Below are 55,599 nucleotides of genomic sequence, written 5' to 3'. Positions count from 1 at the left end.
ATGTGTTTGAGATCGTGATCCAGGCCGGCGCCATCTTCGCCGTCTGCTGGGAATACCGTGCCCGCATCGCCAAGGTCACCACCGGGCTGACCACCGACCGCAAGCAGCAACGCTTTGCGCTGAATATCGCCATCGCCTTCCTGCCGCTGGCCCTGCTCGGTCTGGCGCTGGGCAATTTCCTCAAGGAGCACCTGTTCAAGCCGGTGCCGGTGGCCCTGGCGCTGATCGTCGGCGGCATCGTCATCCTGCTGGTCGAGCGCCACGTGGCCGCCAACCCGGTCTCCGTGCGGGTGCACTCGGTCGATGACATGACGCCGCTCGATGCCTTAAAAATGGGCATCGCCCAGGCTTTTGCGCTGATTCCCGGCACCAGCCGCTCCGGCTCCACCATCATCGGCGGCATGATGTTCGGCTTCTCGCGCCAGGCTGCGACCGAGTTTTCCTTCCTGCTCGGGATACCCACGCTGCTGATCGCCTCGGCCTACTCGCTGTTCAAGGCGCGCGACCTGCTGGCCGTGTCGGATCTGCCGATGTTTACCGTCGGCACGGTGTCCGCATTTATCTCGGCGTTCTTCTGCGTGCGCTGGCTGCTGCGCTACGTGGCGTCCCATACCTTCACGGTGTTTGCGTGGTATCGCATCGCATTTGGCCTGTTAGTGCTGGTGACCGGTTACACTGGCGTTATTATCTGGGCCGACTAACATTTTTTGAAAAGCAGTAGCAGTATCATGAATCATCAGGACAACAACGAACGCGCGCTCCACTTGCTGCAAACCGTGTTCGGCTACCCAGCCTTCCGCGGACAGCAAGGGGAGATTGTCGGCCACGTGGCGGGCGGCGGCGACGCGCTGGTTCTGATGCCAACCGGCGGTGGCAAGTCGCTGTGCTACCAGATTCCAGCCTTGCTACGCGACGGCGTTGGGGTGGTGGTGTCGCCGCTGATCGCGCTGATGCAGGATCAGGTCGACGCGCTGGAAGAGGTCGGCGTGCGCGCGGCGTTTTTGAATTCTACCCAGTCGTACGAGGAAGCCAGCCGCATCGAACGCTTGGTGCGCACCGGCGAGATTGACCTGGTCTACGTCGCGCCCGAGCGGCTGATGACGGATCGCTGCCTGAACCTGTTCCAGAATTCGAACATCTCGCTGTTTGCGATTGACGAGGCGCACTGCGTGTCGCAATGGGGGCATGACTTCCGGCCCGAGTACATCAAGCTGTCGGTGCTGCACGAGCAGTTCCCGAACGTGCCGCGCATTGCGCTGACCGCAACCGCCGATCCGCAAACGCGCGCCGAAATCGTGCACCGCTTGCAGCTGGAGGATGCGGCGCAATTCGTGTCCTCGTTCGACCGTCCCAACATCCGCTATCAAATCGTCGAGAAAGCCAACGGCCGCAAGCAGCTGCTGGACTTCATCACCACCGAGCATGGCGGCGACTGCGGCATCGTCTACTGCCTGTCGCGCAAGAAGGTGGAGGAGACGGCGGAATTCCTGAACGAGAACGGCGTACGCGCGCTGGCCTATCACGCCGGCATGGATCACGCGGTGCGGGCGGCGAACCAGGCCAAGTTCCTGCGCGAAGAGAACATCGTCATGTGCGCCACCATCGCGTTTGGCATGGGCATCGACAAGCCGAACGTGCGCTTCGTCTGCCACCTGGATCTGCCGAAAAGTATCGAAGGCTACTACCAGGAGACCGGCCGCGCGGGCCGCGACGGCGAGCCGTCCAGCGCATGGATGGCCTACGGCCTGCAGGACGTGGTGCTGCAACGGCGGATGATCGACGAATCCGAAGCCGACGAAACCTTCAAGCGCGTGCTGGGCAACAAGCTCGATGCGATGCTTGGTCTGTGCGAGACCCTGAGCTGCCGGCGCGTGCGCCTGCTCGACTACTTCGGCGAGAAGGCCGGGCCTTGCGGCAATTGCGATACCTGCTTGATTCCACCAGTGTCCTTCGACGGCACGGTGCCGGTGCAGAAGCTGTTGTCGACCGTGTACCGCGTCGACCAGCGCTTCGCGGCCGGCCACGTGATCGACGTGCTGCGCGGGCAGGAGACGGAGCGGATTAAGACGTGGCATCACGATTCGCTGTCGGTGTTTGGCATTGGCGCGGATCGCAGCGAGCAGGAATGGCGCGCGATTTTGCGCCAGGTGATTGCGCTGGGCCTGCTGACCGTCGATCACGAACAATTCAGTTCATTGAAGCTGACCGACGCTGCGCGCCCGGTGCTGAAAGGCGGACAGAAAGTCCAGCTGCGCCAGTACCAGAAACCGGTCAAGCAGAAGCCGAGCCGCGCAGCCAAGGGCTACGTCGAGAGCGACCTGTCGGCGCACGAGCAGAAAATCTTCGACCGCCTGCGCTCGTGGCGCATGGGCACGGCGCGCGAGCACAACGTCGCCGCCTACATCATCTTCAACGACGCCACCCTGCGCGAAATCGCCAAGGCCCGCCCGATGGCCCTGGACGACCTGCGCGGCATCTCCGGCGTCGGCGAGAAAAAACTCGCCTCCTACGGCGACGAAATCGTCACCCTGATCAGCGAGATGAACGACTAGGTGCCGTCACCGACAAGCGATTTCGATCGTTCGCGACCCCGCCTTGGGACTGGGGCCATAGCTCACGGAACACGATGAGTACCCAGCTTGCATTCTCTTTGCCAGCGTGATCTCCCCTGCAGCGCCGCCGTAGCCGCACACCAGCCAAAGACCGTCGGCAAACTCGTCTTTATCGAATTGCCATGTCTCGACTGATCGTTTGCCTTTATCGACAACGGTATCGGGCTTAAGGTCGGCAAGCTTCTCTGGCGGGCCATTGTTAAAGCCCGCTGAACTCAATCTAAAGTCCCAAGAAGGGCGGGCCACCCAACCAGCCGGGGACTGAGTGACCTGTATCGCGGCCGCCGGGACGACTGTCGGACAGGCGATACGTGTAGGCTCGACCGGAAATCCATAGGCAGGCGCGGTTGCGAGCAAAGCTTGTAGGAGATAGCGCAGACTTTTCATAATCAGTGCTCAATCACGAAGAACGCATCGGCATTGTTGCTCGGTTTTTTGAAACTGCCATCTTTGTTCTTGCCCAGCGACTCAAGGAAGCGCTCCGAGACGTGCGGCTTTCTTTCGCTGTTCCATTGATCCATCACATAGATCCCATTGATCCCTTGGCGCAGGAAGAATGCTGCGTGATTTCCGTGCTTCGCATTCGGATAGCGACCATCTTTGAAGGTCGCTATCGCCGTACCTTTTCGAATCATTGGATTGCCGAACGCCGCTTCGCCTTGGCGCCAACCACTAGCTGGACCAGCATCGGTGTAATGCTGAATAAGAACGACACATTGATGCGTTCCCACTTTAGCGCTGCCTTCAAGAGCATCGACTTTGGAATACACGTATGGCATGAGAATCTCCTTTTGATAAGCCGAACGCTTACTATCGCCCATTGAGCGCTAGGAGAATTTGATTAGCCTCAGACGCAGAGGAATTAGGCCAGCACGATGCTGCGGTAGCGGCTTGGTGGGGCGCCTAGGGCGGTGCGGAAGCGGTGGCTGAAGTGGCTTAGGTCGGCGTAGCCGCAGGCGTCGGCGATTTGCTGCAGCGAGTGGTCGGTGGTTTTCAGCAGCATGCGCGCGTGGTCGATGCGGCGCGCGGCGATCCACGCGGAGGGCGGCATGCCGAACGAGACTTTGAACATGCGCAGCAGGTGGTACTCGGACAGGCAGGCCAATTGCGCCAGCATACCCAGCGTGATGTTTTGCGCGAGGTTCGCTTCGATGTAGTCGGCCAAGCGCCGACGCACTGCCGGCGATAAGCCTCCTCGCACGCGCGCTTGGTGCTGCGGCACCGATTGCGCCAGCAGCAGGTGGCTCAGGGTTTCGTGCGTGACTTCGTTGGCGCGCAGCTGGGCGTCGGCGCCGTCCCACGGCATCTCGGCCAGCGCCGCGCACAGGTGGCCGATGCGCTCGTGCTCGAAGTAGGTGCGGTCGGCCAAGGTCAGCTCGCGCGGCTCGCGATCCAGCTCCACCACCGCGCGGCGCGTGAAATGCTCGGGCAGGAAGTAGATGTGCATGAAGTGCATTTGCCCGCGCACTGTCCACGACGATTCGTGCCAATCGGGCAGCGTGCACAATCGCTTCGGTGCGCCGTACAAGCCCGGTAACTCGGTGCGCTCGGTGCGGTGGCCACCATCGAGGTAGTAGGACAGCGTGTGGTGGCCCGGATGGTCGTAGCTGGTCTCCGCGCACGGCGTGTCGCGCCGCCAGATCGCCAGCGCCAGTTCATCGCCCAGCCACGCAAAGCGCTCCAGCTGCGCATCGGTTTCCGACATGGTCTTGAAGACGGAATGCGACAGCCGCCCGTCCGGCAAGGCAGACAGCAAGGTAGCAGGCAGGTTGTGGGCGCGCGAGGTCATGAATAAAGTCTAGCACGGTGCGCCAGCCCGCGCAGGCCGCAGCCTCGGCCCCCAGCCGATATGCGCAATTTCAGACAAGTCGCCACGCCGCGCGGACGGCATGCTGGCGCCATGAATACTTTCCTCTACCTTCTCACGGTGCTCATCTGGGGCACCACCTGGATCGCCATCACTTTCCAGCTGGGCGTCGTCCCGGCCCCGGTGTCGATCGCCTACCGCTTCTGGATCGCCGCCGCCGTGCTGCTGGCCGGACTGCTGATCATGCGCCGCCAGTGGTGGCCGCCGCGGCAAGCGTGGCCTTACCTGTTCGCGCAAGGGATTGCGCTGTTTTGCGTGAACTTCCTGTGCTTCTACTACGCCAGCCAATGGGTCACCAGCGGCCTCGAAGCAGTGGTGTTCTCCACAGCGCCGCTGTGGAACGCGATCAATGGCCGCATCTTCCTCGGCCGTCCGATCAAGCCGCAGGTGATGGTCGGCGCCCTGCTCGGCCTTGGTGGCATCGTGCTGCTGTTCGCGCCGCAGATGGCCGGCCACTGGCACGACAGCCACACGCTGTTCGGCCTCGCGCTGACGCTGGGCGGCACGCTGTGCTTCTCTTGCGGGAACCTGCTCTCCAGCCGCATGCAATCGCTGGGCCTCGGCCTGACGCCGTGGCTGACCAACACCTGGGCGATGCTGATCGGCTCCACCACGCTGGGCGTGGCGGCGCTGGCGATGGGCATGCCGTTCACGCTGGACGAGTCGCCGCGCTACCTCGGCGCGCTGCTGTATCTCGCCATTCCCGGCTCGGTGATCGGCTTTACCGCCTACCTGATGCTGGTTGGCCGCATCGGCCCTGACCGCGCGGCCTATTCCACGGTATTATTCCCCATCGTAGCGCTGACTATTTCGACTTTTTACGAAGGCTACCATTGGACGCCGCTGGCCCTGTGCGGGCTGGCGCTGGTACTGGCGGGGAATCTGCTGGCGTTTCTGCCGCCGTCCCTGCGCGCCAAGCTGATGGGAGCCGCATAGAACTGGAGATTGCATGATCCGCACCGGCCTTCTTGCCGCACTGGCCCTGAGCCTGACCGTCACCGCGCACGCCGCCACCAAGCCGGCCGACACGGTCTACCGCAACGGCTACATCTACACCGTAGATGCCAAGGACAGCGTGCAGCAAGCGCTGGCCGTGCGCGGCGGCCGCATTGTCTACGTCGGCGATAACGACGGCGTGCAAGCGCTGACCGGCAAGAAGACCGAAGTCATTGATCTGCAAGGCCGCATGCTGATGCCCGGTTTGATCGACGCCCACATGCACCCGCAATCGGGCGGCAGCCGCCTGCTCAATTGCAGCCTCAATTACGAGCCGCTGACGGTGCAGCAGTTCCAGTCGCGCATTCAAGCCTGCCTGGATAACGATAAGAAGTCCGGGCCTGAGCGCTGGCTCATCGTGGTCAACTGGTTCCAGCAAGGGATGCTGCCGGATGGCGTGGAAACCACCGCCGCCATGCTCGATACGCTGAAGACCGAGCGGCCGATCATCGTGCGCTCGTCGTTCGGCCACTCGGCGCTGCTCAATTCCAAGGGCATCAAGCTGGCGAAGATAGCGCGCGATACGCAAGACCCGGCCGGCGGCAAGATCACCCGCGACGATAAAGGCAACGCCACCGGCCTGCTGGAAGACGCGGCGCAGGACTTGGCCATGAATCTACTGCCGCCGTTGACGGTGGCCGAGAATCTGGCCGCGTCCAAGGCAGCGCTGGCGGCGATGCGCCAGCAAGGCATCACCACCTTCCTCGACGCTTACACCGATCCCGAAACCATGACGGCCTTCGCCGATCTGCAGAAGCAAGGCAAGCTGACGGCGCGCGCGCACTTCGCGGTGCTGATCGATCTCGATAAGGGCGCGACGCCGCAAAGCGCGGTGGCGGAGCTGGTCAAGCAGCAGAAACAGTTCGACCAAGGCCCGACCAAGGTTGCGCCGTCGATGCAAGTGCGGCACGCCAAGCTGTTCATGGACGGTGTGATTTCCGCGCCGGCCTTCACCGGCGCCATGATCGATCCTTACCTCGTCAACAAGGGCACGCCGGAGAAGCCGGATTGGCAGCCCGGCCCGCATAATGGGCCGGCCAGCTATTTCTCGCCGGAGTCGCTGCGCGCTACGTTGAAGGAACTGGCGCGTGCGCATATCGATCCGCACATACACGTTGATGGCGACCGCGCGGTGCGCGAATCACTGGACGCGATCGCCGACCTGCGCAACACGCCAGAGGGTAAGCGCGTGCGGCCGGCGTTGGCGCATGATGAAATCGTCGCGCCGGAAGACTATCCGCGCTTTGCGCAATTGGACGTCACGCCGGTTCTGTCCTTCCAGTGGGCCAAGCCTGCGCCGGACACGGTGGGTGCGCTGAAGGACTTCATGGGGCCGCAGCGTTATGCGCTGGTGGAGCCGCAAGCGCTGCTGCTCAATGCCGGTGCGCGCATTGCGTATGGCAGCGATTGGCCGGTCGATCCGCTTGATGAATGGTTCGCGCTGAAGGTCGGCGTGACCCGCACTGCTGCGCCGGATGCCGGCAAGGAGTACGCAGGCACGCTGACCGCGCAACCGGGTTTGCCACGCGCCGCTGCGCTGCGGGCGATCACGCTCAATGCGGCCTACACTTTGCGGCAGGAGACGCAAACCGGTTCGCTGGAAGTGGGCAAGCTGGCGGACTTGATTGTCCTCGATCGTAACTTCTTCACGATACCGGCGGAGGACATCGCCAACATCAAGGTGCTGCAAACGGTGGTAGGCGGGAAAATCGTCTATCAGTCCAAGGGCATGCGGTAAGTAAGTTAAGATAGCGGCCTTTGCATAAACTGACGCGCCATGACTTTCGCCATTTCCCTGTTGATCATTTTTGCCACTGCGGCGGTGGTCTACGCGATTATCAAGACTAATCCGAACAAGCCGCAGCCATTGCCGCTGCCGACCGGCGTGCCGTATGAGCCTACGCTGCCGGATGGCGCGCCGGCGCTGCATTGGTCGGATGGCGGGCGGTTCATGGTGGAGGTGATGACGGAGTCGCGTTATCAGCCTGCTCTCAAAGCGCTTGCAGGAGAACATGGCGAGCGTGCGGCCGCTGCGCAGTTCGTGGCGACGCTGATGCCGGATGATCGTAACGCTTACGAGAATTTAGCCGTGGCGGTGTTTATCGAGGGCCGCATGGTGGGCTATCTGTCGCAGAAGGCGGCGGTCAAGTTCCGTGAGCTGCTGCGCAAGAAGGAAGCCACCGGCCAGCTAAGCACCTGCGATGCGCAAGTACGCGGCGGCGCGCTGTGGGAGGGCAAGCGCCTGCAATACGTGGTGGTGCTGGACGTGGAGCCGCTGGAAAAATGAAGACGCTGATCGCCGCGATGCTCGTCAGCGGTGCAGCAGTCGCCGAGCCGCTGGTGGTGCACTACAACGAGCGCCCGCCGCATCACTATACCGAGCGTGGCAGGCCGACCGGCGACGCTATCGCCACGGTGAAGCGCGCGCTTGATGCGGCGCGCCTTCCGTACCAGTTGCGCAGCACACCGGCCAAGCAGCAGCTGATTATCCTGCAAAAGAACGAGGCGCCGGCCTGCATGCTGGCGTGGGTCGATCTGCCGGGCCGCGACGACAAGGGCAAGCTGTCGGAGAAAATCTACGATGAGCGCCGCCTGTGGTGCACCAGGGCGACGCCGGATGAGACGATCCAGCGCATCGATGCAGCACTGCGCAACGCAGCGCTGCCGAAGTGATTACTTCTTGGTGAAGACCAAATCCCACACGCCGTGGCCCAGCTTGAGGCCGCGGTTTTCAAACTTGGTCAGCGGGCGATAAGCCGGCTGCGGCGCGTAGCCGTCCGCAGTGTTCTGCAAGCCTTCTTCGGCGCTCATCACTTCCAGCATCTGCACCGCGTAATCTTCCCAGTCGGTGGCGAGGTGGATGTAGCCGCCCACTTCCAGCTTCTGCACCAGATGCTTCACGAACGGCGACTGAATCAGGCGGCGCTTGTTGTGGCGCGCCTTGTGCCATGGATCCGGGAAGTAGATATGCACGCCGTGCAGCGAACCATCCGGGATCATGAAGTTCAACACTTCCACCGCATCGTGCTGGATCGCCTTCAGGTTGGTCAGGCCCTGTTCGTTAATCAGCTTGAGCAGGCTGCCCACGCCCGGGGTGTGCACTTCCACGCCGATGAAGTCCTTCTCCGGCATCACGCCGGCGATGTGCGCGGTGGTGCCGCCCATGCCGAAGCCGATTTCCAGCACCACCGGCGCCTTGCGGCCAAACGCCTGCTCGTAGTCGAGCGGCGCCTTGGTGTACTCGATCAGGAACTTCGGGCCCAGCTCCTCCAGCGAACGCGCCTGCGCGGTCGACAGGCGGCCGGCGCGGGTCACGAAGCTGCGGATGCGGTGTTCGGTCGGGTCGTACAGCATCGGCCGCGCTGGGCCGTCTTTAGGCGTATCGGAAGACATGGTGGAAATCGGCGTTATTTATTTGAGGCGGCATTATATCAGGCTTGGCCCCCGGTTTTTTCAAATCGATTGACACCCGGATTGACTTCGGGTCTAATCGAGACTGAGGCGTGAAATCGTTTTCAAACGTAGCTATGCCCTCCATTTCGATCCTGACAAACTTATTCAAAAATGACCGATTTCACGCAATTCCCACCCTCGTTTACCTGGGGCGTCGCCACCAGCGCCTTCCAGATTGAAGGCGGCGCGACCGCCGACGGCAAAGGCCCATCGATCTGGGACACCTTCAGCCACACGCCGGGCAAAGTCATCGACGGCACCAACGGCGACGTCGCCTGCGACCACTACAACCGCTACCCGGAAGACGTGGCCATCATGGCCGGCCTCGGCGTGGACGCCTACCGCTTCTCGATGGCGTGGGCGCGCGTGCAGCCGCAGGGCAAGGGCGCATGGAACGAAGCGGGCTGGGACTTCTACGACCGCCTGCTGAAAGAACTCGAAGGCAAGGGCATCGCCGCCCACATCACCCTGTACCACTGGGATCTGCCGCAAGGCCTGCAAGACGAAGGCGGCTGGCTCAACCGCGAAACCGCCTACCACTTCGCCGAGTACGCGGCCGAAGTCGCGCGCCGTTTCGGCAATCGCGTGAAAACGATTGCAACGCACAATGAACCGTGGTGCACGGCCAATCTCGGCTACGGCAACGCGCAATTTGCGCCGGGCGTGGCTGATCTGAAACAGTCGATCCAGGTGTCGCACCACCTGGTGCTGTCGCACGGCCTGGCGATGAGCGCGATGCGCAAAGTCGGCAGCTCGGCCCAGCTCGGCATCGTGCTGAACCAGTGGACCGCCGACCCGGCCACCGACAGCGAAGCCGACAAGGCCGCCGCCGCGTTTGAATATTCGCGCTCGGTCGAATGGTTCATGGATCCTATCTTCAAGGGCAAGTACCCGGAACTGGCGCTGAAAGTGCACGGCGACAACGCGCCGGTGGTGCAGGACGGCGACCTGGCCATCGCCCACCAGAAGATCGACTTCCTCGGCGTGAACTACTACTTCCGCGCCTTCTGCTCGACCGAAACGCCGCCGCGCCAGCCTGAGTGCAAGCTGGGCAAGACCGACATGGGCTGGGAAATCTACCCGGACGGCCTGACCGAACTGCTGCTGAAACTGCATGCCGACTACGAACTGCCGCCGATCTACATCACCGAGAACGGCATGGCCAACCCGGACAGCGTCGTCAACGGCGAGGTGCCGGACGAGGCGCGCATCGATTTCGTCAAGCGCCACCTGAAGGCCCTGAACGACGCCCGCCTGCAAGGCGTGAACATCCAGGGCTACTTCCTGTGGTCGCTGCTCGATAACTTCGAGTGGAACTCGGGCTATGCCAAGCGTTTCGGCATCGTCCACGTCGACTATGCCACCCAGAAGCGCACGCTGAAAAACAGCGCCCTGTGGTATCGCGACTATCTGGTTCAACAGCGTCCGCAAAAGACCGCACACGCTGCCTGAGCAACGCAACAGTAGTACCGCCGCCGGCCTTCGGGCCGGCGGCTTCCGTTTAAGCTGGCCGCAGAGCCGGTGCTACACTCCCCACCGAGAACAACGAGGACGACAACATGACCACCGCCCAATCCGCCGTGCCGCAAGAGCCACGCGAGCCGCAGCAGCAATCGTCGCCGGCCGCCGCGCCGCCTTCCCTGTTCCGCGCCATGTTCGCGCGCGGCACGCCGATGCTGTGGGTGCCGAGCGGCTACTTCGCCATGGCGCTGACCTACATGATGCTCACCAGCGTGACCTCCATCATGTTCAAGAACCTCGGCATGGACAACGGCCAGGCCGCGCAGTACGCAAGCTATTTGATCCTCGCTTACACCATCAAGCCGCTGTTCGCGCCCTTCGTCGAAATGTACCGCACCAAGAAATTCTTCGTGCTGGCCGCGCAGCTGATCGTCGGCCTGGGCTTTGCCGGCGTGGCGCTGGCGATGTCGCTGCCCGACTACATGGTCATCATGGTGTTCCTGTTCGGCGTGCTGTCGCTGGTCGGCGCCACGCAGGATATCGCCTCGGACGGTGTGTACGTCACCGCTTTGGACACCAAGACGCAGTCGCTGTTCTGCGGCATCCAGAGCCTGAGCTGGAACATCGGCCCGATCGTCGCCTCGGGCGGCATGGTGTACCTGAGCGGCTGGCTGCACACCCACTACTTCAAGCACCAGGCCGGCGTGTTCGGCCCCGAGTGGATCGACTCGTGGCGCATCATCTTCTTCATCGTGGCCGGCATCACCATCCTGACCGCGCTGTGGCATATGCGCGTGATGCCGGACGGCGCCAAGGCCGAAAACGCGCCGAAGTCGGTGGCCGAAGCGGCCTTCATCCTGAAAGACTCCTTCATCACCTTCTTCCAGAAGCGCGACGTCTGGCTGATGGTGGGCTTTGCCTTCGTGTTCCGCCTCAGTATCGGCCTGCTGGAAAAAATCGGCCCGTTCTTCATGGTCGACCCGGTGGCGCAAGGCGGCTTGGGCCTGTCGAACGAAATGCTGGGCCTGATCTACGGCACCTACGGCTTGATCGCCGTGCTGCTTGGCTCCCTGCTGGGCGGCATCTTCGTGGCGCGCCGCGGCTTGCAGAAAACCTTGTTCACGCTGTGCTGCGCGGTCAACATCCCGAACGTGACCTTCCTGCTGATGTCGATCTACCAGCCGGACAACCTGATCATGATCTGCGCCGGCGTGGCGGTGGAGAAGTTCTTCTTCGGCTTCGGCTCGGTGGGTTTCATGATCTACCTGATGCAGCAACTGGCGCCGGGCAAATACACCACCACCCACTACGCTTTCGGCACCGGCCTGATGGGCCTGTGCATGATGGTGACCGGTGTGGTCAGCGGCCACCTGCAGCAGATGCTCGGCTATGTGCACTACTTCTGGCTGGTGATGGCGGCAACCATCCCATCTTTCCTCGTTACGTGGTTCGCACCGTTCCACCATCAAGACTAAGCGGGAACCACGCCGCCCGCCGGCGCATGAAGGGCTGCTCGACCACCTGATAGAGCAGCCAGCCTCCCGCCACTCCGGCAAGCATGACCAGCGCGATTCCCGGCGCGCCGTGCTTGTCGATTCCCATCCCTTCCGACACCACCTTGTATAGCGGCTTGTGCGCGAGATAAATCGCGTAAGACCACAGCGCCAAACTCTCCGCACCGGGCACGCGCACGCGCGCCAGCACCGATCCCGCGCTCAACGCCGCCAGCAGCAATAAGCTGAACGCCACCGCCAGCAGCGTGAAGCCGAAGGCGCTGATGAAGAACGATTCATCCTCAAAGCGCATCAGCAACGCGATGGCCAGCGCCAATCCCGCCACCAGCAGCAGGTTGCCGTGCCGCAGAATGCGTTGGTACAGCGGGCGATGAAAATTCTTCAGCATGGCGATGGCCACGCCAGGCAGCAGTTCGTCGAAGCGCGCAAAGCTGGAGTAGTAGACCTCTTGCGAAAACGGCTGGAGGCCATCGCTCCACGCCAGCGCGCGGAACGTGACCGCACCGGCCACCGCCAAAGCGATTGCCGACCACCGCGCACGCGGGCCGCGCAGCAGTAGAAGCGCCAGCGGCAGAATCAAGTAAAACTGCTCCTCGATGCACAGTGACCATGAATGCGTAAAGGTCTGCCCATATTCCAGGCCAAAGTTCTGCGTGAAGGTGAGGAAGCGCCACAGCGGCGCAGTCGCGCTGCCGCCCAGCGCCACCGGAAACAGGAAGTACGCCGCCAGCACCACGAAATAGTTGGGCAGCGTGCGCAGCAAGCGGCGGCCGAAGAAGGCAGTCAATGGCATCTGCTGCGACAGCAGCTGATTGCCGATCAAGTAGCCGCTCAGCACGAAGAACAAATCAACGCCGGCCCAGCCGATGCGGCCCAGCGCGCCGAAGTCGCTGCCGCCGGCCACCACGCCGTAGTGATACATCAGCACCAGCAGAATCGCCGTGGCGCGCAAGGTGTCCAAGCCGTGAATCCGGGCAGTCATCGTTTTCCTTTCCGTGTGCGTGGGAACCGCGATTCTGCCGCTGCCGCGCGGCGCCCGCATCCGCTCTGGGACGAAGCCCGGATTCCGCGTGACGGAGCGCCGCAGCGGCCCGGTTAGCCCCGGCATGCCCCTGCTATACTCGCTGCCGATGAATACTTCCCCTGCCCTCGCCGCGATCAAAATGCTGGTGCTAAACGTGCTGGCGTGGATTGTGATCAGCGCCGTCGGCGCATACGGCGCGGCCACTGCCAACGGCTTTCTGCGCCTGTGGCAGCAGTGGTGCATCGACTACGTGCCGATGATGATGCTCAGTTCCGTCCTGTGCCTCGCGCTGCTGCGCTGGCCCACGCTGTTCGCGTCGCGCCGCAACGTGATCGGCTTGTTCATCGTGGTGATCGTGCTGTTCCCGCCTTTGCAATGGCTGTATCTGGACTGGGTGCGCAACAGCGACGCCATCAGCCTGCAAAGCGTCTACCAGGCGCGCCTGCGCATGCGGCGCTTCAGCTGGTTCGTGACCGGGGCCACCTTCGCCATCATCGTCGCCATCGGCAATTGGCGGCTGGCGCGGGCACGCGAGCTGGCGCTCGAACAGCAACGCATGCTGGCCTTGCGCGCGCAGCTGGAACCGCACTTTATCTTCAACGCGCTCAATGCCATCAGCGCCTTGGTGCGCGAGGGCGACAAGGCGGTTTCGCTGCAGGGCATCAGCCGCTTGAGCGACTTGCTGCGCTACGCGCTGTCGGCCAGCCTGCGCGACGCCGTGCGCCTCGGCGAGGAACTGCAATTCGTCCACGACTACACCGGCCTGCAACGCCTGCGCTACGGCGAGCGCCTACACATCGCCATCGATTGCGGCGATCCGCAACTGCACGACGTTTTGTGCCCGCCGCTGTTGCTGCAACCGCTGATCGAAAACGCGCTGCGCCACGATCTCGATTGCCATCAGGGCCGCAGCGATATCCGCGTGCAGATTGCGCGGCAGGCCGAGGTGCTGCTGCTCACGGTCTCCAATCCCGTCAACTCGCAGGCGCCGGCCAATCCCGGCACCGGGCTGGGATTGAAGAACACGCGCGAGCGGCTGGCGCTATTCAATCCGGCCGCCACGCTGCTCGCCGAGCGGCGCGGCGATCGTTTCTACGCCGAGGTGCAGCTGCCATGCGATTGATCGATTACATCATCATCGACGACGAGGCGCCGGGCCGCACCAACCTGCGCCTGGCGCTGGCGGCGCATCCGGGCTGGCGGATGCTGGCCGAATGCGACAGCGCAGCGGCAGCCCGCAACGCGTTGGCGCATGCGCCAGCCGATGTGATCTTCCTCGATATCCAGATGCCGCACGAAAGCGGTCTCGCGCTAGCGCGAGAGTTAAGCCGGCTGCCGGCGCCGCCGCTGATCATCTTCGTCACCGCCTACAACACGCACGCGCTGGATGCGTTTGAAGTTCACGCGCTCGACTACCTGCTCAAGCCCATCGACGACCAGCGCTTGGCGCAAGCGCTGGAACGCGCCGCCGCAATGCTCGGCTACCGCCAGCAGGACGGCTACCGCAACGCCCTGCGCAACTACACCGACGGTGCGCAAGCACGCTACGCCGAGGCGCTCAGCGTGCGCTCGGTCGGGCATATCGAACAAATCAAGGTGGAAGAGATTTTGTGGCTGCAATCGGCCGGCAACTACGTCGAGCTGCACCTGGCCGCGCGCACGGTGCTGCACCGCGTGCCCTTAAGCCGATTGGAACAATTGCTGCGGCCCGATGATTTCCTGCGCGTGCACCGCACCGCCATCGTGCGGCGCAGCCAAATCAAGCGCTTGTCGGTGATCGGCGACGGCCGCTACGAACTGGCGCTGGCCTGCGGCGCGCAGCTGGCCGTCAGCGAGCGCCATGTAAATGAACTCAAAGCCTGCCTGTAGCCGCGTCAAGCGCCACCGGCCAGCGAACGCAAATCTTCCTCGCGCACGCGGCGCTCCGGCCCCAGCACGCGGGCGATGACTTGCGGGTTCAAGCCCATATTCTGCAGCAGCTCCACCGCGCCGGGGGTGCCGACTTCTTGCTGCACTTGCAGCGCCTGACGCACGATGAAATCGTACGAGTGCCAGCCGGCGGTGTCCGATGTTTGCGGCGCGCGCTGGCGCCGGTCGTGGTCTGGGATCATGACGACCTCCTCATCTTTGCATTGCAGGCGCTAGGGTAACGCAAGATGGCGCCGGAGCGGCGTACAGTACGCCTACTCCTTGGCCGGGTCGTAGGACAGCACCACTTTATGGCCGTCCGGCGCGATGGAGGTATCAAACGGATAGCTGCCGAGGTTCTGCTGATCGAGCATGCCAAGCTTGATCAGTATCGTGTGCGGCAGCTCCTTGCTGCGCCCTTCCAGCAGGTTGACGGCGGCGTTGATCGCCACGCGCGCCTGGCTCACGCCCTTGGTGTCGGCGGCGGCGTAGATTGCCTTGGTGCGGATCAGGTGCGCGATTTCGCCGGTTAAATCGTAGGCCACCACGCGGATCTTGTCACTGAGCCCCGCCGTCTTCAACGGCGCCAATGCCGCCGGTGCGCAGCCGGTGCAGCCGAGCAGATAATCGAGACGGCGGCCATGCTTGGACAAAATGCGTCCGGTCAGCTGCGATTGCAGCCCGCGCTCACTGTCGCCATAGCGGATGTCGAGAATATTCACCTCGATCGGCGCTTCCTGCGCGGCGATGCGGGTGCCGTCGACCTCCCCTTTCACCCAGCCGGCGCCCATCGGCCCTGGCAGCAGGGCGATGTTGATCGACTTCAGGCCGCGCTGCTGCGCGTCGCGGATCACCCAGCGCGTCGCTTCCATGCCCATTGCCCGCAGCGAGGTGGTGACCTTCAGGTTGAGATCATCGCTGCGGCTATCGTTGGCCAGCTCCAGCACCGGGATGCCGGCCGCGCGCGCGCGCGCGATCGAGGGATTATTGGCCGTCATGCTGATCGGCGAGATCACGATGGCGTCGTATCCGGCAGCGATCGCCTCGTCCATCTTTTGCACCTGCCCTTGCAGGTCGTCGTAGCCGGTAGCCGGCAAAATGTCAGCCACGACGCCGAGCCGCTTCGCCTCGCTGATGACGCCATACGCGCAGCCGCTCCAGTAAGGGTCTTTCATGTGCGGGAACAGGAAGGCGATGCGCCAGCGCTTGCCCGCATGGGCCGCCGGCGCATAGCTTCCCTGCACCACGCGGCCGCTGGCCAGCGCATCATCGGCGGTGCCGTTGAGCTGCACCGGGCGGTAGATCGACATCACCGGGATCGGCGCGAATTTGGTGGTCTGCGCCAGCGCCGGACTGAAGCCGGCGGCCAGCAAGGATAAGCTGAAATAGAGCGTCTTCATCATGGTCATGGCCTGTGTGGGTCGGAACACGTCGAGGACTGCCGGGGCGCGCCGTCGCCCGAGGGCACCAGCACGCCGTTGCGCGCACCGAGACGCGCCAATTCCCCCGAGCGTACCATCTCCGTGAACAAAGCGCTGTAACGATCGCGTACCGCGCTGAATTGAGGATCGCGCGGGAAGGCCAGATAGCCATCCAGCTGCGTAATGTCGGGACACAGCACGATCAGCGATTGGCCCAGGTGCAGGGCGTCGATCAAGCCGGTGCTGTTGCGTTCATTGGATGCCATCAGCTCAACGCGGCCCAGGGCCAGCATCTGCAAGCCGTTTTCCAGCTGCGGCACCTCGCTGATGTCGAGCTGCGGGCGCGCGAGGTCGAACTGCGCGCCGTAATGCCAGCCGCGCACGGCGGCGATTTTGCTGCGCCTGAGCGTGGACAGGTCGCCGCGCCACGCCGGTGCGGTATCGCGGCGCGCATAGAACACCATGCGGTCGCGGTAAAACGGGTGATCGATGAAAGCAAAGCGCTTGAGGCGATCCGGCGATTTGTAAGGGCCGATCAGGATGTCGGCCTGCGCCCGCTCCACCATCGCTTGCGCGCGCGGCCACGGGTACAGCCGGAACACCACGGTGTCGCCGGCGCGCGCCGCCAGCACGCGCAGCACGTCCACGCCCAGTCCTTGCCACTGCCCGTTGGCGTCCTGCTCGAAGATGCGGCTAAAAGTCGCGCCCACCGCCACCCGCTGCGCTGCGTGACAGGCCACCGGCGCGCTTGCGCCTAAAACCAGTGCCAGCAGAAGAGAGATGGTCGTTCGCATATTGCTGAGATACTAGCATGAGCTAGGGCATGTGCCGCTTCAGGAAGTTGAGGCTGGCCGCCACCGTCGGCTCCAGCCATGGATCGAATAGCCAGAATGAGTGCGGCGTATCGGGCAGTAGCAGCTGGTCGCTGGCGACGCCCGCTTGCGCCATCCTGGCCATCATCTCATCGCGGCCGGCCGAGAAGCGCGGCTGCGCGCTGCTGATGAACAGCATCGGCGGCATGCCGGGACGGACGTACTGGATCGGCGAGGCTTCGCGCCACAAGGCCTCGCGCTCGGCATAGCGGCCGCCAAACCACGCGCCGGCCGATGACGGATTTTTCTTGGGATCGTCCTCGTAGCGCAGCGCCAGCGGATGAGTGAAGTCGGACAGGCCGTCGATGTTGATGATGGCTTTGACCTCGCCGCCGCTGCCTGGCCCCAGGCCGGCAAGACTGGCGATCTGCCCACCGGCCGAGCCGCCGGCCAAGGCAATCCGCTGCGGATCGATGCGCAGTTCACCGGCATGCGCGCGCACCCAGCGCACCGCCGCCTGCACGTCCTGCACCGCCGCCGGGTAGCGCGCTTCGCCGGACAAGCGATAGCTGACCGTCACCGCCGCGTAGCCATGCTGCGCCAGCCGCAGCGCCATCGGCACGAACTCCGAGCGGTAGCCGGACTTCCAGCCGCCGCCATGGACGAACACCACCGCCGGCAAGCGCTGGCCGGCCGGCAGATAGGCGTCGAGCTGCAGGCAGCGCGCACCGTACTGCGCGTAAGTTAGCTCGGCCAGTTTGGTGACGCCGGCCGGCAGCGCGTCGGAGGCGATCTGAATTTGCGGATACCCGGCCGCCAGCTTGGCGTAGGTATGCGGCGCATCGTAGGTATTGGAAGGATCGGGCGGCGGCGCCACGCAGGTTAGCGCGGCGGCGGCAAGAACGGCACTCAAAGCGGGCATGCAGGCCTCTGCAAAATACACACGCTGCGAGTATGGCATAAAAAAAAGCCCCTCGGCCGGGGGACGGCGCGAGGGGCACTAAGACCACAGACAACACTGGACTACATGAAAAACTCTTAGAAGCTGCGACCCACGTTGATGCCGAAGGTGCGCGGTGGCAGATACTGCGCTTGCCATGGGCCGTTGGCGTTCATGGCGCTGGTCTTGATCTTGCCGTCTTCAACGTTGCGGACGAAGGCGTCGAAGTACCATTTCGAGTTGGCGTCGTAACGCAGACCGAGGTCGGTACGGTTGTACGCTTTCTGGCGATCCGGGTCACCCAGGTTGAACACGCTCAGCCAGCTGGCGGTTTCGTAGTGGGTGCTGATGCGCGGGATCAGCGTGCCGTTCTCCAGCGCGAAGCTGTGCTGGTACTGCAGCTGGGCGCTGAACTTCGGCGCGTGCGGCATGGTGTTGCCGGTCACGTCGAGGCAGGTAGCGATTTCCTTGATCGGGCAGGCTGGCAGCGCGTAGTCGTTGGAGCCGCCGATCAGGTGCTTCAGCGTGGCGTGGGTGTAGGCGGCGGTGAACTGCACGCGGTCTTCCGGCGTGATCTTGGCGGCGATCTCGGTTTCTATGCCCCACACGTTCGCGCCTTCGGCGTTGTTGGTGGCCAGGCCGCGGGTGCCGTCAGGATTGGTGACCGGCGCGCTGAACTGGAAGTCCTTGAACTTCGAGTAGTAAGCCGAATTGTTCATGCGGACTTTGCCGCCCAGGAAGGTCGACTTCGAGCCGATCTCGTAGTTGGTCAGCGTCTCGGCGCCGTACGGACGGCCACCGTCTTGCAGACCGCCCGACTTGTAGCCGGTCGATACCGACGCGAACACCATATTGTTCTTGTCGATGTCGTAGGTCACACGGGCCAGGCCGGTCAGCTTGTTGTCGCTGTAGCTGCCGCTGTTGAACGAGTACGGGGTGAAGCCGTTGTTGCCGCCAGGGACCAGCGGATTCATCGACGGGCTCACCGGCACTTGCGGCACGGTGTCGTAGTTGCTCCAGCCGTTGCCGAGGCCACCGATATTCTCGCGCTTGTCCGAGGTGTAGCGGAAGCCGCCGGTCAGGTGCCACTGGTCGCTGACGTTCCAGGTAGCCTGGCCGAAGGCCGCTTTCGAATCCACGGTTTCTTTCGGCTGGATGAAGGAACCTTGCCAGCTCACGGTGCCGTTCTCGGTGCCGTTCATGATCGGGATGTCGAAGCGGATGCCGTTGTCTTCGTTGGCGTAGTACAGGCCCAGCAGCCAATCAACGTCGCGCTTGCCGGTCGACATGATCTCCAGCTCATGGCTGTAGTTCTTGTACTTGGACCAGACGGTGTTGTTGGCCTGATAGCCCGCGCTGCCGCCGCTGTTGGCGGCCGTGGTGAAGCTGGTGGCCGGATTGGCGCCGCCGTCCTGGTCGAAGGTCGAGGAACCGTTGAAGCGCGCGTAGCCGGCGATGTAGGCCAGGGCCACATCCGGGTTGATCTGGTAGTCGACGCGGCTGCGCACCGAGTTCGAGTCGCGGTTGACGTTAGGCGCGGTGTCGATCAGGGCCGACCAGAATTCCTGGCCTGGGCGCTGCTGCTGCAGCAGGTTCATGTTCGGCGTGCCGCGGTCGACGTAGTGCTCGTAGGCGATATTCCACTTCAGGTCGGCCGATGGCTGCCACAGGAAGCTCAGGCGCACCGCGCTCTGGTCCTGGGCGTTGTACTTCTGGCCGTTGCGGATGTAGTTGTTCTCGTTGATCGGCTTGAAGGCGAGCGGGTACTGCGGGTGTGCAGCGTTCCACGCAGCGATGGCCGGTGCAGCCGCAGCTTGCTGGGCGGCCAGCGAAGGAATCACCGGCGCCTGGTAGTCGACGTAACCGTCGTGCTGCTCGTGCACCGCCGAAATGCGCATCGCCATGGTGTTGCTCAGCGGGATGTTGAACGCGCCGCGTGCGCCGAGGCGCGAGTAGTTGCCGTAGCCGATTTCGAAGTTGCCGGCGTTGCTGCCGATTTCAGGCTTGACGGTCTGCATGTTGACGGCGCCGACGGTCGAGTTACGGCCCCACAGCGTGCCTTGCGGGCCGCGCAGGACTTCAATCGCGTCGAGGTCGAACAGCAGCGCGGTGGCGCCTTCAGGACGCGGCGAGTAGACGCCGTCCACGAACGACGCCACTTCCGGGTCGGCGTACTCGGTCTTGGCCGAGTCGTTGCCGATGCCGCGCAGGGTCATGGTGATGACGCCGTGGTCGCCCTGGCCGGTGGCCGAGAAGCCCGGCACCAGGTTAACCACGTCCTGGATGGTTTGCACGTGGTTGTCGTCAAGCGCGGCCGCGTTCAGCGCGGTCACGGCCACCGGGGTTTTTTGCAGCGAGGTGGAGCGTTTGGTAGCGGTAACGTAAACTTCCGTAATTTTGCCGGTATCGGCTGGTGCAGCTTGTTCCGCTGCGGGTGCGGCTTGCTGCTCTGCGGCGGCGTCAGCTGCATAGGCTACATTGGTGCCGGCCATCAGGGCAAAGATGGCCATCGAGATTGGGGACAGCAGCAAGCGCTTCCCGGAGTGCGGTACGTGGACGTTCATAAGTCTCCTTTGCGTAGCGATCGCCGAGGGGGAGGGGCGGTGCTACCATTTATCTTAGAAAACGATTTCATCTACATTGAAAACGTTTTCAGTCGTGATGAAATCGTTTTCTGTATTTGTGAAATCGATTTCATGGTACATAATCTAGATCACCGATGTCAAATTAAAAATTGTAGCAGCGTTGTATCACCGGCCTTGCCCTTGCGCCGGACGGCTGCTTCTCATAGGAAAAACAGGAGACGGGACGCTTATGAAAACGTTACCAAAAAACGGCGTGAAGAACGTCTTGATCGTCGGCGGCGGCACCGCCGGCTGGCTCACCGCGTGCTTTTTAGCCAAGCAACTGGGCGCCGGCGCGGACGGCGCAGTGCAGATCACGCTGGTCGAATCGAAGGAAATCGGCATCATCGGCGTCGGCGAAGGCACCTTCCCGTCGATCCGCGGCACCCTGGCCACCATCGGCATCGACGAGGCGCGCTTCATCCGCGAGTGCAACGGCACCTTCAAGCAAGGCATCCGCTTCAACCACTGGGTGCGCGAACCGGGCGCGCCGGGCGCGGATCACTACTTCCATCCATTCAGCCTGCCGAGCCAGCGGCCCGGCGGCCCGGATCTGCTGCCCTACTGGCTGCAGGGCGTGGCCGGCAAGGACGTAGCGTTTGCCGCCGCCACCACCATGCAAAAACGCGTGGCCGACGCCGCGCACGCGCCGAAGCGTCCGGGCGATGCCGATTTTATGGGCCCGCTCAACTACGCCTACCACTTCGACGCCGGCAAGTTCGCCGCCCTGCTCTCCACCCACGCGCAATCGCTGGGCGTAAAGCACGTGCAGGCCACGGTGGAACGGGTGGCGCTCGATGACGACGGCGCGATCGGCGCGGTGCACACCAAGGAAGCGGGCGTGCTGACGGCCGACCTGTACATCGACTGCACCGGCTTCCGCGCGGCGCTGATCGGCGAGGCGCTCGGCACCACCTTCCGCAACATCAACGACGTGCTGTTTGTCGACCGCGCGCTGGCGATCCAGGTGCCGTACGAGCGCCCGGATGCGCCGATCGCGTCCTACACCATCGCCACCGCGCACGAAGCGGGATGGACGTGGGACATCGGCCTGCACGAGCGGCGCGGCGTCGGCTACGTGTATTCGAGCCGCTACACCGACGACACGCGCGCCGAGGAAGTGCTGCGCGGCTACATCGGCAAGGCGGCCGACGGCCTCAATCCGCGCCAGCTCAAACTGAACGTCGGCTACCGCGAGCAGCACTGGGTGAAGAACTGCGTGGCGGTCGGCTTGTCGGGCGGCTTCCTGGAGCCGCTGGAATCGTCGGGCATCGGCCTGATTGAAACGGCGGCTTACCTGGTCAGCTATCTGTTCCCGCACGACGGCGATTTCGAACCGGTGGCCAAGACCTTCAACGAAATGATGAAGGCGCGCTACGAGCGCATCGTCGATTTCGTCAAGCTGCACTACTGCCTCACGCAGCGCAACGACCACCCGTTCTGGATCGATAACGCCGACATGGCCAGCGTGCCGCCATCGCTGCAAGACAAGCTGGCGATGTGGCGCAAGCGCGCGCCGCATCGCATGGACTTCGTGGTGGATTACGAAATGTACCCGCCATCGAGCTGGCAGTACGTGTTGTACGGGATGGAGTATCCGACCGAGTTGTACGCCAACGCCAAAACGCTGCCGCGCACGGAAGAAGCGCGCCACGAGTTTGCGATGATCCAGCAAGTCTCGCAGCGCGCCTTGGCCGACCTGCCGACGCACCGCGCCATGGTAGAGCACCTGGCACGGCGCGGCGAACTCAAGATCGCCTGATCGCTTGATCGCAGCGCCCAGTTGTCATATGTGGGCGCACGAACATACCGCGCACACAACGCGGCGCATGATGGGCTACAACCAAAAAAGGAGCCATCATGCAAACACAAACTTTATCCGCAGCCGCGGTCAGCACGCCGGACGGCGACGGCCACACTTCCGGCGTCTCATGGGGCGCGATCCTGGCCGGCGCTGCTGCGGCGGCGGCACTATCGTTCATCCTTTTGATACTGGGGGCCGGCCTGGGCTTGTCCTCGGTCTCGCCCTACCAGTACAACGACAAGCCGCTGGCCGCCGCCAGCGTGGCGTGGATCGCCTTTATGCAGCTGGCCGCTTCCGGCATCGGCGGCTACATGGCCGGCCGCCTGCGCGTGAAATGGGCCGCCGTGCATGGCGATGAAGTGTATTTCCGCGACACCGCGCACGGCCTGCTGACCTGGGCTGTCGCTACATTGCTGACGGTAGCAGTGCTGGCCGGCGGCGCGCGCGCCGCGCTCAGTGGTGCAATCGATACCGGCGCCGCCGTGGCGCCAGTCGCCGCGGCCGCCGGCGTCACCGCTGCCGCCAACAGCGGCGGCCGTGGCAACACCTACTTTGCCGACATGGTCTTGCGCTCGCCGAACGGCGAAGTGGCCAGCGAATCGCAGCGCAGTGAAATCAACCGCATCCTGATGACCGACCTGGCGTCCGGCAAAATCAGCGGCGACGACCGCAACTACCTCGCACAACTGATCGCCAGGCGCACCGGCGTAACGCAAGCTGAGGCCGAACAGCGCGTCGACCTGATTTACGCCCAAGCCACGCAAGCGGCAGCCGAGGCCAAAACCAAGGCTGCCGCCGCTGCCGAACAAGCACGCCAGGCGGCGGCCCGTTCGGCGCTGTGGATGTTTGTCGCCCTGCTGCTTGGTGCTTTCGTTGCTGCGGTGAGCGCCATCATCGGTGGCCGCAATCGCGATCACGCGCGCGTGCTGGTCACGCAGCGCACCATTTAAAACAAGGAGAACAAGATGCGTTCCATACTACTCTGGATGCTAGGCGTACCGCTGCCCATCATCATCCTGATCGCCTTGATCCGTTAGAGCTTACCGACTTCGATCACCGCCTTGGCAAACGCTTCCGGCGCTTCCTGCGGCAGATTGTGGCCGATGCCGCCGGTGATCAGCTCGTGCTTGTACTTGCCGGTGAAGCGCTTGGCGTAGGCGGCTGGTTCCGGGTGCGGCGCGCCGTTGGCATCGCCTTCCATGGTGATGGTCGGCACGCTGATGCTGGGGAAGGTCGCCAGCTTGGCTTCCAGCGCTTCATATTTGGCCTCGCTCTTTTCGAGGCCGAGACGCCAGCGGTAGTTCGATACGGTGACCGCGGCGTGATCCGGGTTATCCAGTGCCACCGCGCTGCGCTCGTAGGTGGCGTCGTCAAAATTCCACTGCGGCGACGCCAGCTTCCAGATCAGCTTGGCAAAGTCGCGGTGATTCTTCTCGTAGCCGATGCGGCCACGCTCCGTGGCGAAATAGAACTGGTACCACCATTGCAGTTCTGCTGCCGGCGGCAACGGCTGCTTGCCCGCTTCCTGGCTGCCGATCAAATAGCCGCTCACCGAGACCAGCCCTTTGACGCGTTCGGGCCACAGCGCCGCCACGATGTCGGCGGTGCGCGCGCCCCAGTCGTAGCCGGCCAGCGTGGCCTTGTCGATTTTCAGCGCGTCCATCAGCGCGATCACGTCGGCCGCCAGTGCGGCCGGTTCGCCGTTGCGCGGCGCATTCGCATCGAGGAAGCGCGTGGTGCCGTAGCCGCGCAAGTGCGGAATGATCACGCGGTAGCCTTGCGCGGTCAGCTTGGGCGCCACTTCGGTAAAACTGTTTATATCGTATGGCCAGCCGTGCAGCAAAATCACCGCCGGGCCATCGGCCGGGCCTTGATCGACGTAGCCGACATCGAGGTCGCCGGCGTGAATCTGCTTGATGGCGGTGAAGGCCGCAGGTGCAACTGATGCGGCAGCTTGCGCATGACTGGCGCCGAACAAAGCGGCAACGGTGAATGCAGCGGCGGCAACTACTTGGCGATGCTTGGTGATCATTATGCGTCCTCCAGGTTGACGGTTGAAAGGCTGGCGCCATCATTGACGCCGGCAGCGAAAGAATACGGATCGACACCATCAAGGCAGCCGATATTGACGCGCCACAGCAAAGGATCTTTGCGCGTCTGGTGGAACGGATAAATCCCGCAATGCTTGCAGAAGTAATGCCGCGCCACCTTGGTGTTGAACTGGTAGAGGGTGAGCGCCTCCTCGCCCTGCACGATCTTCAACTCGGCCGCAGCAAACGGCGGCGACATCAGCGCGCCCTTGCGGCGGCACAGGCTGCAATTGCAGCGCGCGGCAGGCGACAGCGCGGTGCGCACTTCGAACTTGACGGCGCCGCAGTGGCAGGAGCCGTGGTGCAGATCGTTGGACATGGTGCGCTCTCCCCGGTTAAACCAGCTTGATCTCGACGTCGATATTGCCGCGCGAGAGTTTCGAGTACGGGCAGGTCTGGTGTGCGCCGTCGACGATGGCTTGCGCGGTTTCGCGGTCGAGACCCGGCAGGCTCACGTTCAAGCGCGCTTGCAGGAAATAGCCGCTGTCATTGTTGACGAGGTCGACTTCAGCGTCGACTGCCGTTTGGGCAGGGAGCTGCACCTTCAACTGGCCGGCCGCCAGGCCCATGGCGCCGATGAAGCAAGCCGACCAGCCGGCCGCGAACAGCTGCTCCGGGTTGGTGCCCGGCGCGCTGCTGCCCGGCGACGACAGTTGCACGTCGAGGCGGCCATCGCTGCTGCGGGCGGCGCCTTCGCGGCCGCCGGTGGTGTGGGTCTTGCCGGTGTACAGAACTTTGCTCATGGTGAACTCCTTGGGTGAGGTTGTTTTATATCGCATCCGATTGAAGCGTATGCGTTGCATATTACCAGCATTTTTTGCCGTGTCAAGCAATTCCGATTAAATCGGATACGATGTATAATAAGACCATCTAATTGGGGAGGTGCACCATGAGCAAACCGAACACGCCGCAGCTGTCGGACTTCTTGTGCTTTGCCGTCTACTCGGCCAACCTGGCCTTCGGCAAGGCGTACAAACCGATCCTTGACAAGCTGGGCCTGACATACACGCAGTACATCGCCATCATCGCGCTGTGGGAAGAAGACAAGCAGACCGTGAGCGGGCTGGGCGAGAAGCTGTTCCTGGAATCGAACACGCTGACGCCGATCCTGAAGAAACTGGAAGCGATGGGCTACGTCCACCGCGCCCGCGATGCCGCCGACGAGCGCGTGGTACGCGTGGGCCTGACGCCGGAAGGCCGCGCCCTGCGTGAAAGCGCGCTGCAAATGAACCTGCGAGGCGCCACCGGCCTGACACCGGAAGAATTCCCGGTGCTGCAAAAAGCCGTCGTCAAGCTGCGCAACAATCTCGTGAAGGCGGCGCCGGGTAAGGGTTAGAGCTTAAGCGTGCTTGCGGCGGCGCGCCGCTAAGCCCATCAGACCGAGACCGCCAAGCAGCATGGCGTGGGTGCTCGGCTCCGGCACCGCCGCCGTGACGTAGCCGTGGAATGGCTCGTAGCCGATTTCCACCGTGCCGTCCATCGACTTGGCGATGATATTGCCTTCCAGGTGGCCGGCGCCGCGCAGCTCGGCCTTGTTGGCCAGTACCGAGCCGTACACGAAGGTATTGATGTTGACCACGTCGGCATCGACCAGGTTGTAGATCACGTTGGCCCGCAGCGCCGCCAGCTGGCCATCCTGGCCGCCGCTGAAGGTGACGTCGGTGCCGATGACATTGATCACCACCGTCGAACCGGCCTTGATATCGCTCAGCACCAGATTTTTCACCTCGCCGCCGCTCAGGTTGAATACCTGCAGGTTGGAGGTGTTATCGCCCTTCAGGTAGGTGCCGCTGCCATCGATGGTCACGCTGCCGTTGCCGGCGGCGCTGCCCAGCGTGCTGGACAGGGTGGTGAAGCTGCTACGGGCAGCGTCGAAGTCCAGCACGTCGGCGATATTGCTGCTCTTGTTCAGCGTCAGATAGTCCTTCGAACTATTCGCGCCGCCATAGATACCAAAACCATTCCAATTCTTCGTATATTCGGTAATCGGGCCGATGCTGGCGTTAGTGTTGATGCCGGCGCCCGGCGACGCATAAATCGTCCCGTCGCCCAGCGCCACATTGCCACGCACCACCACCGATGGCAGGCTGGTCGACACTTGGGTGCGATAACCGATAGAGAAACCTGAACTCGCCAAGTCACCGCCCACAGCCAGCCGGCCTTCAACATCAGTCACCTTGCTCACATTGCCGTAGAAAAAGCCGCTGTAACCGGAAGCGACGCCAAAGTCGAAACTCGGCACTGCGGCTTGCACGACGCTCATGACGCCAACGCTGAGACTTGCCGCGATCAGGCAGCCGATCAAAGTAGCTTTTTTCATGGTATTAAAGTGGTATTGTTTTTGGAGTCGTGAAGTATATAACAATCGCAACAGTTATATTCATTATTGCAATTAATTTTTTGCAAAAACAAATACAAACGTTTCCAAAAGGAATGAACCAAGGAGGGGGATGGAGGGATAAGAGACTGGAGCGGGTGAAGGGAATCGAACCCTCGTATGAAGCTTGGGAAGCTGCCGTTCTACCATTGAACTACACCCGCGTGCCACGCATTCTACGGACTTCGGATGCTACTGACAACGTTGTGCGTTACTAAAGCCCATTTGCGGCGCGGACAATGAGTTCGTGGCGGCCTGAAATGTCGTCGCTATCAACTGCACACTGGGCTAATTCTGCCGCTATGTTTGGCGGCAAGGAATGAGCAACGCGGAAGGCCCCGGCCTGCCCCCGTTGCGCCAACTCGGCATCATCGAATTCGTAGTACTCGATTAAGCAAACCCATGTTGGCTTAGGAAATTGGCAGCAGTTCTGCACCAAGTGAAAACACGGATATCTGTGCCGGTTTTGGCAGCCGTACGTCAGCAGATAGCGCCATCCTTTTGATGTCGTCTTTACGAACACGGTAGTGCCAAGGGCGCGGCCTAGCGAAATGAGGTATTTATCACGAACTGAGCCGTCGTGAAAAACAAAGTTGGGGAAGTAGATAACCGTGCCCGGCGTCATATGCGAGAGAAGTTATTCTTCATCTCGGCGTGCTCGATACTCAGCGCTTCAATCTGCTCCGCCTCGGCTGCACGACTGGCCAATTCGTAAGGAATGTAGGCTTGCTTTTTACCCTGCACGTTGAAGATTTTATGCCACGGCTGGTTCTCTAGATGCGTAGCCTCAATCATCTCGTCAGCAGAAGAATCCTTGAACTCAGCCGCCAGACTTTCCAACAGCCTCAACTCGCGCTTGCTGAAAAGCCCAGCGTCGAAGTCTGCTTTAGGAGTGATGCTCAAGGCTTTGCCTTTAGCAAACTCTTGCAGCTTGAGATCCAACTTCTGTTGCATATCGGCTGCAGGCTGTTCAACTTCGTTTTGCAGTTCGACCGGAACCGGCCCTTTGGGCCAAGCAAAGTACTGCAAGCCAGTCACCGGCCGGCCAACATCTCGGTAATGTTGAAAATCCAGAAAATAGAGGAGCTTCCAAAGCTTTACTTTGCCAAGGTTGCGGGTGTTTTTTGCGAAAAAGACGATTGCGTTAAGCAATTTTTCGCGCTCATGGTTTTTCATTTTATTTGGCCGCCAAAGACGCACGTTTTCAGCTTATACCATTTTTACCCATCCTGACTGTGAGCTATATCAAGTAAGAAGCAAATCATTAGTGATCCTCTGGATCCGACCACAGCGCCATGTAGAGCTCCGAGCGGTTCAGCAGGTTTTTGTCCATCTCGGGCAGGCGGTCTTTCGGTGGTTGGACGGCATGCTGGTTGAAGCCGCTGTAGCCGAGCGCCATGCGGCCGCCGGTGACTTGGTAGCCGGTGAATTCGAGGATGGTCGGCATCAGGTCGAAGTGCAGTAACTGCTTGCGGTTGGGCGCCGGCGTGTCCTGCGAGATGAAGCTGTTGAAGATGGTGCGATCCGGCAGTTGCGACAGTTTCGGCGTAAGTGGATTTTTGCGCGACAGGTGGTCGCCCAGGATCACGATGTTGGTGTCCTCCAGGTAGCCGTTGTCGCGCGCATAGCGCACGAAGTCCGCCACCTCCGCCGCCGTGCACGACACCACGCCTTCAAAGCCGCTGTAGCCGCGCCGCGCGCAGCTTGCCGACAAGTGCCCTTCCGGTTCGTGCGTATCCACTGTCAGCAAGGTCAGATTGAATTTCTGCTTCGACGCCGACAGCTCGCGCAGCTTGCTCTTGGCGCGGCTGAACAAGTCGCCGTCGTACAAGCCCCAGCCATTCATATCGGCCGGTGCCACGCCGCTCTTCAGCCACTCCTCTTTGCCATACACCTCGTGATAGTGGTGCTGGCTGAGGAATTTATCCTTGCCCGCAAAGCTGGTCGACGCGCCGCCCATGAACACATTGCGATAGCCGCGCGCCGCCAGCAAGTCGGTCAGGCACACCGCGTTCTTGAGGAAGGAGTTCATCACCTGCCCTTGCGTGTTACCGTCGAAGATAGTCATCCGCTCCAGCGGCACGCCGCACTGGGTCGACACCATCGCCGCGATGGTCCAGCCGGTGCCCGGCACTTGCTGGTAATCGGTGAAGGTGGTCCCGTTCAACGCCGTCAGCGGCGCCAGTAGATCGCTGCCGAAAGTGGCTTTGGTGCTGTAGCCCTGCTCCAGGCTCTCGACATAAATCAGCACCAGGTTCTTCGGCTTACTCGCTACCACAGACACCTCTTCTGGTCGAACGTAGTTGGCGCCGAAATAATCGGGGCCGAAATCTGCTGTTACATACTTAAAGGCCGAGACGTCGCACATCCAGAACGTGGCCGCGCCAAACACCAGCAACTGCGGAAACCAGCGATGGATACGGTAGCACAGCACGTGGCAGCGTTGCGGCGCGCGCGCGATCACCGCGCGCAGCTTGGACTCGGCATAGAACATCAGCGCCAGCAACGCCAGCGGCGCTATCACGCACCAGCGCACGAAGCGCCATGTGACGGCAGGATCGACGGTGTCCATCAGCTCCACGCCGAAGTTCATGTGATAGGCGATCTGGTTCAAGTCTGGCTGGCCGAATGAGCGATGGATCCAGTAGCTAAAGCAAAACAGGAAGATCGCCAGGAAGTACAGGCAGCTGCGCAGCAGGCGTGAGCGGAGTGTGTTGTTCATGCCCCCATCTTCGCTATCCAACTTGTCTGCAAAGTTGCGCCGCGTGGTGGTTTTGTATCGTAGTGTTGTGCAGCGCTTACATAGATTTACTTCGCATTGCCGCTTAACTGATGCACAATGTCCGGGCCTCTTTTTGACCACAAGGACGGAACATGAAAGCAGTTTTAGGTTTGAGCATTGCGCTGGCATTCGCCGCGCCGCTGGCGTCGGCGCAAGCGCCGGCTGATCCCATCTCGGTGCTGGTGAACCAGCTGGAGCTGGAGAAGTACAAGGCCACCATCAAGAGCCTGACCAAATTCGGCGACCGCCGCCAAGGCACCGAGCGCAATCGTCAAGCGCTTGACTGGATCGAGGCGCAACTCAAATCCTATGGCTGCACCAACACCGAACGCCTGCAATATCAATTTACACAGCCGGCGCCAGGCGAACCTGCGCCGAAGCGCGCGCCCGGTATTCCGAGCGGCGGCGCCGGCGGCCCACCGGGCCAAGGCGGCAGCACCTTGTTCGGTAATCGCATCCCAACCGGCGTGAACACCGATCCAATGCGCCAGCCGGACGAACGCCTGCGCGCATTGAACGCCGAGCAAACGCCGGTCGGCACCTCGCTGCGCGAGAACGTCTATTGCACCAAGATCGGAACCACGCACCCGGAAGAGATGTACATCGTCAGCGCCCACATGGACGGCATCGGCTTTGGCGAAGCGGCCAACGACGACGGCTCCGGCACCGCGCTGGTGATGGAACTGGCGCGCATCTTCAGCATGCCGGGCGTGGAAACCGATCGCTCGATCCGCTTCATCTTGTGGAACAACGAGGAGACGGGTTTGAATGGCGCGGCCGCCTACGTCGAGCAGCGCAAGAATTTGCAGGGCATCGAATCGCCGAAAGGCTCGGGCAAGTATCCTGAACCGAAGTGGCTCGGCATGATCCAGCACGACATGATGATGTACGACCATGGCATGCCGATTCCGAAAGTGGGCGCGGACGGCAAGGTCACCTACGTGTCACCGCCGGAGCAGCGCCTGGAGGCGGACGTCAACATCGAGTATCAGTCGGTGTCGAAACAGGCCGAGGGTTCGGCCAAGCTGGCGTGGGCCTTCCGCGCAGCGAATGACAAGTACGCGACCAACTACCCGGCCGCTGTCGGCTTCCACATGACGAACACGGATTCGACGCCGTTCATGGATCTGGTGCCATCGATCTCGCTGCGCGAGAACGAGCGCGGACAGCAAATCGGCGCAGGTTGGAATCCGAACTGGCACCAGCCGACCGACAACTACGATAACTACTCCGACAAGGACTTCCTGCTTGGCCTGAACGCCGCGCAGACCACCTTGTCCGGCGTGGCGCAGCTGGCCGGTGTGCGCATCAAGAAGTAAGCGCTTGCAGCACGATGTCGTGCAGGCGCTGCGCCGGCGGGTTGAGTTCCGCTTCGGCGCGATGCAGGCGCAGGCCGACATCGGGTAGTGGCGGCAGCCATGGTGCGTCGTGCGTGTCCAGCACGCGTAGCGACGGCGGCAAGCCAAGCTCTGTACGCACCGTCACGCCCAGTCCTGCCGCCGCAGCGGCCCACACGCCGGACAAGCCGGGACTCGTGAAGGCAATCCGCCACGGGATGCCCGCTTGATCCAGCGCGCGGATGGCGGCACTGCGCATGATGCAGGGCGCGTCCATCATCACCAGCGGCAGCGGTTCATGCGCATCGCGTGCATTGCCATCCAGCGCCAGCCGAGCTTCATCCGTGGCGCCGATCCAGCGCATCGGCAGGCGGTTCACATCTACTGCGTGCGGCGCTGCGACGCCGTTATCCCACGCCAGCGCCAGATCCAGTTTTCCTCCGCCCAGTAGCTCCATCAATTCCGAATTGCGCGCCACCCGCGCCTCGATGCGCACTTGCGGATGCACGCGGGTGAAGCGGCCCAGCACCTCGGTCAACATTTGTTCGCCGAAGTCTTGCTGGATGCCGAGCCGCACGCTGCCGGCCAGTTCGGCGCCGCGCACGGCGGTTGCGGCTTCGTCGTTCAGCTCCAGCAGGCGGCGCGCGTAGCCGAGCAGCGATTCGCCCGCTGGCGTGGTGGCCATGCCTCGGCCTTCCTTGCGCAGTACCGGCATGCCTAGTTGGTCTTCCAGTTTTTTCAGCTGCGCGCTGACGGCGGAGGTGGAGCGGCCCAGCCGGTCGGCGGCCTTGGCAAAGCTGCCCATATCGACGCCGGTGACGAAGGTGCGCAGGACGTCGAGGTCAAAGGTGATGCGGCGCATAACCATCCTGATTTATCGAACTGTTGATCAAAATATTCCTGATTTTCAGGATCAAGTTAGGCGGGTATCGTGTGGATGTCAACCAAAAAAGGAGGGTCATCATGCCGATGAGCCGTATTTCGCTATTGAAGGGGAAGTCGCCTGAGTACATCCGCGCGCTGGGCGATAGTTTGCAGCGGGCGATGGAGGAGTCGTTCAATGTGCCGAAGAATGACCGCTTCCAGCTGGTGCATCAGCATGAACCTTACGAGATGATGTTTGATCGATCCTACGAGGGCGGGCCGCGTTCAGACGATTTTGTGCTGTTTGCGATCACCATCGGCAAGCCGCGCAGCACGCAGTTGAAGCAGGCGTTTTATCGGCGGCTGGTGGAGTTGCTGGCGGAGTCGCCGGGCTTGCGGCCGGAAGATGTGATGATTGTGGTGTCGTCCTCCCAAGGCGATGATTGGTCGTTTGGCGGCGGGCGTCCTGCTGCATCGTTGATGGGAGTGCGGTCATGATCGCGATGCAGTATAGCTTTGTGCTGCCAGCGGATTACGATATGGGCGTGGTGCGCGAGCGCATCGCGGTGAAGGGGCCGTTGCTCGATGATTTGCCGGGATTGGTGTTTAAGGCGTATCTGCATGCGGTGGAGCCGGAACAGACGTATGCGCCGTTTTATTTGTGGCGCGATGAGGAGGCGATGCACGGCTTTCTCAATGGGCCGGCGTTTGCTGGGGTGGCGCGGGCGTTTGGTTGGCCTTCGGTGAAGACTTGGACGCCTTGGCATGCGAGCATTGGTGCTGACGTGCGGCAGGCGCGGTTTGCGACGCGCGGGGAGGTGGTGATTGCGCCTTATAGTTCGCTGAGTGAACTGCGTCTACAGGAAGAAGCGACCGCGCAGCGGACGTTGGCGGGCGGCGCGTTGGCGGTGGTGATCGGCTTCGAGCCGGTGACTTGGACTATCACGCGGCTATGCCTGTGGCGCGACGCGCCGGCCCACGCGGCTGGCGAGCGGCGCTACGACGTCGGCCACATGTCGGCGCCGGGATTCGCGCTAGCGTAGGAGCAGCAAGGCTTGCTGGGGCATGGCGTTGGCTTGGGCGACGATGGAGGCGCCGGCTTGGCGCAGGATCTGGCTGCGCGTTAGTTGGGCGGCTTCGTCGGCGTAGTCGGCATCGAGGATGCGCGAGCGGGCGGCCGATAGATTGTCTGCGGTGTTGCCGGCGTTGCTGGCCGCTGCCGTCAGGCGATTGCTGATCGCGCCCAACTGCCCGCGTATATCGCTGACCTCATCGAGCTTGCCATCGAGGTAGTCCAAGGCATCGCTTGCGCCGCTGAAGGTCGACAAATCCATGGCCGGCTCGCCTGCCGTGTAAACCGACATCTCCTGGTAATCCGGCGGCCCGTTGCGCACCGATGCCTGCACCCCGGCACTCAATCCCGCCTGCGCCGGATTGGCGCCGCCAATGCGCATGCTGTGCGCGCCCGGACGCGGTGCTTCATTGACCGTCACTGCGCCCTTGTACGAGCCGCCATTCAGCCCCAAAGAGCCGAGCGCCCCCGCCGCCGCCTCCGACAAAATAATGTCGCGCCCATCGGCCGCCGTCAGCGTCAGCGTGCCGCCATTGGCGCTGGCCGTGACGCCGCTGGTCGCCGCAGTCGCGCTGATCGCCCCCGCCGCACTGGCCGCGCGCGCTGCCGCCGTGGCGCCGGCTATCGGCCCCACATTCACGCCATTCACCGAGAACGACGCATTCGCCAGCGCGCCAGTAGCGCCAACCGCGCCTTCCACCGTGGTGGTCGCCGTTGCCGACACATTGCGGACATTGGAGCCATTGATCGCCGCCGCCACCGCGTATGCGCTATCCGCGCCCTGCCCTGCCAGCGCACCCGCCGCCGAGGCGTTCACCGCCGCGTTATTGATCACAAGGTCGCCAAACTTCAACGCCCCCAGCACCGTCGAACCCACCGAGGTCACCTCCTGCGGCGCCATGTCCACCATCCCGGTCGTGTAGCCGGCCGTGATGATCGCGCGCGGGATCGCCAGCTGCATGGTCTGGCCGCCGTTCGCCCCCACCTGCAACTGCTGCGAGAACGAACCATCGAGCAGCCGCTGATTGTTGAAGCGCGCGCCATCGACAATATCGACATTGGCCGCCACCAGCGCATTCACCTCCAGCTGTATGGCTGCCCTGTCAATCTTGCTGTTCGTATCATTGGCCGCCTGCACCGCCAGCTCGCGCATGCGCTGGTAGTTCGCTGCCAGTGCACCCGCCGCGCCATCGGCCACCTGCACTAGCGAAATGCCATCATTGATATTTTGATTCGCCCGCCGCAGCCCATTAATCTGCGACGTCATACGCGAACTCACTGCCTGCCCCGCAGCATCGTCGCGTGCGGAGTTAATCCGCTGGCCGCTCGACAGCCGTTGCAGACGCACGGCCATATCCTCGCCCGAGCGCGTAAGACTGCGCTGGGCGTTCAGAGAGGCGATGTTAGTGTTGATCTGCATGGGCGGCCGTCATCCCGAGCGCGGAATTGCGCTCGTCGTCTAAATAACGGCTACGGCGGGGGGAACTTGAAAGGAAGTCAGGACTTAGCCCGGCAGCATTTCCATGCGCTCGCGCGCCTGCGCCAACTGGAGCGGATCCATGCGGCTGGCGGCATTCGGCAGATAGCGCGCAGCGGCGTTGTAGCCGGCGCGTTCCGCCATGGTGAGCCACATCCACGCCTGCGCGGCGTCCGAGCGCACGCCTTGCCCGGCCAGGAACATCAAACCGAGATTGAACTGCGCCCGTGTATGTCCCTGCGAGGCCGCCTGCAAATACCAGTGATACGCCTGCGCGTAATCCTGCGGCAGACCGAGGCCATTGTCATAGCGCAGACCGAGCGCAAACTGCGCCTGCGTGTGCCCCTGCTCCGCCGCCTTCTGGTACCACAGGTTGGCCTGCCGGCAATCGGGCTGCGGGCCGTCGTCGTTGTCGTACAGGAGGCCAAGGCTATACTGCGCCGCCACATAATCCTGCTCGGCCGCGCGGCGATACCAGCTCATGGCCTTGCGATAATCCTGCGGTACGCCGCGTCCCGTTTCATAGCGCAGGCCGAGATCGAACTGCGCGCGCAAGTGGCCCTGGTCGGCCGCCTTGCGATACCAGAAAATCGCTTCCTGGTGATCGACCACCACGCCATGGCCTGCGTCATACAGCAAGCCTAGGTGATACTGCGCGCCGGGGAAGCCCTGCTCCGCCGCCTTGCGATACCAGAAATGCGCCTGCTCGTAATCCTGCTCAACGCCCTGCCCGTGGTCATACCGCAAGCCGAGATTATTCTGCGCCGCCGCGTGGCCTTGTTCGGCCGCCTTGCGATACCAGTCCAGCGCCTTCTGCTCATCGCGCGGCACGCCCTGGCCGTTATCGTAGATCAGCCCCAGGTTGAATTGCGAGCTGGCGTGATCCTGCTCCGCCGCGCGGCGATACCACAGGATGGCCTTCTGCGAATCCTGCGCAATGCCGTCGCCCTTGTCGAAGCGCAGCGCGAGGTTGAACTGCGCCGGTGCATAGCCTTGATCGGCGGCCTTGCGATACCACGACATGGCTTGCCCCACATCCTGCGGCACGCCCTGCCCGTTGTCATAACGCAGGCCGAGATTGAACTGCGCGCGCGCGTAGCCCTGCTCCGCCGCCTTGCGATACCAGAAGATAGCCTGCTTGAAGTCCTGCGGCACGCCTTTGCCGGTGTCGTACATCATGCCGAGATTATTTTGCGCGCCGGCGTCGCCTTGTTCGGCGGCCTTGCTGAACCAGTACATGGCCTGCTGCGTATCGTTAGGAACGCCCTGTCCCTTGGCGTACAGCCAGCCAAGGTTGTACTGCGCGGCTGCATAGCCCTGCTCCGCCGCGAGGCGATACCAGCCGGCCGCCTCTTCGAAATTCTGCTCGACGCCCTGGCCCTTTTGATACATCACGCCGAGGTTGTACTGCGCGTGTTCGAGTCCCGCCTGCGCGGCCTGGCGATACCAGACCACCGCCAGTTCAAAACTCTGCGCCACGCCCTGCCCATTGAAATACATAAAGCCCAGACTATGCTGGGCATTGGCGACGCCGCGTTCTGCCAGTCCCTTGACGCGTAGGAATTCAGCTGTGTAGGTGCTGCCGTTGTTCGCGTCGGCTTCGTTGGGACTGTATTTCGTCATGCTTTCTTATCAGGCTTGGATCGCAATCATCGCCGGTTGTTCGTCGACGGTGCTCGGCACCGCGTGCAGCATAGCGACCGATGGCGACGACCGGCGGTTCTGCTCTTGCAATACATCGATAAAGCTCGCCAGCGAAATCGGGCGATGGTACAGATAGCCCTGCATCGTGGTGCAGCCATTGGCTTCCAGGTAGCGCGACTGGACTTCGGTTTCCACGCCTTCCGCCACCAGGTGCAGACCCAGGCCGCGCGCGATCGAGATGATCGCCAGAATCACTGGATAGTGGCCGTTCTCGTCGTGGATCTCCTTGACGAAGGACTGGTCGATCTTGATGGTGTGGATCGGGAAGCGGTGCAAGTACGCCAGCGACGAATAGCCGGTGCCGAAATCGTCAATCGCCACCGACACGCCCAACTGGCACAACTTGTTCAGCTGTTCAATCGCATACTGCGGATTGCGGATGCAGATGTTCTCGGTGATCTCGACTTCGATCTGCGCCGGCGAAATGCCGTAGCGCGTCAGCGCGCCGCGCATCTTCTCGAAGAAGTCGCCGCGATCCAGATATTGCGGCGACAGATTCAGCGACAGGCGCAGCGCCTCGCCGCCGTGCGCATTCCAGTGCAGCAGATCGCGGCACAAGGCGCCCAGCATCCAGTCGGAGATCGGCAGCATCAGGCCATTCTCTTCAGCGAACGGCAGGAATTCGCCGGCCGAGAGCAAGCCGCGCTGCGGGTGGTTCCAGCGCATCAGTCCTTCCGCGCCGATGATGCGGCCGGTGGAGACGTCGACTTGCGGCTGGTAGTACATTTCCAGTTCGTTGTGCTCCAGCGCCTTGCGCAGCGCCTGCTCCAGCGCGATCTTCTGGTGCGATACGTCCAGCATCGAGTTGTGATAGAAGCTGTGGCCATTTTTGCCCAGCGCCTTCACCTGATACATGGCGATGTCCGCGTGGCGCAGCAGTTCATCGATGGTCTCGCCGTCGCCAGGATAGATGGCGATGCCGATCGAGGCCGAGATGTGCACCTGGTGGCCGTCCAGATCGAACGGACGTTGCAGGCTTTCGAGGAATTTATCGGCGATGGCCTTGGCGTCCTGACGGTCGCGCAGCTCCGGCAGCACGATGGTGAATTCGTCGCCGCCCTGGCGCGCCAGCGTATCGCCACGGCGCAGGCAGTCCTTCAGGCGTTGCGCCGCCTGTTGCAGCAGCTCGTCGCCCTTGACGTGGCCCAGCGTATCGTTGACCAGCTTGAAGCGATCCAGGTCGACAAACATCACCGCCAACTCAGTCAGCTTGCGCTTGGCCTGAATCACCGCCAGGCCCAGACGATCTTTGAACAGCATGCGGTTCGGCAGGTCGGTCAGGATATCGTGGTAAGCCTGGTATGAAATCACTTCCTCGGCGCGCTTGCGATCCGTGATGTCGCGCGCCACACCGTAGGTGCCGAAGAACTCGCGCGTCTTCACTTCGTGATCCGGGATGTGCATGCCGATCGCGTTCAGCGAAATCGTCATCAGCGTGTTGTTGAAGGTGCGCTCGACACCGCCGCCGGTATTGCACTTCAGGCGCAGCTCGACGTTGCGCGAAGCGCGTTCGTCGACGCGGCGTTCGTTGAAGGCGTAGCGCGCGCGCTCCTGGTCTTCGTCGTGCACGAGCACCGAGTAGTGCTTGCCGATCAGCTCTTCGCGGGTAAAGCCCAGCAGCTGCGTCACGCGGTCGTTCACGAAGGTGAACTTGCCCTCGTGGTTCAAGGTGTAGATGATGTCCGGCGACGAGTCCACCAGATAGCGGTACATCTTTTCCGAGTTCTCCAGCTTGGAGGCGATGCGCTCATTGTCGATGGCGAGGCGGCGTTTTTGCAGCGCGTTCTCCACCGTCTTGAGCAGCTCCTCACGGCTGTAAGGCTTGCGCAGGTAATCGTAGGCGCCGCGTTTCAGCGCGCCGATGGCCGCTTCGATGCCGACGTCGCCGCTCATCACGATCACGTCGCCGTCGATCTCGCGGGCGTTGATGTAGTCCATGATCTCGTGGCCGCTCATATCGGGCAGGCGCAGATCAAGCAGGATCAAGTCGAATTTCAGCTTGGTCAGCTGGGCCAGCGCTTCGCTGCCGCAGGTGGCGGTCACCAGGTGGTAATCACGGTCGCGCAGCAGTTCGTAGAGCGACGAGAGCAATCGGGGCTCGTCATCTACCAGCAGCAGGCGTGGACGGTTATCGTTGGACAAAGGTTCGACGGGGGCGAGGTCGACAGGGTTCAGGTTCATCATGGCCTTAAACGGAATCCATCACCCGCGATGGCACGCTGGCGACTTGGCTGGTACTGCCCTTGGCGGGCAGCAGGATTTCAAAGGTAGTACCCGTTTTGCCGGAGCGGCAGGTAATCAGGCCTTGCATTTTCTTGACCAGACTATGGACGATGGACAGTCCCAGTCCGTGATTGGCCCCCTCCTTACTGCTGCGCACAGGAGAGAACAGGTTGGCCAGCACGTCGGCCGACAGACCTGGGCCGGTGTCGCTGACCACCAGTTCCAGATACAGCTTGCGTTCACGATTCACATGACCGCGATTCGAAATCTCGATCTTGCCGCCGTCGGCCAGGGCTTCAACGGCGTTCTTGATCAGGTTCACCAGGATTTGTTTGAGCAGGTCGGCGTCGCCGTCGATTTCGGCCGGCTCCTCCTGCATGCGCACCACGATCTGCACCGAGGCCGGGACAAATTCCGTGGCGCGGAACAATCGCAGCACATCGTCCACCACCTTGCCCACGTCGGTGGTGCGCGCCGTCTCGGTCGGCTGCAAATCGGCCAAGCCGTTAATCAGCTGGCCGACGCGGTCGATCTCTTCGTTCAGGATCGACATCTCGCCGACCACAGGCTCGCGCTTGGCCAGCTTGCCGTCGAGGACAGACAGATAGTTCTTGATAATCGACAGCGGGTTGTTCACCTCATGCACCACACGGCGCGAGGCCTCGCGGTATTCTTCCGCCACATGCGCGATCTGGCGCTTGGCGTGACCGCGTTCGCTGATCGCCGTTTCCAGCGAAGCCGCAGCCTGCGTGCCGAACGATTGCAGGAAGCGCTCGCGCTTTTGCACGTGCGGCATCTGCCACGCCGGCAGGCCGCCGATCAGCACCCCGAGGCAGCGCTGGTTCGCCACCAGCGGCAGGCACACCATGCTCTCGCTGCCGAGAATGCGGAACAGCTGTTCTTCCGACACGTTGAGCACCTGGCCTTCGCGCTTGACATAAGCCAGCTTGCGTTCCAGTGCGGACTGCGCCACCGGGCCGCCCTTGTTCAATGGGATGACAAATTCCGCCAGCCGTTGCTGGCCTTCGCCGGTCGCCATGCCGTGCAGCGCATGGCCGGTTGGATTCTCCAGCAGCAGCACGGCGTTTTCAAAATCGAACAGAATGCGTGCCGAACGCGTGATAGCCTCCAGCAGACCGGCTTCGCCATGCTGGCGCGCGAAGGTCTGGCCCATCTCGGACACCAGCATGATGTTGCGCACTTCTTCCGACAAGCGTTGCTGCACCGGATCCACCAGCGGCGGCGCGTACGCGGCCGGCGCCACGATGTCGTCGGCGCCGGTCAGGTCGATGCCGAGGTAGTTGGCCGACTTCTCCACCTGGCGCGCGGCGTTCTTGATAATCAGCTCCAGCTGCGCGCTATCCAGATTGCACAGGCGCGCTGATTCGGCAATCGCCTGCTCCTGGTCGTCGTGGCAGCACAGCAGGTGCGCCAGGCGCACCATGCGGATCAGCGGGTGTGCGGCTTCCAGGCGGGTAATCGGCTCGTGGTGATACAGCACGCTGTCGGCCAGGAAGGAATCGAGGTTCCAGCGCTCGATCAGCCATGCGCCGGCCTCCGAGTGGGTGATTTGCAGCGTGCGCTGTTCAACCGCGCACAGGTCCTCGTCATCGCGTGCGGTGAAGTTGAAAGCGTATTCTTTCGGCGCAGTCGCCAGCAAGGCAAGGCGGCCGACGTTGTGCAGCAAGCCGGCGAGGTAAGCTTCCTCGACGTGTGGGTATTCCATCTGCTTGGCGATATCGCGCGCGATGACGGCCGTGGTGAGCGAGCCTTTCCAGAAGCCGCGCAGGTCGGTGCTGCCCGAGTGCGGGAAGCTGTTAAAGGTCTGGAATACCGATTCGCTGATCACCAGCGTCTTGATCATATCGGTGCCGAGCGACACCAGCGATTGTTCGAGGCCCACGGTGCGCGGATTGCGGTGGTAGGCCGAGCTATTGGCGACGGTCAGGATCTTGCTGGTCATCGCCGCGTCCTTGGCGATCAGCGCGGCGAGTTCCGGCATGCCGGCGTCATCAGCCTGCAAGTGCTCAATCAACTTGATGAGTATCTGCGGCATGGCCGGCAGACGGGCAATCAGCAGTCGATTGCGAATATCATGGTCAGATTGTTGATGCATCGTATCAAACATTGCCGCCAATAGACATCGATCAGGGGGCGGAACTCAACGGCTAAATTCCGCAAACGTTAGGCTTTATGCGGTCTCCCGGCGTTTTCTGGGCCGGGAAACATTGCCTTAAAAAATTATATTATCATAAAGTCTGATAATAACTTAACAGCAAGCAAAATTTCTTTCTAAACTAAGCCAATTTCCTGCCGTTAATGATTATCGCTCTGGATAGCGCAGTAATATGCTCCGGTAATAGCGCGACGTCAACCACAAAACGAGAGCAGAGGCACTAAAGGCCATCTGTCCTGCGGCTAACCACAGCGCCGAATGTGATAGAACCGGCGCAATGACGCCCGCCACGATGGCGCCCAGCAGGGTCACCGCGAACGATTGGCAGGATGCGACCGTGCCGCGGATGTGCGGAAACAGATCCAATGCCAGCAAGGTCGCCCCCGGCGCCACCACCGACATCCCGAAGGTATAAAACAGCATCGGCAGCACCGTCCACGGCAGCGCCGGCGGCAGGAACAGGTGGTAAATCACGTTCAGCGTGGAGGCCGACAGCAGGAAGCAGAAGCCGATCCCAATCTGTCGCGAAAATGTCATTTTTCCGGCAATGCGGTTGGCCGCCAGCGCGCCGAGGAAGATCCCGCCCACCGATGGAATGAACAGCCAGCCGAATTGCTCCGCGCCGAGGTGCAGCTCTTGCGGCAGAAATACCGGTGCGCCGGTGATATAGATAAACAGGCCGGCGAAGTTCAGCGCCACCACGCCGGTCTTCAGGTGGAACAGCGGCGAGCGCAGAATCTCGCCGTAGTTGCGCACCAGGAAACGCGGGTTGAATGGATGGCGTTTTTCAGGCGGCAGCGTCTCCGGCAGGCGGCGGTAGCAGTAGATGAACAGCAGCAGGCTGTAAGCCAGCAGCGACAGGAAGATGGCGCGCCAGTCGAACAGGGTGACGATCCACCCGCCCAGGATCGGCGCCACGGCCGGGGCGATGGAAAAGATCATGGTCACCAGCGACAGCAGGCGCGCGGCGGCGGCGTCTTCATACAGATCGCGGATGATGGCGCGGCCGACCACCACGCCGGCGCCGGCCGAGACACCCTGCATGATGCGGAACACCCACAAGTAATGGACAGTGTGGGCGGCAGCGCAGCCCAGCGTACCGATGGAGAACATGGCCAGCGAGACGAGGATGACGTTGCGGCGGCCGAAGGCGTCGGACAGCGCGCCGTGCCACAGCACCATGCCGGCGAAGGCCAGCATGTAGAAGGTCAGGCTTTGCTGCACTTCCAGCGGCGTGGCGTGCAAGGTCGCTTGAATATTCGGGAAGGCAGGCAGGTAGGCGTCGATCGAGAATGGGCCGATCATCGACAGGCCGGCCAGCATGACGGCAAGCGCGGTGGCAGTGAGCGGCTTGCGGTGCGATGGCTCGGGCGGAGGAATGTCCTCGATGGTGTCTTGGGGTACGTCGTCGGACGGAGTCGGGAACATAAACGTTTTCCTTGTTGCGCGTGCTTTCACCCCACACCGGTGCGCATAGGTTGGGGTCTGACCCGTAGGGTCAGACCCCGTGTGGCCCTGCGGGGTTAAGCGTCTTTTGGTTTTGCGGCTTCACGGCGGTTGAAGCCCGCCACCATATCGAAGCGGAACAAACGGCATTCCAGCGCGCCGTTGAAGAACGGCGTCTTGCGCGCTTCTTTCAAACGCAGCAGCTTAGGCACACCCAGATCCGCGGTGAACAAGAACACCGTCCAACCAGCAAAGCGCTGCTTCAAGGTGCTGCTGAAATCCGCATAGAAGCTGTTGGCCAGCTCGTCCTGCGCCAGCGAGCTATCGCCACGCACGCCGATACGCTCGCCGTACGGAGGATTGGTCAGCAAAATGCCCGGCTGCGCGGTCGGCGCCTGCACCTGCTGCGCCTCGATCTGCTTCAGCGGCACATCAAACAAAATGCCTGCACTACGCAGATTGTGCCGCGCCATCGCCACCATATCGCCCGAAATATCGGAACCAAAAATGGTCGGCTCGGCCGGCAGCGGATTCGGCTTGATCGACGTCTTCATATCCAGCCAAGGCTGCGGATCGAAGTCATGGAACTTCTCGAACGCGAAACGGCGGCGCGCACCCGGCGGCACGCCCTGCACCATCTGCGCTGCTTCGCACAGGATGGTGCCGGAGCCGCACATAGGGTCGAACAGCGGCATGCCCGGCTTCCAGCCCGACACGCGCAGCAGGCCTGCGGCCAGGTTCTCGCGCAGCGGTGCGTCGCCGGTTTCAGTACGCCAGCCACGTTTAAACAACGCTTCGCCAGAAGTATCGAGATACACGATAAACTGGTGCGCATCGACGAAGCCGAAGATGCGCATATCCGGCTCCTTGGTGTCCACCGAAGGACGCTTCTTGTATTGATCGAGGAAGCGGTCGCAGATCGCATCCTTGATTTTCAGCGTGGTGAACTCCAGGCTTTTCAGCGGCGACTTCACCGCCGTCAGATCAACGCGGATGGTGTGGTCGTAACCGAACCACTCCTCCCAAGGCTGCGCCAAGGTCAGGTCATAGATATCGTTCTCGTTTTTGTAGCCGCCAGCGGCCATGCGCATCAACACGCGCGAGGCAATGCGCGAGTGCAGGTTGATGCGATACGAATCTTCAAGGTCGCCGGAAGCGTGCACGCCGCCCGGGACTTCGTTGTGCACCTTCATGGTGGTGCTTTGTTGCGCGATCTCGCGCAGTTCTTCGGCTAACGCCGCTTCCATGCCGCGTGGGCATGGGCAAAAGAAGGATGCCATAGGTGTACCTTTTGTCCGTTAAAAAAAACTGCCGTTTTACGATTAAAACGGCTTCACTACTACCAAAATCACGATCGCCAGCATGATGAACACTGGCAGCTCGTTAAATACGCGGAACCACTTGTGGCTACGCTTGTTCTCACCGCGTTCAAACTTTTTCAGAATCGGGCCGCAGGCGTGGTGATAGCCGATCACCAGCACCACCAGCGTCAACTTGGCGTGCAGCCAGCCCGGCATGTGCACGCCGTACTGCATGTACACCAGGATCGCTCCGAAGATCACTGCAAACACCGACAACCACATTGAGAAGCGGTACAGCTTACGCGCCATCAGCAGCAGGCGCGCGGTGGTGTTTTTGTCGGTCTCCATCGCCAGGTTGACGAAGATGCGCGGCAGGTAGAACACGCCGGCCATCCATGCGATGACGAAGAAAATGTGCAGTGCTTTAATCCAGAGCATGTGATTCCTTATTGTCGAATTTCACCGTGGCCGAATACCACGTATTTCAGCGAGGTCAAACCTTCCAGTCCGACCGGGCCGCGCGCGTGCAGCTTGTCGTTCGAGATGCCAATTTCCGCGCCGAGGCCATATTCAAAGCCGTCTGCAAATCGCGTCGAAGCGTTGATCATCACCGAGGCCGAATCCACTTCGCGCAAGAAGCGCATCGCTGCCGAATGGTCTTCGGTGATGATGGACTCCGTATGCTTGGACGAGTAGGTATTGATGTGATCCATCGCCTCGTCCATATCCGCGACTACCTTGACCGACAAAATCGCGGCCAGATATTCGGTCGACCAATCCTCTTCGGTGGCGTCCACCAGGTGCGGATAGCCAGCCGCGCCAAGGATCGCTTTCGCTTCGGCGTCGGCGCGCAACTCGACTTCCTTGGTCGCGTACAGTTTCGCCAGTTCCGGCAGCACGGCCGGTGCGATTGAACGCGCTACCAACAGCGTCTCCATCGTGTTGCAGGTGCCGTAGCGATGGCACTTGGCGTTGAAGCCGATGTCTATCGCCTTCTTCATATCGGCCTTGCCGTCGATGTAGACGTGGCAGATGCCGTCCAGGTGCTTAATCATCGGCACCGTGGCTTCTTCCATCAAGCGCGCGATCAAGCCCTTGCCGCCGCGCGGCACGATCACGTCCACGTACTGCGGCATGGTGATCAGCGCACCAACGGCGGCGCGGTCGGTGGTCTCCACCACTTGCACGCCATCGGCCGGCAGGCCTGCGCCTTGCAAACCTTCCTTGACCAGCTTCGCCAGCGCGCGGTTGCAGTGGATCGCTTCCGAGCCGCCGCGCAGGATGGTGGCGTTGCCGCTCTTGATGCACAGGCCCGCCGCATCCACCGTCACGTTGGGACGCGATTCGTAAATGATGCCGATCACGCCCAGCGGCACGCGCATCTGGCCGACCTGGATACCGGTCGGGCGGAATTTCAGGCCGGAGATTTCTCCGATAGGATCGGGCAGTGCGACGATCTGGCGCAGGCCTTCCACCATCGTGGCAATCGCCTTGTCCGACAAGGCCAGACGATCAAGCATGGCCGGCTCCAGGCCATTGGCGGCAGCTGCGTCCATATCCAGCTTATTGGCGGCGCGCAGCGCGTCGGCGTCGCGTTCAATTGCATCGGCGATCAGCGTCAAGGCGCGGTTGCGCGCGGCGCTGTCGGCGCGGGCCATGGCGCGCGAAGCCTTGCGCGCCTGCTGGCCCAGTTGTTCCATGTAGTGCTTGGTGTCCATCGTTGTCCCGTTCGAGCGGGTCAGCCGCGGGCGACCTTCAACGCCAATTGGAGCATGGCGTCCCATGCGTCGCCTGCATGCGCTTTTGCGCGCAGACCCTTGATCATCTTGTCCACTTGCGCGGCGTCCTTCATTGCCGCTTCCAGCGTCGGCAGCGAAATGCGGCGCAGCGCTGGATCCATCATGCGTTCTTTCGGCCCCCAGATGCGATGCTCTTTCAGCAGCGCGCTCAGAGAACGGCCTTGCGCCATGCCCGCCTTCAGCTTGAGCAGCGTGCGGATTTCATCCGACACCGCCCACAGCACCAACGGCAAAGCTTCGCCCTCGCCTTTCAAGCCATCGAGCATGCGGATCAACCGCGCCGGATCGCCTGCCAGCATCGCTTCACTCAGCTTGAACACATCGTAGCGCGCCACATTCAGCACCGCCTCGTGTACCTGCTCGTAAGTGAGCTTGCCCGGCTCGTGCAGCAAGGCCAGTTTTTGAATCTCCTGATGGGCCGCAAGCAGATTGCCTTCCACGCGGTCTGCGATGAAATCAATGCTCTGCCGGTCTGCGCTCTGCCCTTGTTGGGCAAGGCGCTGGCCTATCCAATTGGGCAAATGCGCCCGTTCCACCTGCGGGATGTCGATATACACCGCCGCCTGCTGCAGCGCGGTCACCCACGCTGCCTTCTGCGTCTGCCAATCCAATTTCGGCAGCGTGATCAGAGTCAGATTATCTGGACTCAGATCCTTTACATAATTTTGCAGCGCCGCGCCGCCATCCTTGCCCGGCTTGCCGGTTGGGATGCGCAGCTCGATCAGCTTCTTATCGCCAAACAGCGACAAAGCCTGATTGGCCGCCAGCAGTTCGCCCCACTTGAAGCTGCGCTCCACGGTCAGCACATCGCGCTCGGAATAGCCTTGCGCGCGCGCCGCCTTGCGGATTTTGTCTGCGGCTTCCAGCGCCAGCAAATGCTCGTCGCTGGTGATCACGTACAGCTGCGACAGCGATTTGCTTAAATGGCCGTCGAGCGCCTCCAACCGTAATTGCATGCTGCGCCTTTACTGAACCGGCACGGCCGGCGGGATCGTCGACGGCTGGCCCGAAGGCTGTTTGCCGGTCGGTGCAGGACCTGGCGGCGGCAGCGACATACCTGCCGTTTTCACGGCAGCGATACGGCGCATCATCTGCTGCACCAAGTCGGTCTGCATGTCCTTGTACAGCAGCGCTTCTTCCTGCTCTTTTGCCAGCAGCTGCGTCTCATTAAAGTCGATAGGACGCGTCAGCGTGATCGCGGTCGGCGCCAGCAACTCGTTGCCTTGCTTGTCCAGCACGCGGAACACGATGTTGTAGGTCAGCAGATACTGACGCACGCGGCCATTGCTGTTCAGCGACAGAATGGTTTTGGTCTTGGTCTTTTCAGGATTGGTCAGCACTTCAATCACGCCGTCGGCATCCTTGGCGGCGTTGACCACCGTGGTGCCGCCGTTGGCGCGGATGTTGCGCTTCAAATCGATCGCCAATGGCGACGACTCCGGCAGTCCCACGTACAGCGTCGGGAACGGCAGCGTGTAATGGCCGCTGTCGCCGCGCAGGTGGAAGCCGCAGCCCGACAGCGCCAGCGCGGATGCCAGCACTGCCGCGCCCAAGAACTTCGAAGTAGTCGTCGCCATAATCTGCCTTACACCACGATGTTGACCAGTTTGCCCGGCACCACGATCACCTTCTTCGGCGTGCCTTCGATGAACTTCTGCACCGCTTCGTTAGCCAGTGCGGCGGCTTCGATGGCGGCCTTGTCGGCGCCCTTCGCGACCACCACGCTGCCGCGCAGTTTGCCGTTCACCTGAATCATCATCTCGATTTCCGACTGTTCCAGCGCTGCTGGATCAACTTGCGGCCATGCGGCGTCGAGGATGTCGCCGGCGTAGCCCAGCTCTTTCCACAGCACGTGGGTGATGTGCGGTGCCACTGGGTTCAGCAGGCGCAGGAAGATGGCGTAGCCTTCCGACAGCACGGCCGCTTCCACGTCCTTGGCCGATTCCAGCGTGTTCAGCATCTTCATGCAGGCCGAGACCACGGTGTTGTACTGGATGCGCTTAACGTCATAGTCGGCTTGTTGCAGCACCTTGTGCACTTCGCGGCGCAGGGCTTTGCCGACGTCGGTGGTGGCGGCGGCGCTCAGCGGCGCGCCAGCGGCGGCGATGCTTTCACGCTGCGCGTAGCCGAAGTTCCACACGCGCTTCAGGAAGCGGTTGGCGCCTTCCACACCACTGCCCGACCATTCCAGCGTTTGCTCTGGTGGCGAGGCGAACATGGTGAACAGGCGCGCGGTGTCGGCGCCGTATTGTTCGATTTGCGCTTGCGGATCGATGCCGTTGTTCTTCGACTTCGACATCTTCTCGGTGCCGCCGATTTGCACGGCCTGGCCGTCGTCCTTCAGGATCGCGCCTTGTGGGCGGCCTTTGTCGTCCACGGTCAAGTCAACGTCGGCTGGATTGAACCAGGTCTTCTTGCCGGCGGCGTCTTCGCGGTAGTAGGTCTCGTTCAGCACCATGCCCTGGGTCAGCAGGTTGGTGAACGGCTCGTCGAATTTCACCAGGCCGAAGTCGCGCATGACTTTGGTCCAGAAGCGCGCGTACAGCAAGTGCAGCACGGCGTGCTCGATACCGCCGATGTACTGATCCATCGGCATCCAGTAATCGTTGCGTGCATCGACCATCGAGTCCGCGCCTGGCGAGGTATAGCGCATGTAGTACCACGACGAATCGACGAAGGTATCCATGGTGTCGGTTTCGCGGCGCGCTGGCTTGCCGCACTGCGGGCAATCGCAGGTCAGGAAGGCTTCGTACTTGTTCAGCGGGTTGCCGCTGCCGTCTGGTACGCAGTCTTCCGGCAGCACTACCGGCAGATCTTTTTCAGGCACCGGCACCGAGCCGCAATCGGCGCAGTTAATCATTGGGATAGGCGTGCCCCAGTAGCGCTGGCGCGAGATGCCCCAGTCGCGCAGGCGGAAGGTGATCTTCTTCTCGCCCAGGCCTTTGGCGGCCATGTCGGCGGCGACGGCATCCACGGCTTCTGCGTAGCGCAGGCCGTCGTACTTGCCGGAGTTGGTGACGATCGAAACTTCCTTGTCACCGTACCACTCTTGCCAGGCTTCGGTCGAGTACTCTGGGTTCTCGGCGGTGGTGATGACTTGCTTGATCGGCAGATTGTATTTTTTGGCGAAGGCGAAATCGCGCTCGTCGTGCGCAGGCACGCCCATCACGGCGCCGTCGCCGTAGGTCATCAGCACATAGTTGCCGACCCAGACTTCGACTTTATCGCCGGTGATTGGATGGGTGACGAACAGGCCGGTCGGCATGCCCTTCTTCTCCATCGTTGCCATATCAGCCTCGATCACCGAACCCAGTTTGCACTCGGCGTTGAACGCGGCCAGTTCAGGATTGGTTTGCGCAGCCAGCACGGCCAGCGGGTGTTCGGCGGCGACGGCGCAGAAGGTCACGCCCATCACGGTGTCTGGACGGGTGGTGAACACGTACATTTTGCCGTCGGTGATCAGGTTGCCATCGGCGTCCTTGATCTCGTGCGGGAAAGCGAAGCGCACGCCGGTCGATTTGCCGATCCAGTTCGACTGCATGATGCGCACGCGCTCAGGCCAGCCTGGCAGCTTGCTGTCGACGTGTTCCAGCAGTTCTTCGGCGTAGTCGGTGATGCGCGCGTAGTACATCGGGATCTCGCGCTTCTCGATCACCGCACCCGAGCGCCAGCCCTTGCCGTCGATGACTTGCTCGTTGGCCAGCACGGTCTGGTCGATCGGATCCCAGTTCACGGTGCCGGTCTTTTTGTAGATGATGCCTTTTTCCAGCATCTTCAGGAACATCCACTGGTTCCACTTGTAGTATTCCGGCTTGCACGCGGTCATTTCGCGCGACCAGTCGATGGCCAGGCCCATCAGCTCCATCTGCGAGCGCATGTGGGCGATGTTGGAGTAAGTCCACTGCGCTGGCGGCACGTTGTTGGCCATTGCGGCGTTTTCGGCCGGCATGCCGAACGCGTCCCAGCCCATCGGCATGAGGACGTTGTAGCCGTTCATGCGCAGGTAGCGGTACATCACGTCATTGATCGTATAGTTGCGGACGTGGCCCATGTGCAGCTTACCCGATGGGTAAGGCAGCATGGAGCAAGCGTAGTATTTACCTTTCGGGAAGCGCGGATCGTTCTCGACGGCTTTGTAGGCGTCGATCGCCTTCCAGTGGGATTGAGCGGCTTTTTCTACGTCGGCGGGACTATATTTATCTTGCATGATTGGTACAGGGCCATGAGTGAATATTGAACCTTACATTATACCTTGAGGCTGGGCGATTCATCGGGGTGGCGGCGCGCTGATTCTATAAATCTGCGGGCATATGCTTGAACCCCAAACCGGTGAGTCGCTGCCGGGGTCTGACCCCGTACGGGGTCAGACCCCTTTGTGGCCCTGCGGGGTTATACAAATGATATGCTTCTGCCATGTATTACTGCGAATACTTACCCCATCCAACCCTGGCCCCGTACGTGCAATGCGTTTGGGCGGCGCAGGCGCCGGCTTCGGCGCATGCGCATCGGGTGTTGCCGGATAATTGTGTGGATATTCTTTGGCAGGATGGCGGGCAACCGGGGTTTGCGGTTGGGATGATGTCGTCGGCCATTCTGGTCGCCAGCGAGCGGCCAGTACGGACGTTGGCGGTGCGCTTCAAGCCGGGCATGGCAGGATTGTTCCTTGCCACACCGATGCACGCGATGACCGATCAGCGGGCGGATATCGACCTGTTGTGGGGCCGCAGCGATGCCGACCGGCTGGCCGATGCGCTGTGGGATGGCGATGCGCCAGAACGCGCGCGATTGGCGTTGATTGAGCGGGAATTGCTGCGGCGCTTGCAAGCTGGCGGCGGCGCCGCGCGGCCGGCCGGCGAGGCACTGGCCCAAACAGCGCTGCGGGCACTGGAGGGCAGCGGCGGCGTGCTGCGCGTGGAGGATTTGGCGGCGCAATTGCGCGTCTCGCGCCAGCACTTGGCGGCGCAGTTCCGCCAGCATGTCGGGCTGCCGCCCAAGCTGTTTGCGCGGATTTGCCGCTTTCGGCAGGCCACCGCCGCCATCCGCACCACGCCCGCGCCAGAGTGGGCGCAGCTTGCGCTCGACTGCGGCTACTTCGACCAATCCCACCTGATCCACGACTTCCAGGAACTGGCCGCCACCACGCCAGAGCGATTCCATTTTTCCAATCAAAGCATTGCCTGATGTGCCATGATGGCGTTTTGACTATCTGGAGACAACAATGATCAAGGGATTGCGCACGGTAGCCTACCCGGTGGCCGATCTGGCCGCCGCCAAGGAGTGGTATAGCAAGGTATTCGACACCGCCCCCTACTTCGACCAGCCGTTCTACGTCGGCTTCAACATCGGCGGCTTTGAGCTGGGCCTAATCCCGGACGGCACGCCCGGCACCGCCGGCAGCGCGGTCTATTGGGGCGTCGATGATATTGAAGCGGAAGTCGCCCGCATCACTGCTCTCGGCGCTACCATCCATCACGACATTCAGGACGTCGGCGAAGGCATCCGCACTGTGGAATTGGCCGATCCTTTCGGTAACACGCTGTGCCTGATCCTCAACCCGCACTTCGATTTGAAAGCGGTACGTTAACGATTGTGGGACAATACCGCCTCAGTAAATAACGAGGTAGTCCCCATGTCGTCCAACCGCCGTAACGCCAATCTCATCAAAACGCCCGAGCAAATAGTTCAGGCCCGCGTCGCCGCCCAGCTGGCGGCCGACGTGCTGACCATGATCGCTCCACACGTCAAGCCGGGCGTGACCACGGCCTACCTCGACAAGCTGTGCAACGACTACATCGTCAACGTACAGCAGGCGATTCCGGCCAACGTCGGCTACGGCGGCTTCCCGGCCACCGTGTGCAGCTCGGTCAACCACGTGGTGTGCCACGGCATTCCTTCGGAAACGCAGGTGCTGAAAAACGGCGACATCATCAACATCGACGTGGCCGTGATCAAGGATGGCTGGCACGGCGACACCAGCCGCATGTACTACGTCGGCGAGCCAAGCAAGCCAACGCGCAAACTGGTGGAAACCACTTACGCGGCGATGTGGGCCGGCATCCGCGCGGTGAAGCCGAAGGCCACCTTGGGCGATGTCGGCTTCGCGATCCAGACCGTGGCCGAAAAGGCCGGCTACAGCGTGGTGCTCGATTACTGCGGCCACGGCATCGGCATGGTCTATCACGAAGATCCGCAAGTGACGCACTACGGCCGTCCGGGCCAGGGCCTGGTGCTCAAGCCGGGCATGCTGTTCACCATCGAGCCGATGATCAACGCCGGCAAGGCGGCCACCAAAGAATTGAGCGACGGCTGGACCGTCGAGACACGCGACAAATCCTTGTCGGCACAGTGGGAACACATGGTGCACGTGACCGAAACCGGCTTCGAGGTATTGACGCTGGCGCCGGGAGAAACCGGCGCCAAGGCCAACATCCCGAACGCGATTCCGGCCGGTGTCGAGCCGCCAGCCGCGCCTAGCGCAGCGTAAGCTTGAGGGCCGGCTTCTCGCCGTAGTCTTCGTAGCGCTCGTTGAGGCCGGCCACGCAGTAGGTGATTTCTTCGAGGATGTCCGGCACCGCGGCCTTCATCGCCTCGGCATCCTTGATGACGATCTCCAGCACTTCATTCGGCTTGAGCTTGAACTTGCTCATGCTGTCGTCATCGCGCAAGTAGCTCAGGCAATCCACCCACGCATCCATGGTATTGCCGTAAGAATCAGGGAAACCCATTGCGGCCTTGCACTCGGCGTGGAAGCTGTCGAAATCCTTGATCGCTGCGCCGTTCAGTTCTGCGGTAGCCATTATTTTTTCTCCTTGGGGTCCGTGACGAAGCCCAATTTCGTTAATCCATTGCTCTGCGCTGCGGCCATCACTTGGGCCACCACCTCATAGCGGGTGTCCTTGTCGGCGCGCAGTTGCAGTTCCGGTTGCGGGTCCAGCTTGGCCGCGTCGATCAAACGCGATTCCAGAGCCTCCCGCTCCACCGGGTCGTTATTCCAGAAAATTTTGCCCTTGCCGTCGATCGACAGCGTGACCGTGGCCGCCGGCGCCGATGGCGCGGTCGGCGCTTGCGCCTTCGGCAGTTCCAGCTGTACCGAGCCGGTAAACATCGGCGCCGCCAGGATGAAAATCACCAGCAGCACCAACATCACATCCACCATGGGCGTGACATTGATGTCGGCCATCGGGCCGGGATTGCGGTGGTGATTGAAAGCGCCAAAGGCCATGATTTACTTCTTGCTCAAGTAGGCGTGCAAGTCGTGGGCAAAAGCATCGAGTTCGGCCAGCGTCAGGCGATTGACGCGGTTGAATCCGTTATACGCCAATACGGCGGGAATCGCCACCGTCAGGCCGATGGCGGTCATGACCAGCGCTTCGCCCACCGGGCCGGCCACTTTGTCGATCTGCACCGTGCCGTGTGAGGACACATTGGCCAGCGCATGGTAAATGCCCCACACCGTGCCCAGCAGGCCGACAAACGGCGCGGTGGCGCCGATGGACGCCAGCAGCGTCAAGCCGCTTTCCAGGCGGTTGGTGGAGGTTTGAATCGCCGCCCGCAGCACGCGCGTGATTTGTGCGGCGCGATCCATCTCGCCGCCCAGCGACGGACGATCCGGCGTTTTCAGCTGGGTCGCGCCCTGCTGCGCCAGCGGCAAAAAGATTTTTTCAGGATCGGCCAGCGCCAGCGCGTTGACGCCATCCTGCATGCTGGGCGCATCCCAGAACGCCTGCACCGCTGGCGCGCTGCGGCGGATGCGCCATGCGGCGTAGGCCTTGGCCAGAATGAAGAACCAGCTCACCAGCGACATCGCCAGCAGCACAAACGCAACCGCGTGGCTGATGGCGTCACCCTGCTCCCAGAAGCGGGTCAGTGTGAATTGGCTGGCGGCGGGATTCATTTGTCGTTCAGTCCCAGCACGTCGTACATATCGAACAGGCCGGTCGGCTTGTCGGCCAGGTAGCGGCAGGCGCGCAATGCACCATGTGCATACGTCACACGGCTGCTGGACTTGTGGCTGATCTCAATGCGCTCGCCGATGCCGGCAAACAGCACCGTGTGGTCGCCAACGATGTCGCCGCCGCGGATGGTGGCAAAGCCGATCGACGATGGATCGCGCTCGCCGGTCACGCCTTCGCGCGCGAACACGCCGTGTTCTTTCAGGTCGCGGCCCAGCGCATCGGCAATCACCTCGCCCATTTTCAGCGCGGTGCCGGATGGCGCGTCCACCTTGAAGCGGTGATGCGCTTCAACAATCTCGATATCGTAGCCGGTCGACAGCGCCTTGGCGGCCTGCTCCAGCAGCTTCATGGTCACGTTCACGCCAACCGAGAAGTTAGGCGAAAACACGATGGCGGTTTTCTTGGCCGCTTCAGCGATGGCGGCTTTGCCGGCATCGTCAAAACCGGTGGTGCCGATCACCAGCTTGATGCCGTGCTCAGCGCAGTATTTCAAATGTTCGAGCGTCGCTTCCGGGCGGGTGAAGTCGATCAGGTACTCGGCGCCAGCCAAGCCCTTGTCGAACGCCGATTCCACCGGCACGCCGGCCGGCTTGCCCAGGAAGGCGGCAGCGTCGGCTTGCTCCGAGCCGGCGCGATCCAGCGCGCCCGACAAACGCGCGTCGTCGGCGTTCTGCACGGCCTCGATCAGGATGCGGCCCATGCGGCCGCCGGCGCCGGCGATGGCGATGTTCATGTGGGTCATGCTGTCAAATCCTTGTTATTTCTTGTCGTTGCTGATCGTCGCGCCCACCGGGTTGTTGGCGGCCGGATTGTCGGTACCGGCCGGCAGCGGCGCGGTCGGCGCCGGCTTGGCCAGCACCGCCTCGGTCTCGGCAGCCTTCTTGGCGTTCGGCGCCGGGCCGGCGATGCGGGCGATGTATTCTTTCTCGGTCGGCAGATTGCCGCCTTCCCAGCGCGCCACCTTGCCGTCCTTGTCGAAGAACACGATCACGCGGCTGGTGGTGATCTCGCCGCTGCCCTTGGCCAGGCGGAAGGCGTAATCCCAGCGGTTGCCGTGGAACGGGTCGGTCAGCAGCGCGGTGCCGAAGATGAAGCGCACCTGGTCTTGCGTCATGCCGACCTTGAGCTGCGCCAGCATCTCTTCCGACACGAAGTTACCCTGCTGGATGTCCGGGCGGTACGGCGAGAAGAACCACATGAAGCGCTGCAAGCGCGTGATGGTGGTGGTTTGCGCGCCCTTGCTGGCGTCCAGCGTTGGCTCGCTATCCTTCACTTCCGTCGATTTCTCGCCCAGCGTGGTTTTGGTCGCGCAGCCGCCCAGCGCCAGCGCTACGCATACGGTAGCGGCAACAGGAGTAAAACGGTGCAACAAAGACTGCGAAAAAGCCTGGGTGACGCGCATAAAAGTCCTCAATCTGGTCGAGCGGATGTGCTGAAAAACGCTATATCATAAAGCACCCGGCACGGGACGGGGCAAATCTTTGTAACCGGATTAGTCGGAGTACGCTAAACTATCGCCTAGCTATCGCCAACCACACTATGAGTCACCAACATGGGTAACAATCCTACCGATCTGAAGGCCAGCGGCCTGAAAGCCACGCTGCCACGCATCAAAATCCTGGATATCTTCCAGAACAGCGAAGTGCGCCACCTGACCGCCGAGGATGTCTACAAAATCTTGCTGGCAGACAACATGGACGTTGGTTTGGCCACCGTGTACCGCGTGCTGACCCAGTTCGAGCAGGCCGGCCTGCTGAACCGCAACCACTTCGAAACTGGCAAGGCCATCTTCGAGCTGAACGCCGGCTCGCACCACGACCACCTGGTGTGCGTCGACTGCGGCCGCGTGGAAGAGTTTTACGACGAGGCGATTGAAGAGCGCCAGCACGCCATCGCCGAAGAGCGCGGCTTCAAGATTGCCGAGCACGCGCTGGCGATCTACGGCAACTGCACCAAGACCGCCTGCCCGCACCGCCCGTAAAATTCGGGGTCAGTTCTGCCAATCGGACACGAGCCCTACCGTAGCGGTCGCTACGGTAGGGCTCGTGTCCGATTGGCAGAACTGACCCCGGTTTAATTGTGGCTCAAGGCATTTGAGAGTAATTTCGCGGTGATATCGACGATCGGTATCACCCGCTCATAGGCCATCCGCGTCGGGCCGATCACGCCCAGCGTGCCGACAATCTTGCCGTTGGCGGTGTACGGCGCGGTCACCACGCTCATCTCGTCCATCGGCACCAGGCTCGATTCGCCGCCGATGTAGATCTGCACCCCGCTGGCCTTGGACGACACGTCCAGCAGCTGCATCAGGCCGGTTTTCTGCTCGAACATATCGAACATCTGGCGCAGCGACGTCATGTTGGACGACAGGTCGCTGACCGACAGCAGGTTGCGCTCGCCCGCGATCACCATATTGTCCGAATCATCGGCCATGGCCTCGCTGCCCGCCTCCACCGCCACCTGCATTAATCGGCCCATGTCGTCGCGCAGCTGGCGCACCTCGTTTTGCAGGCGCGCGTGCACTTCGTCAAACGCCAGTCCGCCGTAATTCTGGTTGATG

The 55,599-nt window shown here is 62.1% G+C and carries 54 protein-coding genes and 1 tRNA gene (2 of these 55 running past the window's edge); 20 read left to right on the top strand and 35 right to left on the bottom strand.

The window, feature by feature from the left end; translation table 11 throughout:
* Both GTP45_RS23700 and recQ read left to right on the top strand, forming a co-directional pair.
* Window positions 1–701, top strand: partial view of an undecaprenyl-diphosphate phosphatase gene (locus tag GTP45_RS23700; protein WP_161016335.1) — the 3' portion only. The gene continues 139 nt to the left of window position 1, outside the view; the window shows 701 of its 840 coding nt (coding positions 140–840); its start codon lies off the left edge, out of view; its stop codon occupies window positions 699–701.
* Between the two features lie 27 nt (window positions 702–728).
* Entirely contained in the window at window positions 729–2,552 is a 1,824-nt protein-coding gene (gene recQ, locus GTP45_RS23695; RefSeq protein ID WP_161016334.1) for a DNA helicase RecQ, read from the top strand.
* 6 nt (window positions 2,553–2,558) lie between these two features.
* On the opposite strand, the gene GTP45_RS29370 is transcribed toward recQ, so the two are convergent.
* From GTP45_RS29370 to GTP45_RS23685, 3 genes are all read right to left on the bottom strand, one after another.
* A complete protein-coding gene (locus GTP45_RS29370) occupies window positions 2,559–2,999 on the bottom strand; it encodes an STY0301 family protein (RefSeq protein WP_371874503.1) in 441 nt (146 codons plus the stop codon).
* 2 nt (window positions 3,000–3,001) lie between these two features.
* Window positions 3,002–3,391 carry a BPSL0067 family protein gene (locus GTP45_RS23690; RefSeq protein ID WP_161016333.1) on the bottom strand — a complete coding sequence of 130 codons (390 nt, stop codon included), beginning with the start codon at window positions 3,389–3,391 and terminating at the stop codon, window positions 3,002–3,004.
* Between the two features lie 83 nt (window positions 3,392–3,474).
* Window positions 3,475–4,401, bottom strand: coding sequence for a helix-turn-helix domain-containing protein (locus GTP45_RS23685; RefSeq protein ID WP_161016332.1), 927 nt, complete (start codon window positions 4,399–4,401; stop codon window positions 3,475–3,477).
* Window positions 4,402–4,512: 111 nt separating this feature from the next.
* Here GTP45_RS23685 and GTP45_RS23680 point away from each other — a divergent pair, with 111 nt between their 5' ends.
* Genes GTP45_RS23680 through GTP45_RS23665 form a run of 4 tightly spaced genes read left to right on the top strand, consistent with a single transcriptional unit; the run spans window position 4,513 to window position 8,148 of the window.
* Entirely contained in the window at window positions 4,513–5,415 is a 903-nt protein-coding gene (locus tag GTP45_RS23680) for a DMT family transporter (protein ID WP_161016331.1), read from the top strand.
* Window positions 5,416–5,428: 13 nt separating this feature from the next.
* Window positions 5,429–7,213 carry an amidohydrolase gene (locus GTP45_RS23675; RefSeq protein WP_161016330.1) on the top strand — a complete coding sequence of 595 codons (1,785 nt, stop codon included), beginning with the start codon at window positions 5,429–5,431 and terminating at the stop codon, window positions 7,211–7,213.
* 39 nt (window positions 7,214–7,252) lie between these two features.
* The gene (locus GTP45_RS23670) at window positions 7,253–7,762 is read left to right on the top strand and encodes a hypothetical protein (RefSeq protein ID WP_161016329.1); all 510 of its coding nucleotides are present in this window, start codon (window positions 7,253–7,255) and stop codon (window positions 7,760–7,762) included.
* The gene (locus GTP45_RS23665; protein WP_161016328.1) at window positions 7,759–8,148 is read left to right on the top strand and encodes a hypothetical protein; all 390 of its coding nucleotides are present in this window, start codon (window positions 7,759–7,761) and stop codon (window positions 8,146–8,148) included. The genes GTP45_RS23670 and GTP45_RS23665 overlap by 4 nt, the downstream gene beginning before the upstream one ends.
* Here the strand turns inward: GTP45_RS23665 and trmB are convergent, their stop codons facing one another.
* Window positions 8,149–8,829: a tRNA (guanosine(46)-N7)-methyltransferase TrmB gene (trmB, locus tag GTP45_RS23660; RefSeq protein ID WP_161016564.1), complete on the bottom strand. Its 681-nt coding sequence runs from the start codon at window positions 8,827–8,829 to the stop codon at window positions 8,149–8,151. It lies immediately after the preceding gene.
* 210 nt (window positions 8,830–9,039) lie between these two features.
* Between trmB and GTP45_RS23655 the strand changes: the two genes are divergently transcribed.
* The gene (locus GTP45_RS23655; protein WP_161016327.1) at window positions 9,040–10,380 is read left to right on the top strand and encodes a GH1 family beta-glucosidase; all 1,341 of its coding nucleotides are present in this window, start codon (window positions 9,040–9,042) and stop codon (window positions 10,378–10,380) included.
* A 107-nt stretch (window positions 10,381–10,487) separates the two neighbouring features.
* On the top strand, window positions 10,488–11,864 hold the full coding sequence (locus GTP45_RS23650) for an MFS transporter (protein ID WP_229258605.1): 1,377 nt from the start codon (window positions 10,488–10,490) through the stop codon (window positions 11,862–11,864).
* On the opposite strand, the gene GTP45_RS23645 is transcribed toward GTP45_RS23650, so the two are convergent.
* Complete coding sequence (locus tag GTP45_RS23645; protein ID WP_161016326.1) at window positions 11,830–12,885, bottom strand: acyltransferase family protein; 1,056 nt, start codon at window positions 12,883–12,885, stop codon at window positions 11,830–11,832. The genes GTP45_RS23650 and GTP45_RS23645 overlap by 35 nt on opposite strands.
* A gap of 19 nt (window positions 12,886–12,904) precedes the next feature.
* Here GTP45_RS23645 and GTP45_RS23640 point away from each other — a divergent pair, with 19 nt between their 5' ends.
* Window positions 12,905–14,050, top strand: a complete 1,146-nt coding sequence (locus tag GTP45_RS23640; RefSeq protein WP_371874502.1) for a sensor histidine kinase — start codon at window positions 12,905–12,907, stop codon at window positions 14,048–14,050.
* Window positions 14,041–14,796, top strand: coding sequence for a LytR/AlgR family response regulator transcription factor (locus GTP45_RS23635; protein ID WP_161016325.1), 756 nt, complete (start codon window positions 14,041–14,043; stop codon window positions 14,794–14,796). Before GTP45_RS23640 ends, GTP45_RS23635 begins: the two co-directional genes overlap by 10 nt.
* A gap of 5 nt (window positions 14,797–14,801) precedes the next feature.
* Here GTP45_RS23635 and GTP45_RS23630 read toward each other — a convergent pair whose 3' ends face one another.
* From GTP45_RS23630 to GTP45_RS23610, 5 genes are all read right to left on the bottom strand, one after another.
* Entirely contained in the window at window positions 14,802–15,038 is a 237-nt protein-coding gene (locus GTP45_RS23630; protein WP_161016324.1) for a hypothetical protein, read from the bottom strand.
* 72 nt (window positions 15,039–15,110) lie between these two features.
* Window positions 15,111–16,238 carry a TMAO reductase system periplasmic protein TorT gene (torT, locus tag GTP45_RS23625; RefSeq protein WP_229258604.1) on the bottom strand — a complete coding sequence of 376 codons (1,128 nt, stop codon included), beginning with the start codon at window positions 16,236–16,238 and terminating at the stop codon, window positions 15,111–15,113.
* A gap of 2 nt (window positions 16,239–16,240) precedes the next feature.
* Window positions 16,241–17,050, bottom strand: coding sequence for a substrate-binding periplasmic protein (locus GTP45_RS23620; protein ID WP_161016323.1), 810 nt, complete (start codon window positions 17,048–17,050; stop codon window positions 16,241–16,243).
* A gap of 22 nt (window positions 17,051–17,072) precedes the next feature.
* Window positions 17,073–17,990, bottom strand: a complete 918-nt coding sequence (locus GTP45_RS23615) for an alpha/beta hydrolase (protein ID WP_161016322.1) — start codon at window positions 17,988–17,990, stop codon at window positions 17,073–17,075.
* 116 nt (window positions 17,991–18,106) lie between these two features.
* Window positions 18,107–20,572 carry a TonB-dependent receptor gene (locus tag GTP45_RS23610; RefSeq protein WP_161016321.1) on the bottom strand — a complete coding sequence of 822 codons (2,466 nt, stop codon included), beginning with the start codon at window positions 20,570–20,572 and terminating at the stop codon, window positions 18,107–18,109.
* 250 nt (window positions 20,573–20,822) lie between these two features.
* Between GTP45_RS23610 and GTP45_RS23605 the strand changes: the two genes are divergently transcribed.
* Together GTP45_RS23605 and GTP45_RS23600 are read left to right on the top strand one after the other, a co-directional pair.
* The gene (locus GTP45_RS23605) at window positions 20,823–22,394 is read left to right on the top strand and encodes a tryptophan halogenase family protein (protein WP_161016320.1); all 1,572 of its coding nucleotides are present in this window, start codon (window positions 20,823–20,825) and stop codon (window positions 22,392–22,394) included.
* Window positions 22,395–22,492: 98 nt separating this feature from the next.
* On the top strand, window positions 22,493–23,386 hold the full coding sequence (locus tag GTP45_RS23600; RefSeq protein ID WP_161016319.1) for a hypothetical protein: 894 nt from the start codon (window positions 22,493–22,495) through the stop codon (window positions 23,384–23,386).
* A gap of 83 nt (window positions 23,387–23,469) precedes the next feature.
* Here GTP45_RS23600 and GTP45_RS23595 read toward each other — a convergent pair whose 3' ends face one another.
* From GTP45_RS23595 to GTP45_RS23585, 3 genes are read right to left on the bottom strand one after another with little or no spacing between them, the layout of a single operon-like run.
* The gene (locus tag GTP45_RS23595) at window positions 23,470–24,468 is read right to left on the bottom strand and encodes an alpha/beta fold hydrolase (protein WP_161016318.1); all 999 of its coding nucleotides are present in this window, start codon (window positions 24,466–24,468) and stop codon (window positions 23,470–23,472) included.
* On the bottom strand, window positions 24,468–24,845 hold the full coding sequence (locus GTP45_RS23590; protein WP_161016317.1) for a GFA family protein: 378 nt from the start codon (window positions 24,843–24,845) through the stop codon (window positions 24,468–24,470). Before GTP45_RS23590 ends, GTP45_RS23595 begins: the two co-directional genes overlap by 1 nt.
* 16 nt (window positions 24,846–24,861) lie before the next feature.
* Complete coding sequence (locus GTP45_RS23585; protein ID WP_161016316.1) at window positions 24,862–25,269, bottom strand: organic hydroperoxide resistance protein; 408 nt, start codon at window positions 25,267–25,269, stop codon at window positions 24,862–24,864.
* A gap of 146 nt (window positions 25,270–25,415) precedes the next feature.
* Here GTP45_RS23585 and GTP45_RS23580 point away from each other — a divergent pair, with 146 nt between their 5' ends.
* Window positions 25,416–25,862 carry a MarR family winged helix-turn-helix transcriptional regulator gene (locus GTP45_RS23580; protein ID WP_161016315.1) on the top strand — a complete coding sequence of 149 codons (447 nt, stop codon included), beginning with the start codon at window positions 25,416–25,418 and terminating at the stop codon, window positions 25,860–25,862.
* Window positions 25,863–25,865: 3 nt separating this feature from the next.
* Here GTP45_RS23580 and GTP45_RS23575 read toward each other — a convergent pair whose 3' ends face one another.
* The 4 genes from GTP45_RS23575 to GTP45_RS23560 form a co-directional block, all read right to left on the bottom strand.
* Complete coding sequence (locus tag GTP45_RS23575) at window positions 25,866–26,846, bottom strand: choice-of-anchor A family protein (protein ID WP_161016314.1); 981 nt, start codon at window positions 26,844–26,846, stop codon at window positions 25,866–25,868.
* Between the two features lie 147 nt (window positions 26,847–26,993).
* A tRNA-Gly gene (locus GTP45_RS23570) sits at window positions 26,994–27,067 on the bottom strand.
* Window positions 27,068–27,524: 457 nt separating this feature from the next.
* Window positions 27,525–28,079 carry a Panacea domain-containing protein gene (locus GTP45_RS23565; RefSeq protein WP_161016313.1) on the bottom strand — a complete coding sequence of 185 codons (555 nt, stop codon included), beginning with the start codon at window positions 28,077–28,079 and terminating at the stop codon, window positions 27,525–27,527.
* Window positions 28,080–28,167: 88 nt separating this feature from the next.
* Window positions 28,168–29,625 (bottom strand): sulfatase-like hydrolase/transferase, encoded by a 1,458-nt coding sequence (locus tag GTP45_RS23560; RefSeq protein WP_161016312.1) that lies wholly within the window; start codon window positions 29,623–29,625, stop codon window positions 28,168–28,170.
* A gap of 152 nt (window positions 29,626–29,777) precedes the next feature.
* Between GTP45_RS23560 and GTP45_RS23555 the strand changes: the two genes are divergently transcribed.
* Entirely contained in the window at window positions 29,778–31,004 is a 1,227-nt protein-coding gene (locus tag GTP45_RS23555; protein WP_161016311.1) for a M28 family peptidase, read from the top strand.
* Here the strand turns inward: GTP45_RS23555 and GTP45_RS23550 are convergent.
* The gene (locus GTP45_RS23550; RefSeq protein WP_161016310.1) at window positions 30,994–31,884 is read right to left on the bottom strand and encodes a LysR substrate-binding domain-containing protein; all 891 of its coding nucleotides are present in this window, start codon (window positions 31,882–31,884) and stop codon (window positions 30,994–30,996) included. The two genes, GTP45_RS23555 and GTP45_RS23550, sit on opposite strands and share 11 nt — an antisense overlap.
* Window positions 31,885–31,985: 101 nt before the next feature.
* Between GTP45_RS23550 and GTP45_RS23545 the strand changes: the two genes are divergently transcribed.
* Window positions 31,986–32,384 (top strand): tautomerase family protein, encoded by a 399-nt coding sequence (locus GTP45_RS23545; RefSeq protein ID WP_161016309.1) that lies wholly within the window; start codon window positions 31,986–31,988, stop codon window positions 32,382–32,384.
* Entirely contained in the window at window positions 32,381–32,929 is a 549-nt protein-coding gene (locus GTP45_RS23540; protein WP_161016308.1) for a DUF4865 family protein, read from the top strand. Before GTP45_RS23545 ends, GTP45_RS23540 begins: the two co-directional genes overlap by 4 nt.
* Here the strand turns inward: GTP45_RS23540 and GTP45_RS23535 are convergent.
* From GTP45_RS23535 to leuS, 11 genes are all read right to left on the bottom strand, one after another.
* Window positions 32,921–34,378 carry a flagellin N-terminal helical domain-containing protein gene (locus tag GTP45_RS23535; protein WP_161016307.1) on the bottom strand — a complete coding sequence of 486 codons (1,458 nt, stop codon included), beginning with the start codon at window positions 34,376–34,378 and terminating at the stop codon, window positions 32,921–32,923. The genes GTP45_RS23540 and GTP45_RS23535 overlap by 9 nt on opposite strands.
* 84 nt (window positions 34,379–34,462) lie before the next feature.
* Entirely contained in the window at window positions 34,463–36,058 is a 1,596-nt protein-coding gene (locus GTP45_RS23530; protein ID WP_161016306.1) for an SEL1-like repeat protein, read from the bottom strand.
* Between the two features lie 9 nt (window positions 36,059–36,067).
* Window positions 36,068–38,320 carry a putative bifunctional diguanylate cyclase/phosphodiesterase gene (locus tag GTP45_RS23525; protein WP_229258624.1) on the bottom strand — a complete coding sequence of 751 codons (2,253 nt, stop codon included), beginning with the start codon at window positions 38,318–38,320 and terminating at the stop codon, window positions 36,068–36,070.
* Window positions 38,321–38,327: 7 nt separating this feature from the next.
* Window positions 38,328–40,478: an HDOD domain-containing protein gene (locus tag GTP45_RS23520; RefSeq protein WP_166454722.1), complete on the bottom strand. Its 2,151-nt coding sequence runs from the start codon at window positions 40,476–40,478 to the stop codon at window positions 38,328–38,330.
* A 207-nt stretch (window positions 40,479–40,685) separates the two neighbouring features.
* Entirely contained in the window at window positions 40,686–41,966 is a 1,281-nt protein-coding gene (locus GTP45_RS23515; protein ID WP_161016304.1) for a multidrug effflux MFS transporter, read from the bottom strand.
* Window positions 41,967–42,061: 95 nt separating this feature from the next.
* Entirely contained in the window at window positions 42,062–43,264 is a 1,203-nt protein-coding gene (locus GTP45_RS23510) for a THUMP domain-containing class I SAM-dependent RNA methyltransferase (RefSeq protein ID WP_371874501.1), read from the bottom strand.
* A gap of 42 nt (window positions 43,265–43,306) precedes the next feature.
* Window positions 43,307–43,723 (bottom strand): CopD family protein, encoded by a 417-nt coding sequence (locus GTP45_RS23505; RefSeq protein ID WP_161016303.1) that lies wholly within the window; start codon window positions 43,721–43,723, stop codon window positions 43,307–43,309.
* Between the two features lie 8 nt (window positions 43,724–43,731).
* A complete protein-coding gene (locus GTP45_RS23500) occupies window positions 43,732–45,003 on the bottom strand; it encodes a glutamate-5-semialdehyde dehydrogenase (RefSeq protein ID WP_161016302.1) in 1,272 nt (423 codons plus the stop codon).
* 20 nt (window positions 45,004–45,023) lie between these two features.
* On the bottom strand, window positions 45,024–46,040 hold the full coding sequence (holA, locus tag GTP45_RS23495) for a DNA polymerase III subunit delta (RefSeq protein WP_161016301.1): 1,017 nt from the start codon (window positions 46,038–46,040) through the stop codon (window positions 45,024–45,026).
* A 9-nt stretch (window positions 46,041–46,049) separates the two neighbouring features.
* A complete protein-coding gene (locus GTP45_RS23490; protein WP_161016300.1) occupies window positions 46,050–46,661 on the bottom strand; it encodes an LPS-assembly lipoprotein LptE in 612 nt (203 codons plus the stop codon).
* 8 nt (window positions 46,662–46,669) lie between these two features.
* Window positions 46,670–49,291, bottom strand: coding sequence for a leucine--tRNA ligase (gene leuS, locus GTP45_RS23485; protein WP_161016299.1), 2,622 nt, complete (start codon window positions 49,289–49,291; stop codon window positions 46,670–46,672).
* A 206-nt stretch (window positions 49,292–49,497) separates the two neighbouring features.
* On the opposite strand from leuS, the gene GTP45_RS23480 reads away from it, so the two are divergent.
* Genes GTP45_RS23480 through map form a run of 3 tightly spaced genes read left to right on the top strand, consistent with a single transcriptional unit; the run spans window position 49,498 to window position 51,568 of the window.
* Window positions 49,498–50,265 (top strand): helix-turn-helix transcriptional regulator, encoded by a 768-nt coding sequence (locus GTP45_RS23480; RefSeq protein WP_161016298.1) that lies wholly within the window; start codon window positions 49,498–49,500, stop codon window positions 50,263–50,265.
* A gap of 37 nt (window positions 50,266–50,302) precedes the next feature.
* Window positions 50,303–50,668 (top strand): VOC family protein, encoded by a 366-nt coding sequence (locus GTP45_RS23475; RefSeq protein ID WP_161016297.1) that lies wholly within the window; start codon window positions 50,303–50,305, stop codon window positions 50,666–50,668.
* 45 nt (window positions 50,669–50,713) lie between these two features.
* Entirely contained in the window at window positions 50,714–51,568 is an 855-nt protein-coding gene (map, locus tag GTP45_RS23470; protein ID WP_161016296.1) for a type I methionyl aminopeptidase, read from the top strand.
* Here map and GTP45_RS23465 read toward each other — a convergent pair.
* From GTP45_RS23465 to GTP45_RS23445, 5 genes are read right to left on the bottom strand one after another with little or no spacing between them, the layout of a single operon-like run.
* A complete protein-coding gene (locus tag GTP45_RS23465) occupies window positions 51,555–51,881 on the bottom strand; it encodes a barstar family protein (protein ID WP_161016295.1) in 327 nt (108 codons plus the stop codon). The genes map and GTP45_RS23465 overlap by 14 nt on opposite strands.
* Complete coding sequence (locus GTP45_RS23460; protein WP_161016294.1) at window positions 51,881–52,306, bottom strand: ExbD/TolR family protein; 426 nt, start codon at window positions 52,304–52,306, stop codon at window positions 51,881–51,883. The genes GTP45_RS23465 and GTP45_RS23460 overlap by 1 nt, the downstream gene beginning before the upstream one ends.
* Window positions 52,307–52,309: 3 nt before the next feature.
* On the bottom strand, window positions 52,310–52,978 hold the full coding sequence (locus GTP45_RS23455; RefSeq protein ID WP_161016293.1) for a MotA/TolQ/ExbB proton channel family protein: 669 nt from the start codon (window positions 52,976–52,978) through the stop codon (window positions 52,310–52,312).
* Entirely contained in the window at window positions 52,975–53,781 is an 807-nt protein-coding gene (dapB, locus tag GTP45_RS23450; RefSeq protein ID WP_161016292.1) for a 4-hydroxy-tetrahydrodipicolinate reductase, read from the bottom strand. The genes GTP45_RS23455 and dapB overlap by 4 nt, the downstream gene beginning before the upstream one ends.
* Window positions 53,782–53,796: 15 nt before the next feature.
* Window positions 53,797–54,441 carry an outer membrane protein assembly factor BamE gene (locus GTP45_RS23445; protein ID WP_161016291.1) on the bottom strand — a complete coding sequence of 215 codons (645 nt, stop codon included), beginning with the start codon at window positions 54,439–54,441 and terminating at the stop codon, window positions 53,797–53,799.
* 150 nt (window positions 54,442–54,591) lie between these two features.
* Between GTP45_RS23445 and fur the strand changes: the two genes are divergently transcribed.
* Window positions 54,592–55,020 carry a ferric iron uptake transcriptional regulator gene (fur, locus tag GTP45_RS23440; protein WP_161016290.1) on the top strand — a complete coding sequence of 143 codons (429 nt, stop codon included), beginning with the start codon at window positions 54,592–54,594 and terminating at the stop codon, window positions 55,018–55,020.
* A 92-nt stretch (window positions 55,021–55,112) separates the two neighbouring features.
* Here the strand turns inward: fur and hrcA are convergent, their stop codons facing one another.
* Window positions 55,113–55,599: the final stretch of a heat-inducible transcriptional repressor HrcA gene (gene hrcA / locus GTP45_RS23435; RefSeq protein ID WP_161016289.1), read on the bottom strand. The gene runs 530 nt beyond the window's last position; the window shows 487 of its 1,017 coding nt (coding positions 531–1,017); its start codon lies beyond the right edge, outside the window; the stop codon is at window positions 55,113–55,115.

The sequence above is a fragment of the Duganella rivi genome, from assembly GCF_009857435.1.
Classification (GTDB): domain Bacteria; phylum Pseudomonadota; class Gammaproteobacteria; order Burkholderiales; family Burkholderiaceae_D; genus Rugamonas; species Rugamonas rivi.
Note: the sequence above shows the minus strand (reverse complement) of the source record. Positions and strands in the feature narration are given on the sequence as shown.

Excerpts from the sequence above, each read along its gene's own strand:
- recQ (WP_161016334.1), top strand. The coding sequence starts at position 729 with ATGAATCATCAGGACAACAACGAACGCGCGCTCCACTTGCTGCAAACC.
- GTP45_RS29370 (WP_371874503.1), bottom strand. The coding sequence starts at position 2,999 with ATGAAAAGTCTGCGCTATCTCCTACAAGCTTTGCTCGCAACCGCGCCT.
- GTP45_RS23690 (WP_161016333.1), bottom strand. The coding sequence starts at position 3,391 with ATGCCATACGTGTATTCCAAAGTCGATGCTCTTGAAGGCAGCGCTAAA.
- GTP45_RS23685 (WP_161016332.1), bottom strand. The coding sequence starts at position 4,401 with ATGACCTCGCGCGCCCACAACCTGCCTGCTACCTTGCTGTCTGCCTTG.
- GTP45_RS23680 (WP_161016331.1), top strand. The coding sequence starts at position 4,513 with ATGAATACTTTCCTCTACCTTCTCACGGTGCTCATCTGGGGCACCACC.
- GTP45_RS23675 (WP_161016330.1), top strand. The coding sequence starts at position 5,429 with ATGATCCGCACCGGCCTTCTTGCCGCACTGGCCCTGAGCCTGACCGTC.
- GTP45_RS23670 (WP_161016329.1), top strand. The coding sequence starts at position 7,253 with ATGACTTTCGCCATTTCCCTGTTGATCATTTTTGCCACTGCGGCGGTG.
- GTP45_RS23665 (WP_161016328.1), top strand. The coding sequence starts at position 7,759 with ATGAAGACGCTGATCGCCGCGATGCTCGTCAGCGGTGCAGCAGTCGCC.
- trmB (WP_161016564.1), bottom strand. The coding sequence starts at position 8,829 with ATGCTGTACGACCCGACCGAACACCGCATCCGCAGCTTCGTGACCCGC.
- GTP45_RS23655 (WP_161016327.1), top strand. The coding sequence starts at position 9,040 with ATGACCGATTTCACGCAATTCCCACCCTCGTTTACCTGGGGCGTCGCC.
- GTP45_RS23650 (WP_229258605.1), top strand. The coding sequence starts at position 10,488 with ATGACCACCGCCCAATCCGCCGTGCCGCAAGAGCCACGCGAGCCGCAG.
- GTP45_RS23645 (WP_161016326.1), bottom strand. The coding sequence starts at position 12,885 with ATGACTGCCCGGATTCACGGCTTGGACACCTTGCGCGCCACGGCGATT.
- GTP45_RS23635 (WP_161016325.1), top strand. The coding sequence starts at position 14,041 with ATGCGATTGATCGATTACATCATCATCGACGACGAGGCGCCGGGCCGC.
- GTP45_RS23630 (WP_161016324.1), bottom strand. The coding sequence starts at position 15,038 with ATGATCCCAGACCACGACCGGCGCCAGCGCGCGCCGCAAACATCGGAC.
- torT (WP_229258604.1), bottom strand. The coding sequence starts at position 16,238 with ATGATGAAGACGCTCTATTTCAGCTTATCCTTGCTGGCCGCCGGCTTC.
- GTP45_RS23620 (WP_161016323.1), bottom strand. The coding sequence starts at position 17,050 with ATGCGAACGACCATCTCTCTTCTGCTGGCACTGGTTTTAGGCGCAAGC.
- GTP45_RS23615 (WP_161016322.1), bottom strand. The coding sequence starts at position 17,990 with ATGCCCGCTTTGAGTGCCGTTCTTGCCGCCGCCGCGCTAACCTGCGTG.
- GTP45_RS23610 (WP_161016321.1), bottom strand. The coding sequence starts at position 20,572 with ATGAACGTCCACGTACCGCACTCCGGGAAGCGCTTGCTGCTGTCCCCA.
- GTP45_RS23605 (WP_161016320.1), top strand. The coding sequence starts at position 20,823 with ATGAAAACGTTACCAAAAAACGGCGTGAAGAACGTCTTGATCGTCGGC.
- GTP45_RS23600 (WP_161016319.1), top strand. The coding sequence starts at position 22,493 with ATGCAAACACAAACTTTATCCGCAGCCGCGGTCAGCACGCCGGACGGC.
- GTP45_RS23595 (WP_161016318.1), bottom strand. The coding sequence starts at position 24,468 with ATGATCACCAAGCATCGCCAAGTAGTTGCCGCCGCTGCATTCACCGTT.
- GTP45_RS23590 (WP_161016317.1), bottom strand. The coding sequence starts at position 24,845 with ATGTCCAACGATCTGCACCACGGCTCCTGCCACTGCGGCGCCGTCAAG.
- GTP45_RS23585 (WP_161016316.1), bottom strand. The coding sequence starts at position 25,269 with ATGAGCAAAGTTCTGTACACCGGCAAGACCCACACCACCGGCGGCCGC.
- GTP45_RS23580 (WP_161016315.1), top strand. The coding sequence starts at position 25,416 with ATGAGCAAACCGAACACGCCGCAGCTGTCGGACTTCTTGTGCTTTGCC.
- GTP45_RS23575 (WP_161016314.1), bottom strand. The coding sequence starts at position 26,846 with ATGAAAAAAGCTACTTTGATCGGCTGCCTGATCGCGGCAAGTCTCAGC.
- GTP45_RS23565 (WP_161016313.1), bottom strand. The coding sequence starts at position 28,079 with ATGAAAAACCATGAGCGCGAAAAATTGCTTAACGCAATCGTCTTTTTC.
- GTP45_RS23560 (WP_161016312.1), bottom strand. The coding sequence starts at position 29,625 with ATGAACAACACACTCCGCTCACGCCTGCTGCGCAGCTGCCTGTACTTC.
- GTP45_RS23555 (WP_161016311.1), top strand. The coding sequence starts at position 29,778 with ATGAAAGCAGTTTTAGGTTTGAGCATTGCGCTGGCATTCGCCGCGCCG.
- GTP45_RS23550 (WP_161016310.1), bottom strand. The coding sequence starts at position 31,884 with ATGCGCCGCATCACCTTTGACCTCGACGTCCTGCGCACCTTCGTCACC.
- GTP45_RS23545 (WP_161016309.1), top strand. The coding sequence starts at position 31,986 with ATGCCGATGAGCCGTATTTCGCTATTGAAGGGGAAGTCGCCTGAGTAC.
- GTP45_RS23540 (WP_161016308.1), top strand. The coding sequence starts at position 32,381 with ATGATCGCGATGCAGTATAGCTTTGTGCTGCCAGCGGATTACGATATG.
- GTP45_RS23535 (WP_161016307.1), bottom strand. The coding sequence starts at position 34,378 with ATGCAGATCAACACTAACATCGCCTCTCTGAACGCCCAGCGCAGTCTT.
- GTP45_RS23530 (WP_161016306.1), bottom strand. The coding sequence starts at position 36,058 with ATGACGAAATACAGTCCCAACGAAGCCGACGCGAACAACGGCAGCACC.
- GTP45_RS23525 (WP_229258624.1), bottom strand. The coding sequence starts at position 38,320 with ATGAACCTGAACCCTGTCGACCTCGCCCCCGTCGAACCTTTGTCCAAC.
- GTP45_RS23520 (WP_166454722.1), bottom strand. The coding sequence starts at position 40,478 with ATGCATCAACAATCTGACCATGATATTCGCAATCGACTGCTGATTGCC.
- GTP45_RS23515 (WP_161016304.1), bottom strand. The coding sequence starts at position 41,966 with ATGTTCCCGACTCCGTCCGACGACGTACCCCAAGACACCATCGAGGAC.
- GTP45_RS23510 (WP_371874501.1), bottom strand. The coding sequence starts at position 43,264 with ATGGCATCCTTCTTTTGCCCATGCCCACGCGGCATGGAAGCGGCGTTA.
- GTP45_RS23505 (WP_161016303.1), bottom strand. The coding sequence starts at position 43,723 with ATGCTCTGGATTAAAGCACTGCACATTTTCTTCGTCATCGCATGGATG.
- GTP45_RS23500 (WP_161016302.1), bottom strand. The coding sequence starts at position 45,003 with ATGGACACCAAGCACTACATGGAACAACTGGGCCAGCAGGCGCGCAAG.
- holA (WP_161016301.1), bottom strand. The coding sequence starts at position 46,040 with ATGCAATTACGGTTGGAGGCGCTCGACGGCCATTTAAGCAAATCGCTG.
- GTP45_RS23490 (WP_161016300.1), bottom strand. The coding sequence starts at position 46,661 with ATGGCGACGACTACTTCGAAGTTCTTGGGCGCGGCAGTGCTGGCATCC.
- leuS (WP_161016299.1), bottom strand. The coding sequence starts at position 49,291 with ATGCAAGATAAATATAGTCCCGCCGACGTAGAAAAAGCCGCTCAATCC.
- GTP45_RS23480 (WP_161016298.1), top strand. The coding sequence starts at position 49,498 with ATGTATTACTGCGAATACTTACCCCATCCAACCCTGGCCCCGTACGTG.
- GTP45_RS23475 (WP_161016297.1), top strand. The coding sequence starts at position 50,303 with ATGATCAAGGGATTGCGCACGGTAGCCTACCCGGTGGCCGATCTGGCC.
- map (WP_161016296.1), top strand. The coding sequence starts at position 50,714 with ATGTCGTCCAACCGCCGTAACGCCAATCTCATCAAAACGCCCGAGCAA.
- GTP45_RS23465 (WP_161016295.1), bottom strand. The coding sequence starts at position 51,881 with ATGGCTACCGCAGAACTGAACGGCGCAGCGATCAAGGATTTCGACAGC.
- GTP45_RS23460 (WP_161016294.1), bottom strand. The coding sequence starts at position 52,306 with ATGGCCTTTGGCGCTTTCAATCACCACCGCAATCCCGGCCCGATGGCC.
- GTP45_RS23455 (WP_161016293.1), bottom strand. The coding sequence starts at position 52,978 with ATGAATCCCGCCGCCAGCCAATTCACACTGACCCGCTTCTGGGAGCAG.
- dapB (WP_161016292.1), bottom strand. The coding sequence starts at position 53,781 with ATGACCCACATGAACATCGCCATCGCCGGCGCCGGCGGCCGCATGGGC.
- GTP45_RS23445 (WP_161016291.1), bottom strand. The coding sequence starts at position 54,441 with ATGCGCGTCACCCAGGCTTTTTCGCAGTCTTTGTTGCACCGTTTTACT.
- fur (WP_161016290.1), top strand. The coding sequence starts at position 54,592 with ATGGGTAACAATCCTACCGATCTGAAGGCCAGCGGCCTGAAAGCCACG.